The sequence below is a fragment of the Parvibaculum indicum genome (assembly GCF_011762095.1).
GTDB lineage: Bacteria > Pseudomonadota > Alphaproteobacteria > Parvibaculales > Parvibaculaceae > Parvibaculum > Parvibaculum indicum.
In genome coordinates, this window is sequence record NZ_JAASQO010000006.1 from 1 (window position 1) to 56,277 (window position 56,277).

The 56,277-nt window shown below is 65.7% G+C and carries 54 protein-coding genes and 3 pseudogenes (1 of these 57 only partly in view); 48 read left to right on the plus strand and 9 right to left on the minus strand.

Translation table 11 applies throughout. The features are described 5' to 3' along the window. Positions 1-95: 95 nt before the first annotated feature. From FHS78_RS08660 to FHS78_RS08680, 5 genes and pseudogenes are all read left to right on the plus strand, one after another. Positions 96-299, plus strand: a pseudogene (locus tag FHS78_RS08660) (zincin-like metallopeptidase domain-containing protein); the annotation flags it as partial. Further along, a complete protein-coding gene (locus FHS78_RS08665; protein ID WP_167093257.1) occupies positions 296-499 on the plus strand; it encodes a hypothetical protein in 204 nt (67 codons plus the stop codon). The pseudogene FHS78_RS08660 and the gene FHS78_RS08665, both read left to right, overlap by 4 nt. A 14-nt stretch (positions 500-513) precedes the next feature. Beyond that, positions 514-936, plus strand: coding sequence for a DUF2958 domain-containing protein (locus FHS78_RS08670; protein WP_167093259.1), 423 nt, complete (start codon positions 514-516; stop codon positions 934-936). Between the two features lie 71 nt (positions 937-1,007). Continuing rightward, positions 1,008-2,747, plus strand: coding sequence for a ParB/RepB/Spo0J family partition protein (locus FHS78_RS08675; protein WP_167093261.1), 1,740 nt, complete (start codon positions 1,008-1,010; stop codon positions 2,745-2,747). A 197-nt stretch (positions 2,748-2,944) separates the two neighbouring features. Continuing rightward, complete coding sequence (locus FHS78_RS08680; protein WP_167093263.1) at positions 2,945-3,118, plus strand: hypothetical protein; 174 nt, start codon at positions 2,945-2,947, stop codon at positions 3,116-3,118. A gap of 69 nt (positions 3,119-3,187) precedes the next feature. Here FHS78_RS08680 and dmeF read toward each other — a convergent pair whose 3' ends face one another. Continuing rightward, entirely contained in the window at positions 3,188-4,162 is a 975-nt protein-coding gene (dmeF, locus tag FHS78_RS08685) for a CDF family Co(II)/Ni(II) efflux transporter DmeF (RefSeq protein WP_167093271.1), read from the minus strand. A 733-nt stretch (positions 4,163-4,895) separates the two neighbouring features. Between dmeF and FHS78_RS08690 the strand changes: the two genes are divergently transcribed. The 7 genes from FHS78_RS08690 (at position 4,896) to FHS78_RS08720 (ending at position 11,244) form a co-directional block, all read left to right on the plus strand. After that, the gene (locus FHS78_RS08690; protein WP_167093273.1) at positions 4,896-5,228 is read left to right on the plus strand and encodes a DUF736 domain-containing protein; all 333 of its coding nucleotides are present in this window, start codon (positions 4,896-4,898) and stop codon (positions 5,226-5,228) included. Between the two features lie 179 nt (positions 5,229-5,407). Further along, complete coding sequence (locus tag FHS78_RS08695; protein ID WP_167093275.1) at positions 5,408-5,638, plus strand: helix-turn-helix transcriptional regulator; 231 nt, start codon at positions 5,408-5,410, stop codon at positions 5,636-5,638. Next, positions 5,631-6,194: a S26 family signal peptidase gene (locus tag FHS78_RS08700; RefSeq protein ID WP_167093277.1), complete on the plus strand. Its 564-nt coding sequence runs from the start codon at positions 5,631-5,633 to the stop codon at positions 6,192-6,194. Before FHS78_RS08695 ends, FHS78_RS08700 begins: the two co-directional genes overlap by 8 nt. Continuing rightward, positions 6,182-6,832, plus strand: coding sequence for a lytic transglycosylase domain-containing protein (locus tag FHS78_RS08705; RefSeq protein ID WP_167093279.1), 651 nt, complete (start codon positions 6,182-6,184; stop codon positions 6,830-6,832). Before FHS78_RS08700 ends, FHS78_RS08705 begins: the two co-directional genes overlap by 13 nt. 254 nt (positions 6,833-7,086) lie before the next feature. Further along, entirely contained in the window at positions 7,087-7,449 is a 363-nt protein-coding gene (locus tag FHS78_RS08710; protein ID WP_167093281.1) for a hypothetical protein, read from the plus strand. A 355-nt stretch (positions 7,450-7,804) separates the two neighbouring features. Beyond that, positions 7,805-9,784: a relaxase/mobilization nuclease RlxS gene (rlxS, locus tag FHS78_RS08715; RefSeq protein ID WP_167093283.1), complete on the plus strand. Its 1,980-nt coding sequence runs from the start codon at positions 7,805-7,807 to the stop codon at positions 9,782-9,784. 248 nt (positions 9,785-10,032) lie between these two features. Beyond that, positions 10,033-11,244 carry a DUF3644 domain-containing protein gene (locus tag FHS78_RS08720; RefSeq protein WP_205305259.1) on the plus strand — a complete coding sequence of 404 codons (1,212 nt, stop codon included), beginning with the start codon at positions 10,033-10,035 and terminating at the stop codon, positions 11,242-11,244. Positions 11,245-11,542: 298 nt separating this feature from the next. On the opposite strand, the gene FHS78_RS08725 is transcribed toward FHS78_RS08720, so the two are convergent. After that, entirely contained in the window at positions 11,543-12,157 is a 615-nt protein-coding gene (locus tag FHS78_RS08725) for a hypothetical protein (protein WP_167093285.1), read from the minus strand. A 283-nt stretch (positions 12,158-12,440) separates the two neighbouring features. Here FHS78_RS08725 and FHS78_RS08730 point away from each other — a divergent pair. The 16 genes and pseudogenes from FHS78_RS08730 to FHS78_RS08805 all read left to right on the plus strand — a co-directional run. After that, positions 12,441-13,040, plus strand: a pseudogene (locus FHS78_RS08730) (type IV secretory system conjugative DNA transfer family protein); the annotation flags it as partial. Positions 13,041-13,223: 183 nt separating this feature from the next. Further along, entirely contained in the window at positions 13,224-14,741 is a 1,518-nt protein-coding gene (gene istA, locus FHS78_RS08735; RefSeq protein ID WP_425500294.1) for an IS21 family transposase, read from the plus strand. After that, on the plus strand, positions 14,738-15,631 hold the full coding sequence (istB, locus tag FHS78_RS08740; RefSeq protein ID WP_086467128.1) for an IS21-like element helper ATPase IstB: 894 nt from the start codon (positions 14,738-14,740) through the stop codon (positions 15,629-15,631). Before istA ends, istB begins: the two co-directional genes overlap by 4 nt. Before the next feature lie 50 nt (positions 15,632-15,681). Beyond that, a pseudogene (gene traG, locus FHS78_RS08745) lies at positions 15,682-17,136 on the plus strand (IncP-type conjugal transfer protein TraG); the annotation flags it as partial. 9 nt (positions 17,137-17,145) lie between these two features. Continuing rightward, entirely contained in the window at positions 17,146-17,565 is a 420-nt protein-coding gene (locus FHS78_RS08750) for a ribbon-helix-helix domain-containing protein (protein ID WP_167093290.1), read from the plus strand. Then, a complete protein-coding gene (gene trbB / locus FHS78_RS08755; protein ID WP_167093292.1) occupies positions 17,562-18,542 on the plus strand; it encodes a P-type conjugative transfer ATPase TrbB in 981 nt (326 codons plus the stop codon). Before FHS78_RS08750 ends, trbB begins: the two co-directional genes overlap by 4 nt. 17 nt (positions 18,543-18,559) lie before the next feature. Continuing rightward, the gene (locus tag FHS78_RS08760) at positions 18,560-18,886 is read left to right on the plus strand and encodes a TrbC/VirB2 family type IV secretion system protein (protein ID WP_167093294.1); all 327 of its coding nucleotides are present in this window, start codon (positions 18,560-18,562) and stop codon (positions 18,884-18,886) included. After that, complete coding sequence (locus FHS78_RS08765) at positions 18,883-19,146, plus strand: VirB3 family type IV secretion system protein (RefSeq protein ID WP_167093296.1); 264 nt, start codon at positions 18,883-18,885, stop codon at positions 19,144-19,146. Before FHS78_RS08760 ends, FHS78_RS08765 begins: the two co-directional genes overlap by 4 nt. Continuing rightward, entirely contained in the window at positions 19,140-21,605 is a 2,466-nt protein-coding gene (trbE, locus tag FHS78_RS08770) for a conjugal transfer protein TrbE (RefSeq protein ID WP_167093297.1), read from the plus strand. The genes FHS78_RS08765 and trbE overlap by 7 nt, the downstream gene beginning before the upstream one ends. Continuing rightward, positions 21,602-22,315 (plus strand): P-type conjugative transfer protein TrbJ, encoded by a 714-nt coding sequence (gene trbJ / locus FHS78_RS08775; protein WP_167093299.1) that lies wholly within the window; start codon positions 21,602-21,604, stop codon positions 22,313-22,315. The genes trbE and trbJ overlap by 4 nt, the downstream gene beginning before the upstream one ends. Before the next feature lie 20 nt (positions 22,316-22,335). Beyond that, complete coding sequence (gene trbL, locus FHS78_RS08780) at positions 22,336-23,658, plus strand: P-type conjugative transfer protein TrbL (RefSeq protein ID WP_167093301.1); 1,323 nt, start codon at positions 22,336-22,338, stop codon at positions 23,656-23,658. Between the two features lie 3 nt (positions 23,659-23,661). Continuing rightward, entirely contained in the window at positions 23,662-24,357 is a 696-nt protein-coding gene (gene trbF, locus FHS78_RS08785) for a conjugal transfer protein TrbF (protein ID WP_167093303.1), read from the plus strand. After that, a complete protein-coding gene (gene trbG, locus FHS78_RS08790) occupies positions 24,354-25,373 on the plus strand; it encodes a P-type conjugative transfer protein TrbG (protein WP_167093305.1) in 1,020 nt (339 codons plus the stop codon). Before trbF ends, trbG begins: the two co-directional genes overlap by 4 nt. Then, complete coding sequence (locus FHS78_RS08795; RefSeq protein WP_167093307.1) at positions 25,373-26,623, plus strand: TraB/TrbI/VirB10 family type IV secretion system protein; 1,251 nt, start codon at positions 25,373-25,375, stop codon at positions 26,621-26,623. Before trbG ends, FHS78_RS08795 begins: the two co-directional genes overlap by 1 nt. 16 nt (positions 26,624-26,639) lie before the next feature. Beyond that, the gene (locus FHS78_RS08800) at positions 26,640-26,873 is read left to right on the plus strand and encodes a DUF2274 domain-containing protein (RefSeq protein ID WP_067556969.1); all 234 of its coding nucleotides are present in this window, start codon (positions 26,640-26,642) and stop codon (positions 26,871-26,873) included. 24 nt (positions 26,874-26,897) lie between these two features. Then, entirely contained in the window at positions 26,898-27,218 is a 321-nt protein-coding gene (locus tag FHS78_RS08805; protein WP_167093309.1) for a DUF736 domain-containing protein, read from the plus strand. 38 nt (positions 27,219-27,256) lie between these two features. Here the strand turns inward: FHS78_RS08805 and FHS78_RS08810 are convergent, their stop codons facing one another. Together FHS78_RS08810 and FHS78_RS08815 are read right to left on the minus strand one after the other, a co-directional pair. After that, positions 27,257-28,300: a nucleotidyl transferase AbiEii/AbiGii toxin family protein gene (locus FHS78_RS08810; protein WP_167093311.1), complete on the minus strand. Its 1,044-nt coding sequence runs from the start codon at positions 28,298-28,300 to the stop codon at positions 27,257-27,259. Beyond that, positions 28,297-28,956: a DUF6088 family protein gene (locus FHS78_RS08815; RefSeq protein ID WP_205305260.1), complete on the minus strand. Its 660-nt coding sequence runs from the start codon at positions 28,954-28,956 to the stop codon at positions 28,297-28,299. The genes FHS78_RS08810 and FHS78_RS08815 overlap by 4 nt, the downstream gene beginning before the upstream one ends. 322 nt (positions 28,957-29,278) lie before the next feature. On the opposite strand from FHS78_RS08815, the gene FHS78_RS08820 reads away from it, so the two are divergent. From FHS78_RS08820 to FHS78_RS08845, 6 genes are all read left to right on the plus strand, one after another. Then, positions 29,279-30,586 carry a DUF6035 family protein gene (locus FHS78_RS08820; protein ID WP_167093670.1) on the plus strand — a complete coding sequence of 436 codons (1,308 nt, stop codon included), beginning with the start codon at positions 29,279-29,281 and terminating at the stop codon, positions 30,584-30,586. A gap of 27 nt (positions 30,587-30,613) precedes the next feature. After that, positions 30,614-31,396 carry an HNH endonuclease signature motif containing protein gene (locus tag FHS78_RS08825; protein ID WP_167093315.1) on the plus strand — a complete coding sequence of 261 codons (783 nt, stop codon included), beginning with the start codon at positions 30,614-30,616 and terminating at the stop codon, positions 31,394-31,396. A 183-nt stretch (positions 31,397-31,579) separates the two neighbouring features. Further along, positions 31,580-31,759 (plus strand): hypothetical protein, encoded by a 180-nt coding sequence (locus FHS78_RS08830; protein WP_167093317.1) that lies wholly within the window; start codon positions 31,580-31,582, stop codon positions 31,757-31,759. Between the two features lie 88 nt (positions 31,760-31,847). Then, on the plus strand, positions 31,848-32,102 hold the full coding sequence (locus FHS78_RS08835; RefSeq protein ID WP_167093319.1) for a type II toxin-antitoxin system prevent-host-death family antitoxin: 255 nt from the start codon (positions 31,848-31,850) through the stop codon (positions 32,100-32,102). Between the two features lie 40 nt (positions 32,103-32,142). Continuing rightward, positions 32,143-32,538 (plus strand): hypothetical protein, encoded by a 396-nt coding sequence (locus FHS78_RS08840; protein ID WP_343041944.1) that lies wholly within the window; start codon positions 32,143-32,145, stop codon positions 32,536-32,538. Positions 32,539-32,547: 9 nt separating this feature from the next. Continuing rightward, positions 32,548-34,278, plus strand: a complete 1,731-nt coding sequence (locus FHS78_RS08845; protein ID WP_246220415.1) for a recombinase family protein — start codon at positions 32,548-32,550, stop codon at positions 34,276-34,278. Here the strand turns inward: FHS78_RS08845 and FHS78_RS08850 are convergent. Further along, on the minus strand, positions 34,262-34,936 hold the full coding sequence (locus FHS78_RS08850) for a cupin domain-containing protein (protein ID WP_167093323.1): 675 nt from the start codon (positions 34,934-34,936) through the stop codon (positions 34,262-34,264). The genes FHS78_RS08845 and FHS78_RS08850 overlap by 17 nt on opposite strands. Before the next feature lie 300 nt (positions 34,937-35,236). On the opposite strand from FHS78_RS08850, the gene FHS78_RS08855 reads away from it, so the two are divergent. The 7 genes from FHS78_RS08855 (at position 35,237) to FHS78_RS08885 (ending at position 40,988) form a co-directional block, all read left to right on the plus strand. Next, entirely contained in the window at positions 35,237-36,772 is a 1,536-nt protein-coding gene (locus tag FHS78_RS08855) for a flavin-containing monooxygenase (protein ID WP_167093324.1), read from the plus strand. A gap of 232 nt (positions 36,773-37,004) precedes the next feature. Continuing rightward, complete coding sequence (locus FHS78_RS08860; RefSeq protein ID WP_167093326.1) at positions 37,005-37,289, plus strand: hypothetical protein; 285 nt, start codon at positions 37,005-37,007, stop codon at positions 37,287-37,289. A 25-nt stretch (positions 37,290-37,314) separates the two neighbouring features. Then, positions 37,315-37,677 (plus strand): phasin family protein, encoded by a 363-nt coding sequence (locus FHS78_RS08865; protein ID WP_167093328.1) that lies wholly within the window; start codon positions 37,315-37,317, stop codon positions 37,675-37,677. A 147-nt stretch (positions 37,678-37,824) separates the two neighbouring features. Beyond that, complete coding sequence (locus FHS78_RS08870) at positions 37,825-38,952, plus strand: PAS domain-containing sensor histidine kinase (protein ID WP_167093330.1); 1,128 nt, start codon at positions 37,825-37,827, stop codon at positions 38,950-38,952. 11 nt (positions 38,953-38,963) lie between these two features. Next, entirely contained in the window at positions 38,964-39,584 is a 621-nt protein-coding gene (gene fixJ / locus FHS78_RS08875) for a response regulator FixJ (protein ID WP_167093332.1), read from the plus strand. Between the two features lie 141 nt (positions 39,585-39,725). Beyond that, entirely contained in the window at positions 39,726-40,115 is a 390-nt protein-coding gene (locus FHS78_RS08880; protein WP_167093334.1) for a response regulator, read from the plus strand. Positions 40,116-40,235: 120 nt separating this feature from the next. Then, positions 40,236-40,988 carry a helix-turn-helix domain-containing protein gene (locus FHS78_RS08885; protein ID WP_167093336.1) on the plus strand — a complete coding sequence of 251 codons (753 nt, stop codon included), beginning with the start codon at positions 40,236-40,238 and terminating at the stop codon, positions 40,986-40,988. Here the strand turns inward: FHS78_RS08885 and modC are convergent. From modC to FHS78_RS19365, 4 genes are all read right to left on the minus strand, one after another. After that, positions 40,974-42,092, minus strand: a complete 1,119-nt coding sequence (gene modC / locus FHS78_RS08890; RefSeq protein WP_167093338.1) for a molybdenum ABC transporter ATP-binding protein — start codon at positions 42,090-42,092, stop codon at positions 40,974-40,976. The genes FHS78_RS08885 and modC overlap by 15 nt on opposite strands. Next, positions 42,089-42,787 (minus strand): molybdate ABC transporter permease subunit, encoded by a 699-nt coding sequence (gene modB / locus FHS78_RS08895; RefSeq protein ID WP_167093340.1) that lies wholly within the window; start codon positions 42,785-42,787, stop codon positions 42,089-42,091. The genes modC and modB overlap by 4 nt, the downstream gene beginning before the upstream one ends. Positions 42,788-42,811: 24 nt before the next feature. Beyond that, the gene (gene modA, locus FHS78_RS08900; RefSeq protein ID WP_343041945.1) at positions 42,812-43,621 is read right to left on the minus strand and encodes a molybdate ABC transporter substrate-binding protein; all 810 of its coding nucleotides are present in this window, start codon (positions 43,619-43,621) and stop codon (positions 42,812-42,814) included. 120 nt (positions 43,622-43,741) lie between these two features. After that, positions 43,742-44,860, minus strand: coding sequence for a winged helix DNA-binding protein (locus tag FHS78_RS19365; RefSeq protein ID WP_246220417.1), 1,119 nt, complete (start codon positions 44,858-44,860; stop codon positions 43,742-43,744). Between the two features lie 209 nt (positions 44,861-45,069). Between FHS78_RS19365 and FHS78_RS08910 the strand changes: the two genes are divergently transcribed. From FHS78_RS08910 to FHS78_RS08940, 7 genes are all read left to right on the plus strand, one after another. Further along, positions 45,070-47,781, plus strand: a complete 2,712-nt coding sequence (locus tag FHS78_RS08910) for a cation-translocating P-type ATPase (protein WP_167093342.1) — start codon at positions 45,070-45,072, stop codon at positions 47,779-47,781. Positions 47,782-47,937: 156 nt separating this feature from the next. Continuing rightward, positions 47,938-50,736 (plus strand): TonB-dependent receptor, encoded by a 2,799-nt coding sequence (locus FHS78_RS08915; RefSeq protein WP_167093344.1) that lies wholly within the window; start codon positions 47,938-47,940, stop codon positions 50,734-50,736. Between the two features lie 8 nt (positions 50,737-50,744). Then, positions 50,745-51,908 (plus strand): cytochrome-c peroxidase, encoded by a 1,164-nt coding sequence (locus FHS78_RS08920; RefSeq protein ID WP_167093346.1) that lies wholly within the window; start codon positions 50,745-50,747, stop codon positions 51,906-51,908. A 167-nt stretch (positions 51,909-52,075) separates the two neighbouring features. Further along, positions 52,076-52,765 carry a TetR/AcrR family transcriptional regulator gene (locus FHS78_RS08925; RefSeq protein WP_167093348.1) on the plus strand — a complete coding sequence of 230 codons (690 nt, stop codon included), beginning with the start codon at positions 52,076-52,078 and terminating at the stop codon, positions 52,763-52,765. A 125-nt stretch (positions 52,766-52,890) separates the two neighbouring features. Then, positions 52,891-55,410, plus strand: a complete 2,520-nt coding sequence (locus tag FHS78_RS08930; RefSeq protein ID WP_167093350.1) for a plasma-membrane proton-efflux P-type ATPase — start codon at positions 52,891-52,893, stop codon at positions 55,408-55,410. Positions 55,411-55,490: 80 nt separating this feature from the next. After that, a complete protein-coding gene (mtnB, locus tag FHS78_RS08935) occupies positions 55,491-56,114 on the plus strand; it encodes a methylthioribulose 1-phosphate dehydratase (RefSeq protein WP_167093352.1) in 624 nt (207 codons plus the stop codon). Then, positions 56,111-56,277 carry the beginning of a 1,2-dihydroxy-3-keto-5-methylthiopentene dioxygenase gene (locus tag FHS78_RS08940; RefSeq protein ID WP_167093354.1) on the plus strand. It continues 382 nt past the right edge of the window, so 167 of the gene's 549 nt are visible here — the first part of the coding sequence; it begins with the start codon at positions 56,111-56,113; the stop codon falls past the right edge of the window. The genes mtnB and FHS78_RS08940 overlap by 4 nt, the downstream gene beginning before the upstream one ends.

A 56,277-nucleotide genomic window follows, 5' to 3' on the forward strand; every position in this document is an offset into this window, starting at 1 on the left:
CACGCTCAGCAGCCCCAGGCAGAGGAGATGGCAGCATGATCAACCTCATCTTCACTGCGGAAAAATTTCAGATTGGGGCTGGACTGTCAGGATATATCGCGGAGATGGCGTCCGCGTTCGTGTGCGCCAGCCTCAGTATCACGCCCACCGTGCGCCACGCCGATTACATCGGGTCCTGGCTCGAGGTCTTGCGCGAGGACAATCGCGCCATCTTCCGCGCCGCGAGCCTCGCCTCCAAGGCCGCCGATTACCTGCTGGCCTTCCGCGAGACGGCCGGCGCGGAGGGAGCGGCGGCATGAGCGCGCCCGCTGCCGTGCCGCTCGCCAGCGAGCCGACGCCCGAGGGCGAGCAGACCCTCGTGCCCGGCGTCCGCCCGATCAGCCAGCGCGAACGCATCGAGGCGCGGATGGTCGCGCCGCTCACCCCGCGCGTCCCGCAGAAGCCGCTGAACGTCGGCCTGTTCGACGAAGACGCGCGCAACCAGCTCGACCTGTTCTGACCCGGAGGTCCGCCATGATCCTGATCCCCGACGACATCCGCGACCGTCTTCTCGCCAACGGTGCTACCGAGCGCGAGACCGATCACGTGCCGGTCGTGAAGCTGTTCGAGCCGACCGGCGCGGCCACATGGCTGATCACCGAGATGATGCCGGACGAGCCCGACATCCTGTTCGGGCTCTGTGACCTCGGCTTCGGCTGCCCCGAGCTTGGCTATGTGAGCCTCGCCGAGCTTGAGAGCGTCAAGGGACCGCTCGGTCTCGGCATCGAGCGCGACCTCCATTTCGAACCCCGCTTCCCGCTCTCGGTATTTGCCGAGGCGGCGCGGATCGCGGGCCGCATCACCGAGGCCGAGCGCGCACTGGCGCAGGCCGCCGCCGCGCTCCGCACCCGCAACCCCGAAATTCCACCCGATGGGGCGGGACCGACGCGCCGATAGGCGGCGCACGGCCCCGCCCGTGGCTTGCGCTTCCGGTGGGGCCGCTGACCCAAGAGCCAAGGAGAGTGACCATGCAACTGCAACACATCCCGATCGACAAACTGGACGTCTCCGCGTTCAACATGCGGAACGCCAAGCGCGCGCCGGACGTCTCCGACATCCTGCCGAGCGTCCGCGCGCGCGGCATCCTGCAGCCGCTGCTGGTGCGGCCCAACGGCGAGGACGAGCGCTTCGAGATCGTCGCCGGGCGGCGGCGCTACTTCGCCGCCAAGGCGGTCGCCGAGGAAGGCGGCGGGGTCGAGCCCGTGCCCTGCGCCGTGATGGAGCCGGGCGACGACGCGGGCGCGCTCGAGGCCTCGTTGATCGAGAACGCCGCCCGGCTCGACCCCGACGAGATGAGCCAGTACGAGACCTTCGTGCGGCTCTCCAAGGAAGGGAAGTCGGTCGCGGAGATCGCCGAGACCTTCGGCATCACCGAGATCATGGTGAAGCGCCGCCTCGCCCTCGGTAACCTCTTGCCGAGGATCAGGACGGCCTACCGCAGGGGCGAGATCGACGCCGAGACGGTGCGCCATCTCACCCTGGCCTCGACGGCACAGCAGAAGGACTGGCTCGCCCTGTTCGCCGATCCCGAGCAGTACGCGCCGCGCGGCTTCCAGTTGAAGCAGTGGCTGTTCGGCGGCCAGTCGATCCCCACCTCCGTCGCCCTGTTCCCGGTCGAGGACTATCCCGGCCAGATCGTCGCCGACCTGTTCGGCGAGGATGCCTACTTCGCCGACGCGGACCTGTTCTGGCAGAAGCAGAACGAGGCCATCGCGGCGAAGCGGGACGAGTATCTCGAAGCCGGATGGGCCGAGGTCGTGGTGCTGGAGCCCGGCCAGTACTTCCATAGCTGGGAGCACGAGAAGACCCCGAAGAAGAAGGGCGGCAAGGTGTTCATCGCCGTCTCCCACCGGGGCGAGGTCGAACTCCACGAGGGCTGGCTCGGCCGCAAGGAGGCCCGCCGCGCGGCGCGGAAGGCCGCGTCGGCGGACGCGGACGGCGAGGCGACCGAGGTCGCACCCGCCGCGCGGCCCGAGGTCACCAAGGCGATGCAAAACTACCTCGACCTGCACCGCCAAGCCGTGGTCCGCCTCGCGCTTGTGGCCCATCCGGGCGTGGCGTTGCGGCTCATGGTGGCGCACGCCGTGGCATCCTCCGGCCACTGGCAGGTGAAGCCCGAGCCGCAGCAGGCGCGCAGCGACGCCATCGCCGAGAGCGTGGCAACCAGTTCGGCGCAGCAGGCCTTCGACGCAGAGCGGCAGGCAGTGCTGGCCTTGCTGGAACGGCCCGACTATCACCACTCCGTCACGCAGCCGGGCTACGACGCCTATCCCACGGCCGTGGTGTTCGCGAAGCTGCTGGGGCTCTCCGACGAGGACGTGCTGCGCATCGCCGCCTGCGTCATGGCCGAGACGATTGAGGCGGGCAGCGCCGTGGTCGAGGCGGTCGGCAACCACTTGGGCGTGGACGCGGGGCAGCATTGGCAGCCCGATGACGCCTTCTTCGATATGATCCGCGACAAGGCCGTACTCAACGCCATGCTTGCCGAGGTCGCGGGCAAGCGGTGTGCCGACTCCAACATCGCGGAGAAGGCCAAGACGCAGAAGAAGATCGTCCGTGACTGCCTCGACGGGGCGAACGGCCGTGCCAAGGTCGAGGGCTGGCTGCCCGGCTGGCTGGCCTTCCCGGTGCGGACCTGCACCGAGAACGGCACGCTCGCCACCGTCGACGAATGGGCGCGGGTGCGGTCCCTGTTCGATGGCGCGTGATCCGTCGCGGGCGGCGGCCTGACGGCCGCCGCCCGCTTTTCGGCCGACTCGTGGTTGGCTGGCCGAGAGCGCAAGTTGTTGGCACCGGTTGATTCGCGTCTGGTGACGGCCGATCCTCCGGCGCGAAATGGTGAGCGAAGGCGACGACTCCGATCATGCGATCACGGACATCCGGCCGGGTGTCGCGGCGATGACTTATGATCCTGACGGGCGGACGCTTCTTCACCGGCGGCGTCCAGCGCCGGTCGGACGAGGCCACCGAGTGGGGCTGGTTCGCGCCCGACGCACTGCCGGAGCCGCTGTTGCCTTATGCGCGAGTCTGGCTTGTCGATGCTGCGTCCGACACCGGTTCCGGCCCCGTGATCCGCTGATGGTTTTTGCCGACGCAATCGGACGTTGGCAAAGCCACGATGCGCCGCCTGCCGATCGTCGGCACGCCCTCAGGCCGCGACGGTTTCCTGGCACCGATGGACCTCGATGGTCAAATGCACGATGCCGAGTTCGTTGGGCAGCAGCGCCCGGTAGTGCTCCGGCTCCCGTGGCTCATGCGTGACGATGCTGAGCGCGGCGGCATAGATTCCCGGTCCGACCGACCAGATATGCAGGTCGGCGAGTCGGTTGTCGGCGTCGCCCTCGATGGCCTGGCGCACGTTTCGGCGAACAGGCTCTTCGGCTCGGTGGTCGAGCAGCACGCCGCTGGTATCGCGCAGCAGATGCCAGGCCCACCGTGCGACGAGCACGGCGCCGACCAGTCCCATGAAGGGATCGAGCCAGACGGCGCCGAAGTATTTCCCAGCCAGCAGGGCGACGATGGCCAGGACGGACGTCAGGGCGTCCGCGAGCACATGAAGATAGGCCGAGCGCAGGTTGTGGTCGTGCCGGTGATGATGGTGATGCGTGTGCTGATGCTTATGTCCATGGTGATGGTGGCTGTTATCGGCACGGGGAGCGCCTGACTCGCGGCCCGTCAGCAGCATGGCGCTGACGCCATTAACGAGGAGCCCGATCACCGCCACGGCCAGTGCCCAATCGAAAACTATCGGGACCGGATTCAGGAACCGCGCGCCGCTCTCCCAGGCCATGATCACTGCGAAGCCGGCAAGGATGATGGCGCTCGTATACGCCCCGAGCGCGTTGACCTTGCCGGTGCCGAAGGTGAATCGGGCGTCGCCGGCGTGCCGCCGCGCGTACCCATAGGTGAAGACGCTCAGCCCGAGCGCCACCGCGTGGGAGCCCATGTGCATGCCGTCGGCGAGCAGTGCCATCGAGCCGAAGGCCCACCCCGCGACGATCTCGGCAACCATCGTCACGATGGTCAGGACTGTGACGATCAGTGTGGGACGCTCGCCTTTGCGCCGCCGATCCTGTCCAAAGGTGTGATCGTGCGTCCAGGGCTCGACCGTGTCGGTATGCATTCCACTTCTCCACGGGCACGGGCCAAACACGGATACTCAAGCCGCTCCCGAAAAACTTTCGGCATGGTTCTGTTGAACCAGACGGTCACCCGGGGATCAAGCTCCCGGTGACCAACGGCCCGTCGCGCTGACGCCCGGGGGATCGCCGTGCGATAGCTGACAAACCGCGTTGGCGGCGCCGGCAAGACGGGTCTTGCACCCGGCTCGGCGCACCGAAGCTCGTTGGCTGGGCGTTTCCCGGTCCCCGTTCTGGCGGCGGGTGACGGGAGATTGCCTTCGGTCCGCCCCACCCGCTTGCCTCCGGGGCGGCTGCCCGGGCAGCCCGAATGCCGGGCCGGGTGGCGTGTTGCCTGCGTTCCTGTGCGGCTTGTATGAGCGGACGCGAGGGTTGTGCGTGGTCGAAGCGGCGCCCACGTTCGCCGTCCACGCTTGATCAAACCGGCTGCCTCGGGTCGTGATCCTCCGTCGTTGCAACCGCCCATGCGCCTGCTCCGGCTGGTGGACCTATGGCGGTCCCCGTCGCGGCGAAACCGGCTGCGGCGACTATTTTCCCCGCCCGCCTACGCGGTGCTCCGGCGGGCTTCCTCGCGGCCGCTGCGCTCCAAAATAGCCGCCTCCACCGGTCCTCCGCTGGCGCTCCGGCCCTCCGGGTGCGCCGGTCCGGCGCCCGCCATGGACGGTCCGCCGTGAGCAGGGCGATGGGCGCCCTGCACGATCAAAGGAGGATCAGAACATGGCAGCCATCGGATACGTCAACCGCCAGGCGGACGGCTCCTACAAGGGCTTCATCAACACCCTCAGCATCCGCCGCAGCGTCGTGCTCCTGCCGAACCGCGACAAGGACGCCGACAACCAGCCGGACTTCCGGGTCTTCACCGACGACCGCGAGCGGGTCGAGCTCGGCGCCGCCTGGAAGCGGGTGGGCCAGAACTCGGGCAACAGCTATGTCTCGCTGAGCCTGGCCGCCCCGGAGTTCGGGCCGCGCAAGCTCTACGCCAACCTCGGCCGCGCCGCCGGGCAGGACGATCCCGACACCTTCGCGATCATCTGGAACCCGGTCGACTAACGGCCGCCGCCTTGGCCCCGCGCCCTGCCGGGCGCGGGGCCTTTCGCCTGTCCCGGAAAGGGAGGCGAATTCCCCGACGGCCATTTTCGCCCGTCCCGGACCGCCTCCTCGCGCGCCCATCCTCGCCGTCATCGGCGCGACCCCGCCGGTCGCGCGCTTCAAGCGACGAGGTGACGACAATGAGCGATGACGAACACGAACGCGCCGCCCGCGCGAAGAAGGGCAGCCCCTTCCTCAACACCGCCCAAGCCGCCCACTATGTTGGCCTGTCGGGCCGGACGCTCGAGAAGATGCGCGTGACCGGCAGCGGGCCGAAGTACCGTAAACACGGGCGCTACGTCCGCTACCACATCGACGACCTCGACGCGTGGTCCGACTCCCGGTCCAAGGGATCGACCTCCGATGCGTGAGGACCGGCTCCTGCTGTCCGGCGCTCTGCGGCCGACGCGGCGCCGGCGCGGGCGTCGCCGCCCGCGCGTCCCGCTCGCCCTCGCGGGCCTCGGGCTCGCCGCCCTCGGCTTCGCAACACTCGCCGCGCCGGCGCCGCGCCTGGTCTGGAATGCCAGCGCCAGCGCGCCCGTGGGGCTCTACTGGGTCAGCCGCACGGTTCCGGCACGCGACGATCTGGTGCTCGCCACCTTGCCGCCCGACGCCCGCAGGCTTGCGGCCGACCGTGGCTATCTGCCGGTCGGGACACCCCTGGTGAAGCGTCTCGTGGCGGTTGCGGACGACGTCGTCTGCGCCGTCGGCGATGCCGTCTTCGTCAACGGCACGTATGTCGCCACGCGTCGCAATCGCGACTCCTTCGGCCGTGCGCTGCCGCGCTGGACCGGCTGTCGCACGCTCGCCGCCGACGAACTGTTCCTGCTGATGGCCGGTGTCTCCGGCTCGTTCGACGGCCGGTACTTCGGGCCGGTACGGCGCGCCAGGGTCATCGGGAGGCTCGTGCCGCTATGGACCGGGTGACCGTCCTGGCGCTGGGCGCGGTTGCCCTTGCGACTTTTGCCTGCTCGTCCTCCGTCGTCGCTGAACCGGCCCCCGTCGAGCAGCGGCTCGACCGCTGGGAGCCGTTCATCGCCGAGGCCTCCGCCCGGTTCGCCGTCCCGAAGACTTGGATACGCGCGGTTATCGCGGCCGAGAGCGCGGGGCGAATTATGCTCGACGGCCGTCCGATCACTTCGTCCGCCGGCGCCATGGGGCTCATGCAGGTGATGCCGGGGACCTATGAAGAGATGCGTCGGCGACATGGTCTTGGTGGCGATCCGCACGACCCACGCGACAACATCTTGGCCGGGACCGCCTATCTCTGCACCCTTTACGAGCGCTTCGGGTTCCCCGGCCTCTTCGCCGCCTACAATGCCGGGCCCGGTCGCTACCAAGAGCATCTGACCGACGGGCGACCGCTGCCGCGCGAGACCCGTGCCTACCTCGCGCGGCTCGATCCGTCGCGTCTGGCAACAGAGGCCGCAGGGGCCGCGGAAACGGATCGGCGTCTCTTCTTCCCTCTGCGCGCGACGGTGACGGACGGTCGCGAGTCGTCGTCGACGGTGGCCACGGACAGCCTGTTCGTGCCCTTGCGTACCGTGCCGGGCGAGGACCGATGAACCGCGACGGCGCGGCCGGTGCCCTGTCGGAGAGAGAGGACCTCGTCTCGGTTGTCCCAGCGTACCAGCCAGGACGAAGCGCCCGTCAAGGATGCGCGGTCCCCCCAAAATGCTCCACTGCGCTGGCGCTCCGCTCCGCATTTCGGCTCCCCCGCGCCCCGCTTCGCGGCGCCTCCGGCGTCCTTGACAGCCGCTTCGCCGGCCGATGGCGGGAGCTGTCCTCGATGAGGAGGACAGCAACCACGGAGGTTCCGATGACCACACTTCACACGCATCCGCACGCCGCGTTCGACCGCTTCCCGCAGCTCCGCCGCGACCTGATCGCCGAGTTCGGAACGGACGGAATCGACGCCGCTATCGAGCTATTTATCGCCGCCGAGCGCGCCGATTTCCACTGGGACGGACGCATCGCGGAGATGAATCTCGGCGCCTGGGAGAGCCTCGACGACGAGAACGAGATGTTCGAGCGGGTGACGATTCTCGGCTACTTCCGCGCCCGCTACTACGTCGCGACGTGTCTCGTCGATGGCGACCGAGACGTCCATTGGATGCTCGGTCTGCGCCATTTCGAGTGCTTTGAGAGCGCCGAACAGGCGTTCCTGGCGAGTGGCGGATGATGCCACCGGCCACCCTGGGAGCGATACCGTCAGGTGCCGCTCCCGACTTCCTTGTGTGGTGATCCTGGCCGGCGCGCGACCGGTCGCCCGAGTCAAGGTCCGGTCAGAGATCGCAGGTGATCGTAGGAGGGACGGCAGGTGGCTCAGAAGCCCGGTAGGGCAAGATAAAAGGATGGCGCCATGAGACGCCTATGTCGTTGGCTGCACATCGTTTTCCCTGGCGCCATGCCCGTCCAGGATGGCGCCAGTGCGGGAGTAAGTCCTTGGTCTGCCGCGATCTTCATGGCGCCGGCTTGCGGCTTCGGCTGGCCGTCGTCTACTCGTGGATCACGATGCAACATGACCGGCGGCGATCATGAAGGATGACGACTTCACGCCGAGGCTCGGCCGGATCCGCAGCCGCGGCAGCAAGCGCGGGCGTCGCTACCTGCACCAGGTGCTGCGGTCGATGGCGCTTGCCGGCGGCCGGTCGTTGCCGAGCCGCGGTACCTTCCAGGGCAACCGCATCGGTCGTGGGTCCGGCGTCGGCCGGGTGCTCGCCGCCCGCGACCGCTATGCCGCCTACCGGGCGCGCCGGGTGATCGTGAAGTCGCGCATCGTGAAGCTGACGGGGCAGGGGCGGAAGGCGGCCCAGCTCCATCTGCGCTACATCCAGCGCGACGGTGTCACCCGCGAGGGGTTGCCCGGCGATCTGTACGACGCCGAGTCCGATCGTGCCGACGGCCGGGCGTTCCTCGAGCGCGGCGAGGGCGACCGGCACCAGTTCCGCTTCATCGTCTCGGCCGAGGACGCCGCCGAGTACGACGAGCTGAAAGGGTTCACCCGTCGGCTAATGCGACAGATGGAGGACGACCTCGGCACCCGGCTCGATTGGGTGGCGGTCGACCACTACAACACCGGCCATCCCCACACCCATGTCGTGCTGCGCGGCCGCGACGACCAGGGGAAGGATCTCGTCATCGCCCGCGACTACCTCGCCAGGGGGATGCGCGAGCGGGCGGCAGAGATCGTTGAGCTGGATCTCGGGCCGCGCTCCGATCTGGAGATCGAGCACCGCCTGCGCTGGGAGGTGGAGCAGGAGCGCTTTACCAGCCTCGACCGCGGCCTGCTGGGCGACATCGGCGAGGACGGGCTTGTCCGGTCTGGCACCGCGGCCGGCGACGCCTTCCGCCAGACGCTGCGCGCCGGCCGGCTGCACAAGCTCCATCGCCTCGGACTCGCCGAGGAGATAGAGCCGGGCCGGTGGCGGCTGGCCGACGACCTGGAGCCGGTGCTGCGCCGGATGGGCGAGCGCGGCGACATCATCAAGACCATGCACCGTGAGATGACCCGCGAGGGTCGGGACAGGGCGACCTCGGAGTACGCCATCTACGACCCGGCCGACACAGAGGCGCGGCGACTGGTCGGCCGCGTCGTCGCGCGCGGTCTCTCCGACGAGATCAACGACCGCCACTACCTGATCGTAGACGGTGTCGACGGCCGCGCCCATTACGTCGATATCGGCAGGGCCGACACGACCGAGCCGTTGCCGGACGGTGCGATCATTGCGATCGCACCGAAGCGGGCCGCGCCGAGAGACGTCGACCGAACCATCGCCGAGATCGCCGCCGCGAACGACGGGCAGTACAGCGTTGACATCCACCTGCGGCACGACCCCACGGCCACGGCCGCGTTCGCCGAGACCCACGTGCGACGGCTCGAGGCGATGCGGCGGCGGGACATCGGCGTCGACCGCCAGCCGGATGGCACCTGGACGATCGCGCCTGATCATTTGGATCGGGCGGCGGCGTACGAACGAAGCCGGGCACGGGCGAGCCCGGTCATCGTCGCGATGCTGTCCGCGGTGGCGCTCGACCGGCAGGTCGGCGCCGACGGCGCGACCTGGCTCGACCGGGAGCTGCTCGCCGACACGCCGACCAGCCTCCGCGACGCGGGCTTCGGGCGCCAGGTACGCCAGGCGCTCGACCGGCGCCGGCAGTGGTTAATTGAGCAGGAGCTTGCCCGCCAGGAGCAGGACCGGATCGTCTACCGTGCCAACATGCTCGGTCTCCTGCGCCGACGCGACCTGACGCGGGTCGCGGACCAGCTCTCCGGCGAACTTGGCCTGCAATACGCTGAAAGCGAGCCCGGCAAGCGGATCGAGGGCGTCTACCGCCGGCGGCTGGACCTCGTCAGCGGCCGGTTTGCCGTGATTGAGAAGTCGCGCGAATTCACGCTGGTGCCATGGCGGCCGGTACTGGAGCGCAACCTCGGGAAGCAAGTGTCCGGTACGCTGCGCGGCGACACGATCTCCTGGTCGCTTGGGCGCAAGCGGCGCGGTCCGGGCATCTCGTAGGATTGCGATCAGGCTCGTAGGCGTGCCCGCTGTCGACCCCGAAGCAGCCCTCCGAACCTGGCGTGGCCGCGCATGCTCGTGTCTCATAGCGGCTGTCCGAGAACGTCCAGTGCGGAGCAGCCATCCAGGCGTTATACCGACCATCCTACTCCTATTGCCCGATCTATCAGTAAGTGACCGGTTGCGTTCGTCGGAAGTTTGACCACTCCATAGCCGTAGTGTTAGCTCCCTTCTCGGAGAAAAGGGCGATGGCAGACGAGGCGAAACCAAGAAGAATCAAGCGGCGGCGCGGTAACACCCTCGAGCGGTGGGAGGTCGAGATCGTCAAGGGGATGATTCATCGCGGGGGCGGCTTCACGAACGATCAGGACATTCTGGCCTACTTCACCCGCCCGACCCGCTCCATTAACCACCGACTCATAGGAGAGATCAGGGCGAGGAAGAAGCACAAGAGCGTCAAGCCTGCTTCCGACGAAGCCCTCGACGAGTTCCTGTCGACTTGGCCCGATGTCGACCCCGGAACAGGCTTGAGCGCCCGAGGCGACGAACTCCTGATCAAGGCCCGAGAAGCTATGATCGCCGCAGTCCACACCTTTAACTCCGCCGGACTGATGTTCCGCGCCGAACTCTTCATCACGACCGCCATCGTCGCCTGGACCTACTTGCTTCACGCCTACTACAAGCGCGAGGGCATCCCCTACAAATACAAGGGCAAGCAGACGGCCCACGGCGCCGACCGCTACTGGGATCTGAGCCAGTGCATCAGCACGGGCAAGTGCCCGCTCTCCGAGGGAGCGAAGACGAACCTTCGCTTTCTCATCGAGCTACGGAACGAGATTGAGCACCAGTCGACCAGCCGCATCGATGATGCGGTTGGCGCTGAGCTCCAGTCATGTGCCCTGAACTTCAACGATGCACTGAAGGGGTTCTTCGGGAAGCAGTTCGGTCTTGAGAAGCGACTGCCGATCGCTCTCCAGTTCGTGTCGTTTGGGCCTGACCAGCGGAGCAGCTTGAAGACGGCGTCCTCACTGCCCCTGCATGTCTCGTCCTTCATCAGCGCGTTTGAGCATGGACTGTCCGACGACCAAGTTAAGGACCCGGCCTTCCGCCTCAAGGTCGCTTTCGTGCCCGTCGCCGCGAAGAAGGCTGCCGGCTCTGATGTCGCGGTTGTTACCGTGAAGCCTGGCAGTGATACGGCACAAGAGGTCGGCGAGGTGATCTTCAAGGAGGTGAACCGGGCGCGGTTCATCAGGAAGGACGTGCTCGCGGCAGTCAAGGAGGCTGGTTTCCCGAAATTCGGCCCCGGGGACCACACGAAGCTCATGCAGGAACTCGACGCAAAGAACCCAGCGAAGGGATACGGTTGCCAGGGCGATTACAAGAACACGTGGGTCTGGTATGACCGCTGGATCGAGCGGGTTCTGGAGCACTGCCGGCAGGAAGGGGCTCGCTACCGGTGACTTCGGAAACTCGCAGAACGGCTGTGGGTGATCACCACGAGAGAGCGTTCGCCTTGAATTGATGTCCCAGCCCTGACGAACGGATTGCTCAGCCAGGATCGGGCAATTCTCTGGCAACGGCAGAGCTGGTAATCGGTCCTTACGAGCATTGAGGCGGAGCGCAGCGAAAGCCCGAAATCCACCCATTTCCGACAATCTTCCCAACACAAGGAACGACCTCTTTCAGGCAAGCGTTGGGCTTTCTAGCTCCGCGTAAGGCAAAACTCTTCATCGTTTGCAGCCGCTGAGGAGGTATTAATCAGCTACCTTTTGCTGCTTCGACAGCAATAGTTTCCCGAGAGCGCTCCTGGAGGGCCGGGTCAGCGAGGATCAAGGTTGCGATAGGCCTTCGTACGCCGGCGCTGACCGGGTTCGGCCGAAATTCAAGATAAGCGTTCTTGCGGCTGTAAAAGGCCCCCGTGTCGCCCCACACCCATTCCCGTTCGCTCCTCTGGTTCGGCGCACCGTAGTCATTGAGGAGCTTGGCTTCCAGTGTCGGTATGTCGGGGCCACCAGGCAGTACATCGTATACGATCTTGATCGCCCGCGGACCTTCTGGCGTTGGTGCGAACGTGACTTGAGCCTCGGCCGCTTCACCTCGCGCCCGAACCATCCGTACACCTGCGTAGTCCCGCCCTGGGATCAGCTTGCTCTGCGCCTGCATGATCGCTTGCTCGAAGGACGGACCACGGACGACATTCTGAGTGATGAGACCACTCTTGGTCGCGGCTGCTTGGATCTTCTCCACGGTCGCTCCAAGCCTGAACCCACTTACCTGGTACGCGCTCGAATCTGCGGCTGAGGCCTGCGTGGCATCCGCAGCCACGACAGCGGTCCAGATGATGAGACCGAGAAGGGCTGATCGCGCCTTCATTCACCAGCTCCCTAAATGCAAATCTTGCCTACCGAATCCCTCTTCCGCGGCAACCGTCTGCCGTCTTCGAACTCGGATGTCGTTTAGGTGAGGATTTTACCCCGTCCTCGAATTCAGTTCCACGTTTCGCTCGGCCAGCTACGCTCTTATTACCCCTACTTGGCAAGCGCCGAAGAGAGCGTAGATCAGCGTAAATAAATGCGATTTTCGATTCCGCCGGTCTGAGGAATCTCTTGGGGCGTGACGCGACGCACAAGTCGCGCCGACGTGTGGACTCAAGGGCATGACACCGACCAAGCTCCTCATCGGCCAGGCGCTAATCGTCTTCGCCATTGTGATCGGCGGGGTGTGGGCGACGACGCAATGGACCGCGGCGATGCTGGGCTACCAGCCGCGGCTCGGTGCGCCCTGGTTCGAACTCCTGCAGTGGCCGGTCTACTACCCCTGGCGCCTGTTCGAGTGGTGGTACGCCTACGAGCCCTATGCACCAGACTTGTTCCGGCGCGCGGGCCTGCTGGCCGGCACCAGTGGTCTGCTCGGCACGGTGGTCGCCGTCGTCGGCTCGCTGTGGCGGGCGCGGCAGGGGCGGTTCGTCACCACCTACGGCTCCTCGCGCTGGGCGACCCGCAAGGAGGTGGAGCGGGCTGGCCTGTTCGAGCCGCGCGGCGTGTTCCTCGGCCGGCTGGGAGGCGGCTACCTGCGCCACGACGGTCCCGAGCACGTCATGGCCTTCGCACCGACGCGCTCGGGCAAGGGCGTGGGGCTGGTCATTCCGACGCTGTTGTCCTGGACCGGCTCGGCCGTCATCCACGACATCAAGGGCGAGAACTGGCAGCTTACGGCCGGCTGGCGGTCGCGGTTCTCGCATTGCCTGCTGTTCAACCTGCGCAGCGACAAACAGGATGAGACTCAGCGACAATCAGGATGAGACGTTTCGGCGGGTGTGTGTCGCAGGGAGGGCGTAGCCCGACCGGAGGCATACACCCGCCGCTGCGCCCGATTTTGGGGTCTGTGATCGCGACCGGCCCGATACGCTGGTGGTTTTCTGGAATGGGGAACCACCTTTGTGCCGGGGCGCCATGTAACCGATCATCAGATGAGACTTTTCATGAAGCTGAGACAAGATCACCCCATCGAGACCGCCGCCGCGAAGGCGGGAATGAGCCGGGCAACCGCCTATCGGATCGTGCAGGATCCCCGGCTCCCGTCGCAGAAGACGCCGGCCAAAGGGCGGCGGCGTCCCGATCCGCTGGAGTTCATATTCGACGCGGAAGTCGTGCCTATGTTGCGGGCCGCGCCCGGGCTTCGCCCGGTGGCCATCTACGAGGAGATGCTGCGCCGCCATCCCGACCTGCAGCCGGGTATTCGCCGGACACTGGAGCGGCGGATCCGCGCCTGGCGGGCGATCCACGGGGAAGACAGGGAGGTGATCTTCCGGCAGGTTCACGAGCCGGGCCGGCTCGGACTGTCGGATTTCACCGACATGGGGTCCCTCGGCGTGACGCTCGCAGGTCAGCCCCTGGAGCATTTGCTCTATCACTTCCGTTTGCCATGGTCGGGCTTCGGACATGCCCATGTCATTCTCGGTGGCGAGAGTTTCGTCGCCCTGGCCGAGGGGCTTCAGAATGCGCTCTGGTCGGCAGGCGGCGTCCCGCTTTATCATCGCAGCGACAGCCTCTCGGCCGCCTTCCGCAACCTTGATGCGCAAGCCCGGTCGGATCTCACCGCACGCTACGAGGCTCTCTGTGCCCATTACCGCATGACGCCAACGCGCAACAACAAGGGCGTGGCGCACGAGAACGGCTCGATCGAAAGCGCGCACGGCCACCTCAAAGGGGCGATCCGCGATGCGTTGCTGATGCGAGGCAGTCCCGACTTCGAAGACCTCAGGGCCTACCGTGCGTTCATCGACGAGATCGTCGGCCGGCGGAACGCCGCTCATGGCAAGGGGATCGCGGTCGAGCGTCCGCATCTTCAGGATCTGCCCGAACGGCGCAGCACGGATTTCGAGGAGGTGATCGTCACCGTCTCCAGCACCGGCGGCTTCACCTTGCGCAAGGTCTTCTACACCGTGCCCTCCCGCCTGATCGGCCACAGGCTGCGCGTGCGCCTGTTCGACGACCGGCTGGAGCTCTTCATCGGCGGCACCCACCTGCTGACGCTGCCAAGGGGCCGCGCCGGGGCAAACGGCAAACACGACCAGGTGGTGAACTATCACCATGTCATCCATTCGCTGCGCAGAAAGCCCATGGCTCTTTTGCATCTTGTCTATCGCGACAAGCTCTTCCCGCGGGCAGAGTATCGGCGGGCCTTCGAGGCGCTTGCCGCCCGGTTGCCTGAACGGCAGGCCTGCAAGGCCACGGTCGAACTGCTCGGCCTTGCCCATGACCGCAATTGCGAAGCGGCCCTCGCAGGGGAACTGGCCAGGATCCTCAAGGCCGGCGATCTGCCTGATCTGGCCGCCCTGCGAAGCAGGTTCGCCCCGGACCACGCCAGCTTGCCGACCGTCACGGTGCGGTCCGTTTCCCTGGACAGCTATGAAGCCCTCGTCGGATCGACGCAAAGAGCGGGAGAACGCGCATGAAGACCTCCCACACCGTTGACGAGGCCCGCCTCGGTATCATGCTGAACGACCTGCGGCTGCCCACCATCAAGACCCTCTGGCCCCGCTTCGCCGAGCAGGCCGACAAGGAAGGCTGGCCGGCCGCCCGCTTCCTGGCTGCCATCGCCGAACATGAACTGGCCGAACGCGCTCACCGCAGGGTCGCCCGTCATCTCGCCGAAGCGCACCTGCCGTCCGGCAAGACGATGGACAGCTTCGACTTCGACGCTGTTCCCATGATCTCGAAAGCACAGGTCATGGCCATGGCCGCAGGAGACAGCTGGCTGGCCAAGGGGGCAAATGTTCTCATGTTCGGCCCGCCCGGCGGCGGAAAGAGCCATCTCGCCGCCGCCATCGGCCTGGCGCTGATCGAGAACGGCTGGCGGGTCATGTTCACCAGAACCACCGACCTGGTTCAGAGACTGCAGGTCGCCCGCCACGAATTGCAGCTCGAGGCCGCCATCGCCAGGCTCGACAAGTTCGATCTGCTGATCCTCGATGATCTCGCCTATGTCACCAAGGATCAGGCCGAGACCAGTGTCCTGTTCGAACTCATCTCGGCGCGATATGAGCGGCGTTCCGTCATGATCACCGCCAATCAGCCCTTCGGCGAATGGAACAGGGTCTTTCCCGACCCCGCCATGACGCTCGCCGCCGTCGACAGGCTCGTTCACCATGCCACCATCTTCGAGATGAATGTCGAGAGCTACAGGCGGCGATCCGCGCTCGAGGCCAAACGCAAGAGGGGCAGGCCCGCCGCATACGCGACAATCAAGAACACACCTCTGATTGACGCGGAGCGACAAACACCGGCTGAAGAAAACCTTGCCGGTGACAAACACGGTGATATCGTCACCGATGCCGCGACATAGAATCTCATCCTGATTGTCGCCAGCATCTCACCCAGATTGTCGCGCTATAGTTCAACCCGACCGACCCGCGCTCGGCCCGCTACAACCCGCTCCTCGAGGTGCGCAAGGGGCCGCACGAGGTCCGCGACGTCCAGAACATCGCCGACATCCTGGTCGACCCGGAAGGGATGCTGGAGCGCCGGAACCACTGGGAGAAGACCAGCCACACGCTGCTGGTCGGCGCCATCCTCCATGTCCTCTACGCCGAAGAGGAGAAGACGCTGGCGCGCGTCGCGAGCTTCCTCTCCGACCCGCGCCGGTCCTTCGAGCACACGCTGCGCGCCATGATGGCGACCAACCATCTGGGTACGCCGCAGAATCCGGTGGTGCATCCGGTGGTCGCCCAGGCGGCGCGCGAGGCGCTCAACAAGTCCGAGAACGAGCGCTCGGGCGTGCTGTCGACCGCCATGAGCTTCCTCGGGCTCTATCGAGACCCGACCGTCGCGGCAACTACCGCCGCCTGCGACTGGCGCATCGCCGACCTGGTGGACGCCGAGCGGCCGGTCTCGCTCTACCTGGTCATCCCACCGTCGGACATCTCCCGCACCAAGCCGCTGGTGCGACTGGTCCTGAACCAGATCGGGCGGCGACTGACCGAGCGCCTGGAAGGCAGTCCGGATAAGCGCCGCCGGTATCAACTCCTCATGATGCTGGACGAGTTCCCGGCGCTGGGCCGCCTCGACTTCTTCGAGACGGCACTGGCCTTCATGGCGGGCTATGGCATCCGCGCCTACCTGATCGCGCAGTCCCTGAACCAGATCTCCAAGGCCTACGGCGAAAACAACGCGATCCTCGACAACTGTCATGTCCGGATCGCGTTCTCGTCCAATGACGAGCGCACGGCCAAGCGCATCTCCGACGCGCTCGGCACCGCCACCGAACTGCGTGCGCAGCGCAACTACGCGGGCCACCGGCTCGCCCCCTGGCTCAGTCACGTCATGGTCTCGCGCCAGGAGACGGCGCGCCCGTTGTTGACGCCGGGCGAGGTCATGCAGCTCCCACCCTCCGACGAGCTGGTGCTCGTCTCCGGCCTGCCGCCGCTCCGCGCTAAAAAGCTCCGCTACTACGAGGATGGCAACTTCACCGCTCGGATCGCGGACGCGCCGGCGCTTGCCGAGAACGGCTACCGCGACCGGCCGGCGCCGCGCGTAGGCGACTGGACCGGGCGGATCCGCGGGACCGACAGCCGTCTTGCCGCCGCGGCGGATCGCGAACTCGGCCTCGCCGACGCGGACGACGAGGGCGGGCTGCAGCACCAGCGCCATCCCGGCATGCCGGAGCCCGAGGTCTCGAAGCCGGTCGAACCCGCGCGGCAGAGCGACCTCGACCTCCTGGACGACGAGGCCGACGCCCCTGCCCAGACCAAGACCATGGATCGCGCCCGCAGGCTCCCCACCGTCACCCGCGCCTACGGTATCGACGGCGACCCGGGCCGACGCGACGACGACCTGCTGCCGGGATTCTGAGGGGATGCCATGAAACCGCGCCATCACCTCTATCTCGACGACGAGCTGACGGAGCAGCTCGAAGCGCTTGCCGCCAAGCCCGGCTCGTCCAAGTCGGCGATCGTCTCGGACGCGCTGCGCAGCTTCCTCGCGCGGCGCGGCGCCACCGAGCTCGATGATCGCCTCAAGGTCCGGCTCGACCGGTTCAGCCGCCAGCTCAACCGGATCGAACGCGACCAGCAGATCCTGCTGGAGAGCCTGGCGCTCTTCGTCCGCTACTACCTCACCGTGACGGCGCCGCTCCCGGAAGCAGACCAGGAGGCCGCCCGCGCGCTCGGCCACGAGCGCTTCCAAGCCTTCATCGACCAGGTCGGCCGGCGCATTGCCGGCGGCCGGACGCTGGCGGGCGAGGTGCTGGCGCAGACGTCCGAGGAGGAGGCCGAGCCATGAGCGGCACCGACGGGCACGCGGAAAGCCGCCAGCGTCGCCGCGCCATGCTGCGCACGGCCATGGGCCCGGCCATCGGCGTGGCGCTCGCCGATCCCGCCGTCATCGAGGTGATGGTGAACCCGGACGGCAGCCTGCGTCTCGACCGACTGGGCGAGGGCAGGGTCGACACTGGCGAGCGGCTGGAGGCGGCCGAGGTCGAGCGGATCATCCGCCTGGTGGCGAGCCATCTCCGCGTCGAGGCCCATGCCGCTAATCCGGTGGTGAGCGCCGAGCTGCCGGAGACGGGCGAGCGTTTCGAGGGGCTGCTGCCGCCGGTCTCGACCGCGCCCTGCTTCGCGATCCGGAAGCCGGCGGCCAAGATCTACACGCTCGAGGACTACGTCGCGGGTCGGATCATGATGCCGTTGCAGGCGGACGCCCTGCGCCGGGCCGTCCGCGACCGGCGCAATATCCTGATCGCGGGCAGCACCAGCTCGGGCAAGACCACGCTTGCCAACGCCCTACTCGCCGAGATCGCGCGGGCCGACGAGCGGGTGATCCTGATCGAGGATACGCGCGAGCTGCAATGCGCGGCACCCGACTGCGTGGCGCTGCGCACCAAGCCGGGTGTGGTCGGCCTCGCCGACCTCGTGCGCTCGACCCTACGGCTCCGGCCCGACCGCATCATCGTCGGCGAGGTCCGGGGACCGGAAGCCCTCGACATGCTAAAGGCCTGGAACACCGGCCACCCCGGCGGCATCGCCACGGTCCATGCCAACGCGGCCCATTCGGCCCTCTACCGGCTGGAGCAGCTGATCGAGGAGGCGGTGGTCACGGTACCCCGCCGGCTCGTCGCCCAGGCGATCGACCTCGTGGTCTTCATCCGCGGCCGGGGCGAGGGGCGCCGCGTCGAGACCATCGCCGGGGTCGAGGGGCTCGACGCCCATGGCGACTACCGCGTCGTCGAGCTCTCGCCGGCCCGTCTAAGCACCTTGTGAATCGGAGGAGCAGGCTCATGCGTCAACCCTGCCATCGGCATATTGCACTCCCGGCATTGGCCGCACTCGTTGTCCTCGGCATCGCCACGCCGGCGTTCGCCGCCGGCTCGGGCATGCCGTGGGAGGCGCCGCTGGAATCGATCCTGCAATCGATCGAGGGGCCGGTGGCGCGCATCATCGCGGTGATCATCATCATTATCACCGGCCTCTCGCTCGCCTTCGGCGACACCTCGGGCGGCTTCCGGCGCCTGCTGCAGATCGTTTTCGGTCTCACGATTGCCTTCGCGGCGACGAGCTTCTTCCTGACCTTCTTCTCCTTCGGCGGCGGGGCGCTGGTCACATGACGGACCACGCTGATGGTTTCGAGGTGCCGCTGCATCGCGCGCTCACCGAGCCGATCCTGCTCGCGGGTGCACCGCGTACCGTCGCCATCGTCAATGGCACGCTGGCGGCCGCGCTCGGCCTCGGCCTCCGGCTCTGGATCGCCGGGCTCCTGGTCTGGGCGATGGGCCACTCACTCGCGGTATTTGCGGCGAAGCGCGATCCGCAGTTCGGCCAGGTGCTGAGCCGCCACCTCCGGAACAAGGGGTGGCTCGGATGCTGAGCCTCGCCGAATACCGCGGCAAGCCGCAGCGGCTTGCCGACTACCTGCCCTGGGCGGCGCTCATCGCGCCCGGCGTGTTGCTCAACAAGGACGGCAGCTTCCAGCGGACCTTCCGCTTCCGCGGGCCCGACCTGGAGAGCGCCACCGAGCCCGAACTCGTCGCCACCTGCGCGCGGCTCAACAACGTGTTGCGGCGCTTCGGCTCGGGCTGGGCGCTGTTCTTCGAGGCCGAGCGTCACCCCGCGCCCAGCTATCCGGCGTCCGAGTTCCCCGATCCGGCGTCCTGGCTGGTCGACCGGGAGCGCCGCGCCGCATTCGAGCAAACCATGGGCGCGCATGACGGCGAATCGGCATATCGAGGCCGGGCGCACTTCGAGAGCAGCTATCATCTGACGCTCCTCTATCTCCCGCCGCCGGACCAGGTGAACCGGGCCGAGCGGGCGCTGCTGGAGACGCCGCCCGACGAGCGCGGCATCGACTACCGCGACCCTCTCGAGGCCTTCGTCGCCGAGACCGACCGGGCGCTCGACCTGCTCTCCAGCCTGATGCCGGTCTGCGCACCGCTCGACGACGCCGAGACGCTCACCTACCTGCACGGCACCGTCTCGACCCGGCAGCATCCGGTCGCCGTGCCGGAGACGCCGATGTACCTGGACGCAGTGCTCGCCGACACGCCGCTCGCGGGTGGGCTCGAGCCGATGCTTGGCGAGCATCACCTCCGTACCGTCACGGTGCTCGGATTCCCCAACACGACCCGGCCTGGGCTGCTCGACGACCTCAACCACTTGGGCTTCCCGTATCGCTGGGTCACCCGCTTCATCCCGCTCGACAAGACCGCGGCCAACAGCGCGCTCACACGGATGCGGCGCCAGTGGTTCGCCAAGCGCAAGTCGATCGGCGTGCTGTTGCGCGAGGTGCTCTACAACGAGCCGGCGCCGCTCCTCGACTCCGATGCCGATAACAAGGCGGTCGATGCCGACGCGGCGCTGCAGGAGCTGGGCGGCGATCATGTTTCCTTTGGTTATCTGACTGCGACCGTCACGGTCTGGGATGAGAGCCGGGCCCAGGCCGCCGAAAAGGTGCGCGCGGTCGAGCGCGTCATCAACGCGCGCGGCTTCACCACCATCCGAGAGACGGTCAACGCCGTCGAGGCCTGGCTCGGCAGCCTACCGGGACACGTCTATGCCAACGTCCGCCAGCCACTGGTCCACACGCTGAATCTGGCGCATCTCGTGCCGCTGTCCGCGGTCTGGGCCGGGCCGGCGTGGAACGACCACCTCGACGGACCGCCGCTGCTGCTCGCCGAGACGGGCGGCACCACGCCGTTCCGCTTCTCGACCCATGTCGGCGACGTCGGGCACATGCTGGTGGTCGGTCCGACGGGCGCCGGCAAGTCGGTGCTGCTGGCGCTGATGGCCTTGCAGTTCCGGCGCTACGCGGGCGCCCAGGTCTATGTCTTCGACAAGGGCGGCTCCGCCCGCGCCGCAGTGCTCGCCATGAGCGGACGGCACCATGCGCTCGGCATCGGCGGCGCGCTCGCGTTCCAGCCGCTGCGGCACATCGACGATCCCGTGGTCCGGAGCTGGGCCGCCGAGTGGATCGCCGGCCTGCTCGCCCACGAGAAGGTCGTCCTCACGCCGGAAGTGAAGGAGGTCGTCTGGTCGGCGCTCGGCAACCTCGCCTCGGCCCCGCCGGCGGAGCGCACCATTACGGGGCTCTCTGTCGTCCTGCAGTCGAATGCTCTGCGGTCGGCACTCGCACCCTACACGCTCGAAGGTTCCTACGGCGCGCTGCTCGACGCCGAGGCGGACGCGCTCGCGCTGGCCGACGTGCAGTGCTTCGAGATGGAAGCGTTGATGCAGGAGGCGGGCGCCGTCCTGCCGGTGCTGACCTATCTCTTCCACCGCCTGGAGGCGCGGTTCGATGGGCGCCCGACGCTGCTCGTGCTCGACGAGGCCTGGCTCTTCCTCGACAACCCGCTATTCGCCGGGCGCATCCGCGACTGGCTGAAGACGCTGCGCAAAAAGAACGTCGCCGTCGTCTTCGCCACCCAGTCGCTCGCCGATATCGCCGACAGCAGCATCGCGCCGGCGCTGATCGAGTCTTGCCCGCAGCGCATCTTCCTGCCCAACGACCGGGCGCTTGAGCCGCAGAGCCGGGACGCCTACGAGCGCTTCGGCCTCAATGCCCGTCAGGTCGAGCTGATCTCCGCCGCCCAGCCGAAGCGCGACTACTACCTGCAGTCCTGGCGCGGCAACCGGCTGTTCGAGCTCGGCCTCGGGCCGGTGGCGCTCGCCTTCTGCGCGGCCTCCCAGCCGTCCGACCAGGCGCTCGTCGACCGTGTGCTGGCGGAAGCCGGATCGGAACGGTTCGCCGAAGCCTGGCTCCTCGCACGGGACCTCGACTGGGCGGCGGACCTGCTGTGTGACTTCCCCACCGAACAAGGAGGACAGCCATGAAGCGGCATCTCGCTGTTGTGTGCCTCGCGATGTGTTTCGCCCTTGTCTCGATCCAGCCGGCGCAGGCGCTGACCGTGTTCGATCCCTCCAACTACAGCCAAAACGTCCTGCAGGCCGCCCGGGCACTGCAGCAGATCAACAACCAGATCCGCAGCCTGCAGAACCAGGTGCTGATGCTGCAGAATATGGCGAAGCACCTGGAGCGCCTCGACTATTCCTCCCTCGGCGCGATCCAGGCGGCGCTCGGCCGGATCAACCTGCTGATGGCGCAGGCCGAGGGCATCGCGTTTCGGGTCGATCGCACCGAGCAGGAATTCGCGCGGCTTTACCCCAAGGAGTACGCGGCGACCGTCACCACCGACGAGCTCGCCCGCGACGCGCGCGGCCGCTGGGAGCATTCGATGGACGCGCTGCGCCAGACCATGCTGGTGCAGGCCGAGGTCGTGCAGAACGTGGAGGCCGATAGCGGCGAGCTCGCGCGCCTCGTCGCCGAGTCCCAGGCCGCCATCGGCAGTCTCCAGGCGCAACAGGCGACCAACCAACTCGTCGCGCTCTCGACCAAGCAGCAGCTCCAGACCCAGGAGCTGGTCGCCGCGCAATACCGGGCCGAGGCGCTGGAGCGCGCCCGGACGGCCGCCGCTCAGGAGCAGGCGCGCGCCCAGTTCGACCGCTTCCTCGGCGACGGCAAGGCCTACACGCCGCTTGACTGAGGTGAGCGAGGCGACTGGCCATGGACGACATCAACGTCATCGACCGCTTCACGCAGACCTTCGTCACCTATATCGACTCGGGCTTCGGTCTGCTGACGGGCGACGTCGCGTTCCTCACTTCCATCCTGGTCGCCATCGACATCACGCTCGCCGGACTCTGGTGGGCGCTGGACGAGGGCTCCAACGTCCTCGCCCGGCTCATCCGCAAGGTGCTCTACATCGGCGCCTTCGCGCTGATCCTGAACAATTGGCAGTTCTTTGCCAGCACCATCTTCGATTCATTTTCGGGCCTCGGCCTGCAGGCGACCAACAACAGCCTCAGTGCCGGTGATCTTCTCAGGCCCGGTTTCGTTGCCGGCACTGGGTTCGAGGCCGCCTATCCGTTGATCCGGCAGGCGGGCGAGCTCCTCGGCTTCACCACCTTCTTCGACAACGCGGTGACGATCGTCGTGCTGGTCTTCGCCTGGCTGGTGGTCGTGCTCGCCTTCTTCATTCTCGCCATCCAGCTCTTCATCACCATCATCGAATTCAAGCTGACCACGCTTGCCGGCTTCGTGCTGGTGCCCTTCGCGCTCTGGAACAAGACAGCTTTCCTCGCCGAGCGGGTGCTCGGCAACGTGGTCGCCTCCGGCATCAAGGTGATGGTGCTCGCCGTCATCATCGGCATCGGCACCACCCTGTTCGGCGACTTCATCGGCGCGCTCGACGGCGAGGAGCCCAGCCTCGAGCAGGCGATGTCCATGGTGCTGGCCTCACTCGCGCTGTTCGGTCTCGGCATCTTCGGGCCCGGCATTGCCGCTGGCCTGGTCTCCGGCGCACCTCAACTGGGGGCCGGTGCCGCCGTCGGCACGGCGGGCGCGGTGGCCGGGGGCACGCTCGCCGGCGGCACGGCCGCGCTCGGTATCACCCGTATGGCCGGTGCGGGCGGATTGTCCGCCGTGCGCGCCGGGACGGCGCTCTCTGCCGGCACCGGTGCGGCCTACGGGATGGGCAAGGCCGCGTCGGGCGCCACCGGTGCGGCTGGCGTGGCTGCCGGTATGGCCGGTGTCGCCAGCGCAGGGGCTGGCACGGCCCGTGCCGCCGGCGCGCACATGGTCGGCGGCTTCACCGAGAGCGCGCAGCGCGGCCGCGCTGCGGCGTGGCAGGCGACCGGTGGCGGGCGATCGGCAGGTGGTCCCGCAATCGCCTCTGCGTCGCCGGGCGATGGTGGTGTCCCGATGTGGGCGCGGCGCCTGCGCGCGGAGCAGCGCCGCCGCGCCCGCCTTCATTCGACCGAGCAGGCGGTTCGGGAAGGGGACCGGCCCGGCGCCGGCGCCAATCCCGACCTGTCCGAGAGGGAGTGAGCCATGTTCCGGCGTGCGACCAACCGCTATGGCGATACCCCCGAGCCCGTCACCCCGTACCAGAAAGCGGCCCAGCTCTGGGACGAACGTCTCGGCTCGGCGCGCGTGCAGGCGCGGAACTGGCGCCTCATGGCGTTCTTCTGCCTGACGCTCGCCACCGGATTCGCGGGAGCCCTCATCTGGCAGTCGGCGCAGAGCCGGATCACGCCCTATGTCGTCGAGGTTGACGCGCTCGGCGCCGCCCAGGCCGTGGCGCCGGCCATCCAGCCCTACGAGCCGACCGATGCCCAGATCGCCCACCATCTGGCGCGCTTCGTGCGCAACGTCCGCTCGCTCTCCATCGACCCCATCGTCGTGCGCAAGCGCTGGCTCGAGGCCTACGACTACGCCACCGACCGAGCCGCCCAGACCCTCAACGAGTTCGCCCGCGTCAACGACCCGTTCAAGGCGGTGGGCGAGCGCAGCGTCTCCGTCGAGGTGACGAGCGTGGTGCGCGCCTCGGACGAGTCCTTCCAGGTGAAATGGACCGAGCGGACCTGGGAGGGCGGCAGCCTCGCCAAGACCGAGCGCTGGACCGGCATCCTCTCCATCGTCATCCGCCAGCCGCGCGAGGTGGCGACGCTGCGCAAGAACCCGCTCGGCATTTACGTCCACGGCCTCGACTGGTCGCGCGAGCTAAACCCCGGAGAAACGCCATGACTCCCATCCGCAGCCTGCTGTGCGGCGTGTCGGCGCTGGCGCTCGCCGCCTGCGCCGCCAAGGGCACGCCACCACCCGAGATCACTTACGACACCGGCGACTTCGTGCCGGCCGCCGTCGAGTCCGAGCCGCCCAGGCCGGTCGAGATCGTCGCGGTGCCCGAGCCGTTGCCGTTGCCGGGACAGCTCAAGCCGGCGCCGAAGGACGAGCCGGCCTCGCCCGACAAGAGGCCGCCGAAGGATCGGGTCGACGACGCGAACGATGCCGCGCGCCTGGAGCCGACCGAGGACGGCTATATCAACGCAATCCAAGTCTACCCCTTCACGAAGGGCGCGCTCTACCGCCTCTATGCGTCGCCGGAGCAGGTGAGCGACATTGCGCTGCAGCCGGGTGAGGAGCTGGTCGCGGTCTCGGCCGGCGACACGGTGCGCTGGGTGGTGGGCGATACCACCAGCGGCACCGGTGAGCGGCAGCAGGTCCATGTGCTGGTGAAGCCGGTGGCGCCGGACCTGCGGACCAACCTCGTCATCACCACTGACCGGCGCGCCTATCACCTGGAGTTGGAGAGCACCGAGGAGACCTACATGGCCTCGGTCTCCTGGCACTATCCGCAGGAAGAGCTCGTCACCCTCCGCCGGCAGAACGAGCGGGCGAACGAGACGCAGAGTGTCGCGCAGGATCTCGCGCTCGATCGCCTGCGCTTCCGCTATGAGATCACCGGCGACAATCCGCCGTGGCGACCGCTGCGGGCGTTCGACGACACCTATAAGGTCTACATCGAGTTCCCCCGGCGCATCGACCAGGGCGAGGCGCCGCCACTGTTCGTGGTCGGCCCCGAGGGCGGGGCGGAGCTCGTCAACTACCGGGTACGCGGCAACTACTACATCGTCGACCGCCTGTTCGCCGCGGCCGAGCTTCGCCTCGGCGAGGATCCGCAACAGGTGGTCCGGATCAATCGCACGGACGGGCGCCAGGTGAACGCGGCGCCGGCGCGGGACGAGACGGAGGTCCGGTGATGTCGGACCAGGCCGAACCGGGCGGCAACCCGCCGAAGACCGACCCGGAGAGCTTGACGCTGCGAGCCCGGCCGCGGCCCGTCACGCGCTTCAACCGCAAGGTCCTGATTGCGGGTGCGGCACTCGGCTCGGCGGCGATTCTCGGCGCGACACTGGTCGCGCTCGACCCGCCGACGTTCCGCGAGGACCGGCGCGGCGACGAACTCTACAGCACCCAGAACAAGCCGACCGCCGAAGGTTTGGCCGAGCTGCCCCGTGATTATGGGGACATGCCGAAGTCGGCGCCCGCACTCGGACCGCCGCTACCCGGCGACGTCGGGCCGCCCGTGGTCGACATGGAGCGCAACCTCGGCGTGGTCCCGCCGGGGGGTGCGGGCACGGCGTTCCGCCCCGACCCGGAGGCTGATGCCGCCCGGGCCGAACGCCTGCGTCTCGCGCAGCAGGCGCGGAAGGCGCGCGAGTCGGAGGTGTTCTTCCAGATCTCCGCGCGGCAGGGAGCTGACGATACAACGACGAACCCGGCAGCGGGGCAGGGTACCGATCGCTCGACCGTAGATTCGGATGCCGGCAACCGCCTCGCGCTCGACCCGACTCGCGACCAGAACCATCAGGGCCGCAAGCTCGACTTCCTGGAGCAGCGTGTCGACGACGCCGTCTACAACCCGCATCCGTTACAGGATCTCATCTCGCCCTACGTGGTGATGGCCGGCACGGCGATCCCGGCGAGCCTCGTTACAGGCATCAACTCCGACCTGCCGGGACTGGTTATCGCCCAGGTCACCGGTAACGTCTACGACACGCCGACCGGCCGGCATCTCCTGATCCCGCAGGGCGCGCGCCTGATCGGTAAGTACGACAGTGTCGTCGCCTTCGGCCAGAGCCGGGCGCTGGTGATCTGGAACCGGATCGTTATGCCGGACGGCTCCTCGGTCGTGATCGAGAACCTGCCGGCGACCGACACCGCGGGCTATGCCGGGCTCGAGGACGAGGTCGACTACCACACCTGGCGGCTGGTCGCCGGCGTGGCGCTCTCGACGCTGCTGGGCGTCGGCACCGAGCTGACCTTCGGCGGGGAGGAAGGCGATCTCCTCCGGGCGATCCGCGAGTCCGCCCAGCGCGACGCCAACCGCGCCGGCCAGCGCATCACCGAGCGCAACCTCAACATCCAGCCGACCATCACCGTCCGGCCTGGCTGGCCGCTGCGTGTCATCGTCCACAAGGACCTGGTGCTGAGACCCTATCGCGGCTGACGGAGGAAATAGAGCCATGCCCGACCTGAAGCTGTCCAAGCTCCCCGACCGGACGCCGGTCAAGATCACCGTCACGGTCACGCCCGAGCTGAACAAGGCGCTCCAGGCCTATGCCGAGCTCTACCGCGAGACCTATGGCGAGGCGGAGCCCGTCGCCGAGCTCATCCCCTACATGCTGGAGAGCTTCCTCGCCGCCGACCGCGGATTTGCGAAGGCGCGACGAGAGCGCTCGTCCCCGAAGCGCGGCTAACCGTTAACGGAAGGAGGCAAAGCCATGTCGATCATCGGGACATTTACGCCCACCAAGGACGGCGGTTGGACCGGGACCATCCGCACACTCACCATCGACGTGAAGGCGCGGTTCGTCCCCAACGACAACCGCGACAACGACCGGGCACCGGACTTCCGGGTGTTCGCCGGGCGCTCGGAACTCGGGGCTGCCTGGCGCGAGCGCACGAGCGGAGAAAACCCGCGGGACTATCTCAGCGTTCGCCTGGACGATCCGAGTATGGTGGAACCGATCTCTGCGGCCATGTTTGAGGCCGCTGACGGTGGGATGGCCCAGCTCGTATGGACGCGACGGCGGCTCGAATGATTTCGGTCGCGCGATACAGGCGATGTCGCGATTTTCGGCTAAGCTCCATCATTTAGAACCTGCTCGATCTTCTTGGCGGATGCCAGAATCTTCTCGAATTCGGGAGCCGCTCCAAAGATCATGGCGGTGGTGTTCGCGTAGTCGCGGCGGAGGGCGTCAATCATCCCGGTAGTGGGGGCGATTGCGAATGTGCCGGGAACCGCGTTTGCGAGATCAAAATCGGGACGGTTGAAAAACATGCGTGCATGGCGCACGCAGTCGGCACCGAGGTCGCGGTCCGCGAGTGCCGTTTTTCCGACCTCCGAGTCCAGCAGGCAATGGAGGTCGTAATAATGCCGCGATACACGTTGGCCTTCCTGGCGGAGGACGCCGCGCCGTTCGTGCCAGCGGCGTAGCCCATGGGCGATCACGACCTTGTCCCAGAAGGTACGGGTCGCTTCGATGGTGGTCACGCTGGCAATCGTCAGGTCCAACCCTTCGGTTTCCTCACTGATATAAGGCCGGACCGTGACGGGGCGGTTGGGATCGAGAGCCGATTTTGCGCCGGATTCGATTCGCACGGCTGGTCGGACATAGGCATCATCGCGCGGCTCGACCTCGGGATACCAGACGAGCAATGTCTGGCCGTCCGGATCGGCTTCGTCGATCTCAATATGGCCGGCGCCGCCGGTGGCGTCGGCGAGTTGGGCGCTGAGGAATTCCCGGAGCGGGTCGGTGATGTAAGCCCGGCATGCGTCCCGGATTGCATCCAGTCTGGCCCGACGCTTCTTGTTCGACAGGGCCTCAAGTTCCTCGACCGATGCCGTCTCGTCCAGGTCGTCGCGAAAAACGGTAACGTCGATGTCTTCGGAAAAACGCCGGATCAGGCCATAGGCTTTCGACAGCGAGGTGCCGCCCTTGAACAGGAGCCGTGGTCCGTCAGCCGGTCGTTCATGATAGAGCGCGTTCAGCGTCCAGCAGACCCAGAAGTCTTTTTCGACATTGCCGACTGGCGCGCTGAGCCGATTGGCGGTAGCGAGAAACAGGTCGAGCCGGTCACGCGGCGCTGCAGTGATGATCTGTTTGAAGGCCGCGGAGGTCATTGCCGTGCCTCGTCCGTCTCGGCTGGGTCCAGCAGCCCGCGCAGGAACTCCTGCATCCAGATCGGCAAGGCGGAGAGGCCGGCCCGCAGATCGTCGCGGATCGCTTGGCCATGTCGAGGGTCGGCGAAGAGGCGGCGCAACACGGTCCGGACGCGCCGACGCTCGCTATCCTGGTCCAGCATGTCCTGCATCCAGTGTAGCGCCTGGACAACGCGCACGGCAGGCCGATCGGCCCAGTAGAGGCGGCTGGGCGCGGCGAACTTGAAATGGATCTCCTGACTGCCGAGCTTGATCGGTTTCAGGCGCGCATCCACGAGCACTTCGATCCGGGCCGGCACGGCGGTGGTGAGTCCAAGATCATTGGCGGCGGTCATACCGTCGATGACGGTACGCGCTTTGTCGCGGCGGGCGACGGCGCGGATGACGGCGCGATAGTCCGGGACGGTCGGGCGACCGGTCAGCTCGTTCTTACGCGGCTTGTCGTAGAGGCCTCGGTCGATTCGGCGCAGTTCGCCGGCGGACGCGAGGCGCTGCAGGGTCTTGTCTATAGCGGCGCGGCTGCCGAGGTCGGCGAAGTCGCCGGGTGTCCAGACCTGATCGGGGTTGGATTCAATCCGGTCGAGCAACCGGGAGCGGAGGTCGCTCTTTCGCGTCATGGAAGGCATGTCCGAAATATGATACATTTTTCGGACAGATGCAAGAGAGTCCGAAGAATGCGACATTCTTCGGACAAAATGGTCGAGGTTCAAGGTACTTCTGAAGGCGGAACATGCGCCGACAGTCATGGATCAATGGCCCCGAGTTCTGCACCGCCCAGCGCGGGGTACCAAGCGCCGGAGCGTCGCGGCAACGCAGGGGTATCGAGAGGGCCGGCCCTCCCAGCCCTCTGCGATACAAATCCTCATAGAATGGATTCCCCGATATGATGCCGGTCGCTCCATGCCAGAGAGCGAGAACTGATCGAGACTGTTCGTGGCTATGGCGGAACGGCGATTCAGAAGAACGCTGAAACAAGCTGTCGATCTGGAGACCATGCAGTCCATCTCCAGTGAAGACTTGATGGGCATGCATAAGGATGACTATCAAGTCATCCGCAGACTGGCGACCAGGGCCCGGCTCGATCATCGGCCGCGCTATGCGTGTGGTCTATGCGGGCACGCGGTTTATGCGCCGCGCGAGCCGCGTACCGGCCTCCCATATTGGAAGCATCATCCCGGCGCCCCCGAGGACTGCCCATGGTGGACAGGGGTGCCGTCTGACGTGGATGGCATCAGTGGCCGGCAGTTCGACGGCGCTCAAGAGAGCCCGCTCCACGCGAAGATCAAGAACATTGTCGGGGAGTTGCTGAACGCGGATGCCCGCACCAGACCGGGCAGCGTGATCGTTGACGAATATCTTGTCACCGACAGTGGCCGTCGGCGCCCCGATGTGCGTGCCGTCTACGACGGCTCGCCGATCGTCGTGGAGGTCCAGCTCGCGACGACGCAGATCCCGATCATCATCCAGCGCGAGGATTTCTATGACAGCCAGGCCTATCGGCTTCTGTGGCTGACGTGGAATTTCGAGCCGCCGCCCGTGGATGGCCGCCTGCTCAGCTCCTTCGAGGACATATTCTATTCGCACAACAAAAACCTGTTCGCGATGGATGACGAGACGGTCCGCCTCTCCCGGCAAGAAGGCGAGGTAGTTCTTCGCGCATTCTGGACGCGCGATCATGTGTGGATGTCCAAGCTCGTCAGACTGTCCGAGCTGTACTGGCTCCCGAGTGGCCGCGCTTTTGCCGTCGCGCCGGCGCCGCCCTGGCATGAAGATTTTCTCACCCGATGGCGAGCCGCCACTGGCGACCACGGTACGCGATGGCCGGAGCGTGAAACGCTTCTCGCCGAGCTCGTCACCAAGCTGTCTCTCGGCGACACCGATAGTTACGCGCTCGAAGAGGCCGACATCGATTCCCTGATAAACTGCCTGCTTTCGCTGCTGGACGGTCATCCGGTCGGCTCTCAGCAGAAGAACCTGGTCGAAGTGCTGAATACCTTCTTCTATGCCGGCCGACGGCATCGCTACGCGCGCCTCGTGCGTCGGTTTGCCGAGCTTGCCGGTCGTAGTGAAGCGCTGAAGGCCCGAAGCGTTCAAGCGAAGTTGGCAACGGCGCTCGCCGTCCGTCAGGACGATCCACAGAGTATCATCGGTCGCATCGCCCTTGGGCTTTTTCCGGACATGTTCCCATCGCGACGGACGGGACCACGGCACAACAGTAGTAGTATAGCTTCGGATCAATACACTTGATCACTTGAATGGGTTCGGGAGGGGCATTTGTCGGGACCTTCGGAAAAGACGATACGAAGACTGTTTGCGCTGTCCGGAAACGTATGCGCGTTTCCCGATTGCCCGTCGCCTATCGTCGAAGACGCAGGGACGATTACCGGAGAAGTTTGCCATATCCGCGCGCAAAGCAGAGGCGGCCCGCGGTTCGATGAGACGCAGTCGGAGGCGGAACGGCATGCCTTCGACAATCTGATCCTGCTCTGTCGGCGGCATCACAAGGTCGTCGACGCAGAACCGGACGTGTACTCCGTCGAGGCGCTACAGGAAATCAAAGCCATCCAGGCGGCGCGGCTGGGCCGACCCGAGCAACCGAACGATGCCTTCTATGCCAAGATTTTACTGAATGCGATGCGGCGCGTCGAAGTCAACAACAACAGCGGGAACGTCGTGGTTGACAGCCCGGGTGCCATCGTGGGGAGCACCGTCAGTCTGAAGGCGTCCCGCCGAGCCGTTACCATCCACCCTGCTGCGGGTACGATTGGGGCCGATCAAAATACCAGCCGTTACATTCAGCACTTGATCAACCGTTACAACGAGTTCGCATCCAAGGAGCCGACCCGCGCAACCAAGTTCAGCTACGGGGCGATTTCTAAGAACATCGAACACAAGTTCGGATCGCAGTGGAAATTGCTTTCAATGGAGGATTTCGCCGATCTGTGCGCGTATCTCCAAGGGCGGATCATGAAGACGCGTCTTGCCAAGTTGAACGCCTCCAAAGGGCGACGGTCTTTTTCGAGCTTCGAGGAGTACACCCAAGAGAAGCGTCGTTGAATGGGCTAGGCCCGTTCTTCTCTTGGCTTCAGTGCGTTCTTATACGCTCCAGCCCGCTCTTCGAAGAATCATCCGAAGAGCGCGTAAGAGGGCGCGCATAAAGGCGATTTTAGATTCTGCCACTCTGGTGAATCTCTACTTGGGTGAACTGGTCAATCGGTTCCCCCTTGGAAGGGATGCGCCATGACGAGGAGCGATCGCCAGTCGGAGCCCAGGGTGCCCGCCAATGACAACGGTCGGGCGGGTGGCGAGCCCCTCGATCCTCGCATCGGCCGCATCGCCGAGGCGATCGGCCGGCATCTGGCGCGAGAGCATGCCAAGCATCCGCCTCCGGTCAATGACAACGAGCCGCGCGATGAGTGACATGGACGGCCTTGAGCCCATCAGACTTGACAATCCTCGCATTATACGGAGAATACAGATGGTTAGAATGTTGCACGCTGAGGATATTATGGCTCGAACCACGGCGATGGAATTTCAGCGCAAGTTTGGCGAGTTCCAGCATCAGGCCCAGCGGGAGCCGGTCGAGATCACCCGCCATGGCCGGCGCGAACTGGTCCTGATGTCGGCCGACCACTATGACTGGCTGGTGGCGGCGGCGCGCCGGACCGGCCGGACGACGGAGGCGCCAGAGGTTGTCGTGGACGCCGTGCGCCGGGCCGAGATGGACCCGGAGCATGCGCCGCTGGACGACCTCATGAAGTGAGGCGGGGCCGGTGGCTCTCCCGGAGCCGAAACCGGGTCTGGTGATCCGCTACGACTATCTCTGGTCCCATGAGGCCGCCGCCGGCCGCGATCAGGGAAAGGAGCGTCCGGCTTGCCTGGTGGCAGCGAGCGACTCCAGCCTGCGCCCGCGGTTCGTGGTCATTCTGCCGATCACGCACTCGCCGCCGGACAATGACACGGTCGGCATCGAGATCCCGGCGAGGGTGAAGCAGGTGCTCGGGCTGGACGATGCGCCGAGTTGGGTGATCGTATCGGAGTACAACGTGGATGAATGGCCGAACGGCGGCCTCGCTCCGTTACCCGGCCGTCCTGACGTGTTCAGTTACGGCTTCATCCCACCGCGCCTTTTCGGGCAGGTTAAGGAGAAGTTCCTGGAATTGAGCGAGCAGCGCCGGAGCAGCGGCGTCCGCCGATAAAGGGGATTGATGACGATGATCAAGGTTGCGCTCTACGCCCGCTACTCCTCCGACAATCAGAGCGTTGCCTCGATTGATGATCAGCTCCGCGTTTGCCGCGACCACGCCGTACGCGAGAAGTGGCGCGTCGTAGACACCTACCAGGATCCGGCCATCTCGGGTGCCAGCGTGACCTTGCGGCCGGGCATTCAGGCGCTCCTGCAAGACGCCCGCCAGAGGAAGTTCGACATCGTGCTGGCCGAGGCGCTCGACCGCATCTCCCGCGACCAGGCCGATATCGCGACCTTGTTCAAGCATCTGCGCTTCGCCGGCGTGCAGATCGTCACGCTGGCCGAGGGGGACATCTCCGAGCTGCATGTCGGACTGAAAGGCACGATGAACGCGCTTTTTTTGAAGGATCTCGCGGCCAAGACCCATCGCGGTCTCCAGGGGCGCGTCGAGAAGGGCAAGGCGGGTGGGGGACTCTGCTACGGCTATGACGTTGTCAAGCGCACGAACGGCGAGGGCGAGCCGCTCCGCGGCGAGCGTGCGATCAACGAGGCCGAAGCACGGATCGTCCGGCGCATCTTCCGCGAATTTGCGGCCGGACGGAGCCCACGGGCGATCGCGGCCGACCTGAATCATGAGGGCGTTCCCGGTCCGCTCGGCCGCGCCTGGGGAGATACGACGATCCGCGGTCATGTCTCCCGCGGAACCGGCATTCTCAACAACGAGCTCTACGTCGGCGTACTCGTCTGGAACCGTCAACGCTACGTCAAGGATCCGAGCACCGGCCGGCGTGTCTCGCGGCCGAACCCCGAAACCGAATGGATCAGGACGAATGTCCCGGAGCTGCGCATCGTGGATGACGCGCTCTGGCGCGCAGCGAAAGACCGGCAGGCCGAGCTTGCGAAGCAGTTCGAGTCAACCACCATCGGAGTGCGGGAGGCGCGGGCGAAGCGCATCCATAGCTTGCGTCGGCCAGCCTTCCTGTTGTCCGGCCTGCTGACTTGTGGCTGCTGCGGCGGGAAATACGGGATCATCGCGCGTGATCGCTATGGCTGCCTGAACCACTACCGGCGCAGCACGTGCGACAACAACCGCACGGTGGCCCGGCAGGTGATCGAGCGACGGGCTCTGGCGGGCCTGCAGGACAAGCTCGTTTCGGCCGATGCCGTGGCCCGGGCAGTGCGCGCCTATGTCGAGCAGACCAACCGGCAGAACCAGGAGCGCCGTGCCCAGGGGGAGGTCGACCGTCAGGCCCTCGAGAAGATCGACCGTGCGATCCAGGGCATTATGCGGGCGATCGAAGACGGCATGTACCAGCCCTCCATGAAAACACGGATGGAGGAGTTGGAGCGGGAGAAGGCCGAGATCACGGCACGCTTGTCCGAGACGCCAGCCGACGTGCCTGACGTGCATCCGAACATCGCTGAACTTTACCGCGCGCAGGTCGCCCGGTTGACCGATGCGCTGGCGAGCCCCGATACGCATGCCGAAGCAGCCGCGGATGTTCGTGCTTTGATCGGGGAAGTGGTGATCACGCCGGGCGCGGCGAGAGGCGAGTTTACGGCCGTTTTACGCGGCGCGTTGCTTGGGATTCTGGGCTTGGTTGCCGAAGAGAAAAGCGCTCCCGGACCTGAAGTTTTAACAAACGCGGCTGCGGGCCCCCGCAACCAACATTCAAAAAAGCCCGTCAGGTTTTCGCCTGGCGGGTTTTTTGTTTTGTCCGGCCGGATGGTCTTCAGACCGGCGCGTTGACGAAGCGCAGGTGCCCTTCTTTCGTCCAGAGGCGGCAGCCCTTGTCGCCGGCGGTCAATGAAAGCGCAGCGCCGACGGGCAGGCGCAGCCATGACCATCGTCCGAACTCTTCGCCGTCTTCGGTAAAGCTGCCGTCGAGGCACAGGATCTCGATGCCGCCTTCGGGTGCGAGGTGGAGATGCGCGTTAGGGGCCAGTTCGATCAGGCGAACGGTTTCGCGGTCGTCCTTGAAGAGCGTCGTCGCTTTCGCGCCGGTCTGTCCGTCGACCGGTTCAAGCACCAGCTTGTTCGTGTCGAGTGTGATGAAGGTCCGGTCTTCCGGGGCGAACTGCCAGAGCTTCACGAAGATGGTGCAGCCCTCCGCCGCGCCCGGGCGGTGATGCGAGGTCGGCGGATTGCGCACATAGCTGCCCGCCGGATAGTCGCCATGCTCGTCCTGAAAAACGCCTTCCAGCACGAGAAATTCCTCGCCGCCGCCATGGGTGTGCTCGCTGAAGGCGCTTTCGGGCGCATAGCGGACGATGGAGGTCGCGCGCGCCACTTCCTCGCCGATGCGGTCCAGCATCTTGCGGTCCACGCCCGGCATGGGGGAGGGGATCCAGTCCTGCGCCGCGGCATGCATGGCCGCGCGCCTGTCGAAGTCGGCGTTGAGCTTCATGGTACGTCCCTGTTCGCGCCCCGATCGGCGCCTGCCGGAAACATAGGATTTTCGCGCCGCCTGTCCAGATTTCGGCCGAAACCCGCAAATTGCCGGTAGATGATCGGACGCCGGGGAAGGGTGGCGTTTTTCGTCTCACGATCCCTGCGTCAAATTGACATGACACGTTTTCAGATTGTGATTGACTGGCTCCGCACGTGAGTCAAAATCAAGTACCCACAATTTCGCGATGGAAAACCCAGCCTCGCACGCAGCTCACGGACGGCGTCGATAAGAGGCGAAACAAAAGGGAAGAAAAGAATGACAGGGACGGAAACGCTAGAAAGGCCGGCCGCGGGCGCCGGACAGACGGAACATTTCGACGTGCTGGTCGTCGGCGCCGGTGTGTCCGGCGTGGGCGCCGCCTATCACCTCCAGGACCAGTGCCCCGACCGCTCTTACGTCGTTCTCGAGACGCTGGAGAGCTTCGGCGGGACTTGGCTCACGCATAAATATCCGGGCATCCGCTCCGACAGCGACCTCTACACCTTCGGCTATCGCTTCAAGCCCTGGGTGGGCGCGCCGATCGCGTCGGCGGAAGAGATCCTGAAATATATGGGCGAGGTGATCGAGGAGAACGACATCGGCCGCCATATCCGCTACCGGCACAAGATCAATGCCGCAAGCTGGTCGAGCGAGGACAATATCTGGACCATCGAAGGCACCCGTCTGGATACGAACGAACCCTTCCGCATCACGGCGAACTTCCTCTGGATGTGCCAGGGCTATTACAAGCACGAAGAAGGCTATACGCCCGACTGGCCGGACATGGACAAGTACAAGGGCCAGATCGTCCATCCGCAGACCTGGCCGGAAGATCTCGACTACAAGGGCAAGAAGGTCATCGTCATCGGCTCCGGCGCCACGGCGGCAACCGTCGTTCCCGCCATCGCCGCCGATTGCGAGCATGTGACGCTGCTGCAGCGTTCGCCGACCTACTTCATCCCGGGCCGCAACGAGAACGAACTTGCCGACCGGCTGCGTCAGTTGCAGATCGACGAAAGCTGGATCCACGAGATCACGCGCAAGGAAATCCTGCACAATCAGGACGAGTTCACCCGCCGCTCCTTCGAGGAACCGGAAGAGGTGCGCAAGGAACTGCTCGACGCCGTGCGTCTCTTCCTGCCGGAAGAAACCGTGCAGAAGCATTTCACGCCGCGCTACCGCCCCTGGCGCCAGCGCATCGCCTTCGTGCCGGACGGCGACATCTTCCAGGGCATCGCGTCGGGCAAGGCGAGCGTCGTCACCGACGAGATCGAGCGCTTCACCGAAAAGGGCATCCTCACCAAGTCCGGCGAGGAGCTGGAAGCCGACATCGTCATCACGGCGACGGGGTTCCATCTTTCCGTGCTGGGCGACATCGACTTCGCGGTCGACGGCAAGAAGGTCGATTATGCCGACACCGTCACCTATCGCGGCATGATGTTCACCGGCGTGCCGAACCTCGTCTGGGTGTTCGGCTATTTCCGGGCGAGCTGGACGCTGCGCGTGGACCTGCTCGGCGACTTCGTCTGCCGTCTCCTCAACCACATGAAGGAGAAGGGCGTCAGCAAGGTCTCCGTCGCGCTTCGGCCGGAAGACAAGGACATGAAGCTCGGCCCCTGGATCGATCCGGAAGACTTCAATCCGGGCTATCTGATGCGCTCCATGCATCTCCTGCCGAAATGCGGCGACAAGCCGGAATGGCGTCACACGCAGGATTACTGGAAAGAGAAGGACGAGCTGCCGCTGATCGATCTCGACAGTGCCGAGTTCGTCTATGAAAAGGCGAAGACGAAGGAAAAGGCCGTCGCCTGATCCCGACCGTCCCTGAACCGACGAACCCCGCGGCCGCCACCGGCCGCGGGGTTTTTTATTTGGTTTTTATCGGGTTTTGCGCCCCGCGTGAGGCGGGCGAGGGGAGCTGCGGGGGGGGGGGGGCGAACTGCGACATTTTGACGGGGATCAAGGAGGGCCCGGTCCGCGCGGCGCAAGGTGCCGTCATCGGCGCCGTTGCGGCTGCCGGTGAAACCGGAGGAGGATCTGCGACATGACCGTTCATCGCCTGGGAGCGCTGCCCCGCAGCCGGGAAAACGCGATTATCGAAGAGGCCGGCGCCGCGCTGCCGCCGGAGGGCCTGTGGGCCGCCATCGGGCTCATCGCCGCCGTGGCCGCGCCGCTCGTCTTCGGCTGGGGCGGCGCCACCCTGCCCGCCGTGCTTTTTCTCGTGCTCTGTCCCTTCGTCGTGGCGGTCATGCTGATCGCGGATGTTGCACCGGCGAAGAAAAGCGGCGACGCTGGGGAAGGGTCAGGTCACGCCCGCGATTATCGGTGATTTCTTCTTGTTCAGGAGAATATGCATGTCTCACGCAAAGCCCGCCCGAAGCTATTTTGCCCTCTCGCCCGAAGAAAAAGCGGCTCTGGTGCAGTTCCAGATCGCCGATCCGCTGTTGGCGACGTCCCGCTGCCTTGCCGCCTGTTCGAAAGGCGTGAAGGCATGGGAAGAGGAGGTCATCCGCTTTTCCAAGGAGCGGATGGACGAGAACGCCGAGACCTTCGATACGCTGAGTACGCTGAAATCGCCGCTCGATCTGGCCTCGATGCAGCGTGAGTGGTTTCACACCGCCAGCCGCGCCTATATCGACGAGGCGTCGCATCTAATGAAAGTGGTTACAGAAACCACAGAGAGTATATGGTCTTCTGTGTCGGCGGACGGACAGTGAACCGGCTGTCGTCTTCCGCCCGCCGAGGCCATTACAGATAGCTCAAAATTGAAGTTTTTTATTGGCGGTATCTAATACTTGCCCCGGCCCGGCTGCCCATCTCATAATCCACACCTGATAATGAGAGAATGGGGTATTCGGGGCGGTATGCGGAGCGGCTCGACTTTCAAAGACACCGATAGCGCTACACTCTTTCGTATGCTGCTGGAGACCGCCGTCGACGGGATTCTCGTCATCGACGAGCGGGGCGACCTGCTCATCTACAACGATGCCTGCGAAAAGCTGTTCGGCTACCTCCCCGACGAGGTGGTCGGCCAGAATATCCGCATGCTCATGCCGGATCCCTACCGGCGCGAGCATGACGGCTATCTGAAGGCCTATCGCGATACCGGCGAAAAAAAGATCATCGGCATCGGCCGCGAGGTGATGGCCTTGCGCAAGGACGGGTCGGAATTTCCCATCTATCTTTCGGTGGGCGAGGGCCAGCTCGACGATAAGCGCGTTTTCGTCGGGATCGTTCACGACATCACGGCCAGGCGCGATGCCACGCGACAGCTTCAGGAATCGCAGGCCGAGCTCGTTCACATGTCGCGCTTCAACGAAATGGGGCAGATGACCTCATCCCTCGCCCATGAGTTGAACCAGCCGCTGGCCGCCATCATGAACTATCTCAGCGCCGCCGGGCGGACGCTCTCCCGGATGGAGGCGCCCGAGGCCGCGCGGGTGCGCGATCTGGTTCAGAAGGCGTCGGACCAGTCGGCCCGCGCGGGGCAGATCATCCGGCACCTTCGCGACTTCGTGGAAAAACGCGACCACAATCGCAGCGAGGAAGACATCAACCGGCTGGTCGAGGAAGCCGTCGATTTCGCCCTGCTGGGATCCGACGATCTGGATGTGAAAGTCGATATCGAGTTCGAAGACGGCCTGCCGCCCGTTTTCGCGGACCGTATCCAGATCCAGCAGGTCATCCTCAATCTCGCCCGGAACGCGGTGGAGGCCATGCAGGAGTGTTCGCTGCGCAGGCTGAGCGTCACGACGTCGCGCCATGACGAGGATTTCATCCGGACCAGCATCGCCGATACCGGGCCGGGCCTAGCGCCCGAGGTCGCCGAGAACCTTTTCAAGCCCTTTATCACGACCAAGGAAAAGGGTATGGGGATCGGGCTGTCCATCTGCTGGTCGATCGTCGATGCGCATGGCGGAGAGCTGTGGGCGGAAAAGAACGAGTCCGGAGGGACCAGCTTCCATTTCCGCCTGCCGTCGACACCGGATTGAGGTTTTTCTGAATGTCTGCCGAGAGCACGGTCTTCATCGTCGATGATGACGAAGCGGTCCGCGAGTCGCTGCAAGCCCTTGTGGAAACGGAAGGTTACGCCGTTCAGGCGTTCGATTCCGCGCGCGGTTTTCTCGATGGTTTCGCCTCGCCGGATATCGGATGCCTCGTCGTCGATGTGCGGATGCCGGATATGGGCGGGCTCGAGCTTCAGGCCGAACTCGTTGCGCGGGGAAACGGCCTTCCCGTGATCGTCGTGACCGGGCATGGCGACGTGCCGCTCGCCGTGCAGGCGATGAAGGCGGGCGCCGTCGATTTCATCGAGAAACCCTATAACGACCAGCAATTGCTGGACACCATCGCCCGCGCGCTGGATATGGCGCGGAACCGGCAAAGCCAGAGTTCCTTCGCCCAGGAAGCCAGAGAGCGCGTCGCCTCGCTGACGCCGAGGGAGGCCCAGGTGCTGGAGCATCTGGTCGCCGGCCGGGCGAACAAGGTGATCGCCTATGAGCTGGGCATTTCTCCCCGCACCATCGAAATCCATCGCGCCCATGTGATGGAAAAGATGCAGGCCCGCAGCCTGTCCGATCTCGTCCGCATGGCGCTCGAGGCTGGAGTCCGCACGCCCGAATAGCGCATCGTCCTCTTCTCTTTCCTGCCCCTGAACGGGGCCGCTTCAATGCCCCTATCCGGGTAAGGGTAATTCCCTATTTCCCGAAATGGCTCGCTTACCTATGTTTCAATTCAATGAAGCTCAGGGTGGCAGGAGACGTGTTTGGACATTCTCGAAGGCGCAACGGCCTATGTCGTCGATGACGACGACGCGGTGCGCGATTCAATGCGGGTACTACTGGAATCCTACGGAATGTCCGTGGAGGATTTCCCGTCCGCTTGCGCCTTTCTGAGGACCGGTCTCCGCGGCCTGACGCTTTCCTGCCTGCTGCTCGATCTCCACATGCCGGGCATGGGCGGCGTCGAGGTGCTGGAGCGGCTGCGTGCCCGGGGCGACAGCATTCCCGCCATCGTCATTACCGGCAAGGGCGATCTGGCGACGCGCTCCCGCGTGGTCGGAGCGGGCGCGCTGGATATGCTGGAAAAGCCCGTGAACGAGGAAGCGCTGGCCCATGCCATCGCGGCGGCGCTTCGCTCTTCCGCGGCGGTCTAGGGGCCTACGTAGATACCCTTAAGTGGAATTCCTGAATTTTCCGGCGCGCCTCCCGGCCTCATAGTTTCAGCATGAAAGCAGACGGGCTTTTGGAAACGGAAACGAAAAGGGGGTTTCCCAATGTCGCTTACCCATGATTTTCAGGAAGATTTCTCCTCCCGGGGCGCTGCGGAAAATGTCCTTTCCATCGGCGGCGGGAAGAGCGCCCGGCACAAGGCGTCCGCCATGGTTCGGGAGGCGCAGCCGGATGTGCTGGCCGCCGGTAATCTCGGCGTCACCATGTCCCTCGCGCGCAACAGGACGCTCTTCGAGGAAGGCGAAAAGGCGGAGTATTCTTACCGCGTCATCAGCGGGGCGGTGCGCCTGTGCAAACTGCTTCCCGACGGCCGCCGCCAGATTTCCGATTTCTGCCTGCCCGGCGACACTTTCGGTTTCATCGCGGAAGACAATTACACGCTGACGGCGGAAGCCGTGGAAGACGCGGTGCTCGTCCGCTATTCGCGCCAGACGATGGGCGAGGCCTGCAAATCCGTTCCCGCCACGAGCGAGCGTGTGCTGGCGGAAGTCCTGCGCGAACTGTCCTCGGCGAAGAGCCATCTCGTCATGCTGGGCCGCCAGACCGCGCGCGAACGCATCGCGTCTTTCCTGCTGATGGTTCTCGACCGTCAGCCTGCGGATAAATATTGCGATACCCGCGTCTACCTGCCGATGGGGCGTCAGGACATTGCCGACTATCTCGGTCTCACCATCGAGACGGTGAGCCGGGCGATCAGCGAGCTTCGTCGGTCCGGCATCGTTCGCGCGCTGTCCACGCGGGAAATCCTGATCCGCGACGTGGATGCGCTTGCCGGAATTTCCTCAGGCGCCGCCTGAGTTTTCCTCTCCTCCCCGGCGGGCATGGCGTTCGACGCTGACCGATTTGATCACGGCAAAGAGCGTCATGCCCGACCTCACCTCCAGTCTTTCGCATGATTTGCGGGTGATGCGCGACAGGAGCCGCGCATGGCCGCATGTCAGTTCGACATCGAGATAGAGGCCGTCCGCCGTCTCGCGGATCGCGGCCACGGTAGCCGCGACGATGTTGTTGGCGCTGACGCCGCGCGGTTCTTCCAGCGCCAGCATGACGTCGCTGGCTTTCACGCGCAGGCGCACCGGGCTGCCGGGCGCCGCCGTCAGGCGCGGTACCCAGAGCGTTCCGCCCTCGAAGCCGATTTCCGTCATGCCATGCGCGTCGTCCTGCGACGCCACCTTGCCGGAAATGACCGCGCCCGCTTCCAGAAAAGCGCCGCGCGGCGACAGGTCGGCGCGGGAGAGCACGTCTTCGGCGGGGCCGGAGGCCAGCACCTTTCCCTCGTCGAGAAACACCACATTGTCGGCAAGCTGCGTGACTTCCTCGATGGCGTGGCTGACCAGCAGGACGGGAATGCGCGCTTCGTCGCGCAGCCGTTCCAGAAACGGCATGATGTCGGCCTTGCGCGCCGCGTCGAGCGCGGCCATGGGTTCGTCCAGCAGCAGAATGCGCGGATTGGCCATGAGCGCCCGGCCGAGCGAGACGCGCTGGCGCTCGCCGCCGGAGAGATTGCGCGGGCGGCGCCTGGCCAGATGGTCGATGCCGAGCATGTCGAGAATGCGTTGTCTCTCGGCGGGCGGCAGCGGGTCGGGCGAGCGTTTCGCGCCGAAATCGAGATTGGCGGCGACGCTCAGATGCGGAAACAGCCGGGCCTCCTGAAAGACATAGCCGATGCGCCGCGCGCGGGCCGGCAGGTCGATGCCGGTTGCCGTGTCGAACAGGGTTTCGCCGCCGATGGCGATGCGGCCGCTCTCGGGCGTGAAGAGACCGGCGATGGCGTTGATCGTGCTCGTCTTGCCCGCGCCGGACGGGCCGAACAGGGCGGTGATGCCGGTTTCTTCCGCGGCGAAGGCGATATCGAGCGCGAAGTCGGGAAAGCGATGGCGGAGGCGAATATCGAGCGTCATGTGCCGAGCATCTTCCTGACGCGCCAGGCCGCATATTCGGCAAGGGCGAGACCGGCCAGCGCGAGCACGATGGAGAGCGCAACGAGACGCGCCGCCGCCGCTTCGCCGCCCGGCGTCTGGATGGCCGAATAGATGGCGAGCGGCAGGGTGCGGGTTTCGCCGGGAATGTTGGAGACGAAAGTGATGATGGCGCCGAATTCGCCGAGGCTCGCGGCAAAGGCGGTGATGGCGCCTGCGATGATGCCTGGCGCGGCGAGCGGCAGAGTCAGGTTCCAGAGCCGGTCGAGGGGGCCGGCGCCCAGCGTTTCGGCGGCCTCGGAAAGTTTCGGGTCGATGGCTTCCAGCGCCAGCCTTATGGCGCGGACCTGGAACGGGAAGGTGACGATCCCGGCGGCGAGTGCCGCGCCCGTCCAGCTGAAGACGAAGCGGATGCCGAATGTCGCGTCCAGCCAGTGGCCGAGCGGCGCGCGCGTGCCCAGCGTGACGAGCAGCAGATAGCCCATCACCACCGGCGGCAGGATGAGCGGCAGATGCACCAGCGCGTCGAGAACGCCCCGGCCCGGAAAGCGCCGGCGCGAGAGGAGAAGCGCCGCGCCGACGGCGAAGGGCAGCGCCACGCCGACGGCCACCAGCGAGACGCGCAGGCTCAGTGCCAGCGCCTCGATCTCGGCATCGCTCAGCCAGCCATGCAGCATGTTCGCAGCGTCCCTTGGCGGTTGTCAGTTCCGGCGGAAGCCGAAGCGTTCGAATATGGCAAGTCCGTCGTCGCTTGTCAGGAAGCTCAGAAAGTCTTTCGCCTCGTCGTTATCGCCACCCTTGACCAGGGCGAAGGGGTAGGTGACGGGCGTGTGGCTCTTGTCGGGGAAGGCGGCGACCACCCGCACCTTCGCAATCCGCGCATCGGTCGCATAGACGATGCCATAGGGCGCTTCGCCGCGTTCGACCAGCGCCAGCGCGGCGCGCACATTGTCGGCGGCGGCCAGACGCGGTTCGAGGGTTTTCCACAGGCCCAGATGTTCCAGCGCCTCCTTGCCATAGATGCCCGCGGGCACATGGGCCGGGTCGCCCATGGCGAGGCGGCCCTGTGCACCGAGAAGTGCCGGCAGGTTGTCGATGGTTTCGTCTTTCGGCGGTGCGCCGGTTTCCGGGGCGATCAGCACCAGCCCGTTCGCGATGGGGCTCGTTCTGGTGCCGGGAAGGATGAGGCCGCGCGTTTCCAGACGGTCCATCCATTTTTCATTGGCGGAGGCATAGAGATCGGCGGGCGCGCCGGCCTCGATCTGGCGGGCGAGGGTGGAGGAGGAGGCAAAGGAAAACCGGATTTCCGTGCCGGTCCTTTCTTCATAGGCACGGCCGGCCGCCGTCATTGCATCGGTCAGGCTCGCGGCGGCGAAGACGGTCGGCGGTTCGGCCATGGCCGGGCGCGCCGCGAGCGCCATGGCGCCCAGCAGGACGCCGAGCAGAATGCCCGGCGCAGTGCGCGCGGTCGCCTTGCGCCATCCGGTGAAAGTCTTGGTGAAAAGCGACACGGGCGGTCCCTCCTACCATGCGTTATATCCTGATGAATATTCCGCATGGCGGGCGAGGAATTGCAAGGAGGAAGCCGCCCGTTCCGGTTTTTCGCCGTTTCGGGGTGCCCGCGCCGGCGGTCAGGCGCGGGACTGAAGGGGCGCCGCTACGGCTTCGCTCGTATGGGCGGCGGCTTGCGTTTCCGCGAGCTGGGGTGCTTTGGGCATCCGGTTCGTCACGCTGGCGACATAGGCCATCATCTGTGCGAAGGCGTCGTCGGTCAGTTCCACGAAGACGCGCCGTCCGTCCTCGGGGTCGCGGACGCGGGTCGCCAGGTTTTCGGCCACGAGATCGCCGATGCGGCGCAGCGCCGTGGTGGCGGGCACATTGGCCGCGATGCACAGGCTCGATACCGATACGCGCTTGCTGGACAGCCGGGCCTCGGCGAGGTCGAGCAGCATGTCCCAGGCGGGGTCGGAAAACAGCTTGCCGGGCAGGTAGTTGGACCGGGTGCCGGACAATTCGATCAGGGCGCGGACCCATCGGCGCATCTGGGCCTGGTCGAGCGAGGGATCTCCCGCCGTGCCGCCCCGCCGGGCCGCGCCGAGCGAGACGAGCGTGCCCGAAACGGCGCCGTTGACGCCGCCATTGCCCGCATTGCCGTCGGTCTTGCGGGAGGCGTCGTCCAGCCGGTCGAGAACGCCCAGCATGTTGGAGGTCCGGGCCATCATCAGCTCCGCTTCGGAGCGGATCGTGTCGGTGAAATAGGCGATATGGCAAAGCTCGTTCAGCTTCCGCACGCCGTCCTGATAGGCCGCGGCGAGGTCTTCCTCGGCGAAGGGGTGCGGCAGGCTCGACCATGAGGTGCTGCGGCCCAGCCGGGAGACGGTGCGCGGGCAAAGCTGGGTCGCCAGCAGGATGATATGGGTGCGGCTGCGGGCCTCGCTGCCGGCGCAGGCATGGTGGATCCGGGTGATCCATTCCTCCGCGGAGAGGCCGGAAAGCGCGTCGTCGGCGTCGTTCCCCTGGTCGGGCAGCAGCGAAACCAGCAGGAGACGCGGGTCGTTGCCCCGGCCGATCGTCTCCAGAAAGGCCGCGCGCGTGGGCGGGGCTTCCCATGAAAAATGGCCGGCTCGCTCTGTCAGCTGGAGCGCATTGGCGGTTTGTCCGGCAAGGGTCAACGCCGAGGCGAAGGCCGGATCGACAATTACGGCGGATGATTGGGCCGCAGCGAGGCTTCCCTGAAAAAGGCTATTCATATCGGACCCCCATTAACCATAGACTCAGTGTTGTTACACCTATAACGCCACGACTTTAGTTCTATACAAGAGGTATAGTCGTAAATTTTTGGTTATAGGCCCGGATGTGACAATTTGGGGGTGGTCGCGGCGCCGCGCGTGTCGCATTTATCATGTGTCCAGGCAGGGGCATTCTGCGCAACCGAGTGGAAAGCGGCGGGGCTTTGTGAATGAGTGAGTATCGGACTGGAACGCAGCGGCCCTGGCACGCCATGGAGGAAGGCGATGTCCTGAACGCCCTGGCGACTCAGGGCGACGGGCTCGGCGAGGAGGACGCGGCGCGCCGGCTGGAGAGCCATGGCCCGAACAGCCTGCCCGAAACCAAACAGCGCGGGCCCCTGCGGCGGTTCCTCGACCAGTTCCGGAATGTCCTCATCTATGTGCTGCTGGCGGCGGCGGCCGTCACGGGCGCCATCGGGCATTTCACGGATGCGATGGTCATTCTGGGCGTCGTCTTCATCAACGCGATCATCGGTTTCATTCAGGAGGGCAGGGCCGAGGCCGCGCTCGATGCCATTCGCGAGATGCTTGCGCCGCTTGCCACGGTCCGGCGCGACGGCGCGCGGCGCCAGATCGCGGCCCGGGAACTCGTCCCCGGCGACATCGTGCTGCTCGATCCGGGCGACCGGGTGCCGGCCGATCTCCGGCTGCTGGGCGCGCGCGGTCTTGAAATACAGGAGGCCGCGCTGACGGGCGAATCCCTGCCCGTGGCGAAGAATACGACACCCCACGCGCCGGAGACGCCCATGGCGGACCGGCACGACATGGCCTATTCGAGCACGCTCGTCACGCGCGGCGGGGGCGAAGGCGTGGTCGTGGCGACCGGCCAGGAAAGCGAAATGGGCCGGATCGGCCGGATGATCGCCGAAGCGGAGAGCATGGAAACGCCGCTGATGAAGCGGCTGCGGAAATTCGGCGGGCAGCTCACCGTCGTGATCGGCGCGGTCGCCGTCGCGGCGGTCCTGTTCGGGACGCTCGTTCGCGGATATGCGCTGCAGGAGATGTTCCTGGCCGCGGTGGCGATTGCCGTGGCGGCGATCCCCGAAGGCCTGCCCGCCATCATGACCATCGCACTGGCCATCGGCGTGCAGCGCATGGCCTCGCGCAACGCCATCATCCGCTATCTGCCCGCCGTGGAGGCGCTGGGCTCCGTCACCGTCATCTGCACCGACAAGACCGGTACGCTCACTTTCAACCAGATGATGGTGGAGCGCGTGGTGACGCCCGGCGGCCGGCACGATTTCAGCGGCAACGGATATGAGCCGGAAGGCCGCCTGTCGACGGATGGCGACGGCGATCTCGCGGAAGCGGAGGTGCGGCGCCTGCTCGGGGCGGGGGCGCTCTGCTCGGATGCCGCGCTCGAAAAGCGGGCCGGGGGATGGGCCGTGCAGGGCGATCCCCTGGAAGGGGCGATCCTCGCCGCAGCTCCCAAGGTCGGCCTCGATACGCAGGCGCTCGACCTTGCCCGGCCGCGGCTGGACGTCGTGCCCTTCGAATCCCGGCGGCGCCTGATGGCGGTCCTGACCGCACCGGACGGGGCGCAGGGCGCGGAACTGATCGTCAAGGGTGCGCCGGAGACCGTGCTTGCCATTTGCGACCGCCAGCCCGGCGGCGCGGGCGAGCAGCCGCTGGACCGGCCCTATTGGGACGCGGAAATGCATCGCCTGATGGAGGAAGGCTACCGGGTCATCGCGGTCGCCGGGCGCGCAGCGGAGGAGGGGAAGGCGGATATTCTCGAGGACGATCTCGAAGGCGGTTTCGTGCTTCTGGGCATGCTCGGCCTTTCCGACCCGCCGAGACCGGAAGCGGTGAAGGCGGTGGCCGCCTGCCGGAGCGCGGGGATCGACGTCAAGATGATCACCGGCGACCATCCGGCGACGGCCGAGGCGATTGCGCGGCGCGTGGGACTTTCGGGCGACACGGTCGTGACGGGGACGGAGATCGACGGTCTCGACGACGAGGGCTTGCGGGCCTGCGTTGCCGGGGCGGATGTCTTCGCCCGCACCACGCCCGAACATAAATTGAGGCTGGTGAATGCCCTGCAGGCGCGCGGCGAGCTCGTGGCGATGACCGGCGACGGCGTCAACGATGCGCCGGCGCTGACCCGGGCCGATATCGGCATTGCCATGGGCGCGCGCGGCACGGAGGCCGCGAAGGACGCTTCCGCCATGGTGCTGGCCGACGACAATTTCGCGTCCATCGTCAGCGCGGTGGAAGAGGGGCGTACCGTCTATGAGAACCTGAAGAAGTCCATCGTCTTCATCCTGCCGACCAGCGGCGGCGAGGCGATGGTGCTGATCGGCGCCATTCTGGCGGGCACGATGCTGCCCGTCACCGCGGTCCAGATCCTGTGGGTGAACATGGTGACGACGGTCACGCTCGCGCTTGCGCTTGCGTTCGAGCCGGCCGGCAAGGACATCATGATCCAGCGCCCCCGTCCGGCGGGCGAGGCGCTGATCTCGGGCCGCCTCATATGGCGCACCGCCTTCGTCTCCCTGCTGATGATGGCGGGCATCTTCGCGGTGTTTTTCGGCTTCGGCGGGGCCGCCGCGTCGCTGGAGCACCGGCAGACCCTGGCGGTCAACCTGCTGGTCGCCTTCGAAGCGTTCTATCTGCTGAACTGCCGGGAGCTGCGCCTGTCGCTGTTCCGCGCCGATTGGGGGCGCGGCGCGCGGCCCGTTTTCGCGGCCGTCATTGCCGTTTTCGCGTTGCAGGCCGCCTTTACCTACTGGCCGCCCGCCCAGGCGCTGTTCGGCACCGCCCCGCTGGCGCCTTTCGATTGGCTGGTGCTCGTCGCGGCGGGTCTGGCCCTGCTCGTTATCGTCGAAGCCGACAAGGCGCTCTGGCGTCTGGCCGGCAGGAAAACGGGGGATGCGGGATGATTTCGCACTTTCCCGAATTCTGATATGCGAATGACTTGCATTTTCATTGACAACGGGAAGGCCTTTTTCTAGGTTCCCTTCGCGTTTTCCACATGGAGGACGTGAAACCCGCCCTCATGGAGGGCGGCGTCAGTTTCCAGGGGGGCACCTGGGTCTTTGCAGGGGATCGTGAGGTCCGCGCCTTGGGGGCGTGGGCGAAGACCTCTGCCGGTTCCGCCGCGACCGGTCTCCGCCCTCCGCAGTGTGAAGGGGGTCTTCATGAAATCTTTGGCAACAGGCATGCCGGCGCGCCGGCGGCGATGGGTCGGTCCGGGCGTTCTCGCGCTGGCCGTTCTGATTTCCGCGCCCGCTTTCGGGCAGGAATCCGGGGAGGCGGATGCAACCCGGAACGAGGCTGCCGACGAATCGGACAAGACCGAGGCGAACAAGGCATCCGATGACGCGAAAAGCGCGGCCAAAGACGACACAGTGACGCATCCGATCCGCGTAACGGCGGACCAGGCGTGGGAAGCGCTTGGTGGCGGCGTCGGCGATTCCGGCACGACGGTGCTGGGCCGAGACAGCTTCGATGTGCGCACCAACGGCTCGAGCGATGCAAACAGCTTCCTGCGCAGCATGCCCAACGTTCAGTATGTGAATGATATCGATGAGGATCCCGGTGAGGACCAGGAAGACGTCATCAACCTTCAGCCCAAGGAGTTTTCGATCTCGGGCGGGCGACCTTATGAGAACAATATCATTCTCAATGGGGTTGGCATCAACACCTATTCGGGCAGTGTGGAGCGCACGGAAGACGAACTAACCACGGATGACGGATTGCCGAATGCCGATCTGATTTATGGCTTGCATTCGCAGTCCATCTTCGTCCCGAGTTCCATGGTCGACCATGTGACGGTGATCGACAGCAACGCTTCTGCGAAGTATGGCAATTTCCAGGGTGGTGTCGTGGCCTATGACCTCCTTGAACCACCGAAAGACAGGTATCGCGCCGGCATAGAGGGCAACTATCAGGACGATAGTTTCGTTCACTACAAGGTGGCGACGGATGATGAGCAAAACCCGTTGGGTCGCGAGCATCCCGAGTTTCATCGCCACGACAAGGCGGCCTGGGTCGGCGGGCCCGTGACCGATCGGTTCCGCTGGATTGGCGGGGTGAGTCTTTCGGAGGCCGACACGCGCAAGCAGCGGGACTACAAATATTATTCGGGTTGGGTCGATGAAAACTCGGAAAGCCTTTTCGCGAATGGTGCCGCTGTTCTCGATACGCAATTCGGCGAGTTCAAGCTGGAAGGCTCGTTGACCGATTATCATCAGGATTTCGAAAGCCCGACCCATCTCGACTTGCGCAATGACGTCGACACCTTTTCCTACACAACGCAATTGCGTCACCGCGCAAAACTGGGCACGTTGAAGGCTGGGGCCGTCGACCTTTCCAATGTCGGTGTCGAGACGATTGTTTTCTTCAACGATGCGTCCACCGAGAATCAGTCCAATTCGAACGAGCTGCATTCCTATACGTTGAAGGAAAGCAGCGGTTGGCTGTCGAGCGAACTGGGTTCCTGGTGTCGAGACAATCCGTCGGACACGCGGATCACCTGTTATCGGGGCGGCTATGGCGACCGCAAACAGGCTGAAACGCAAACGGGCGCGAAGACGGAAATTTCCGGCGAAGTCGGCGCAGGGACCTTTATTGCAGGAACGGGCGTGACCGAAGTGGAAGCAAACCGCGTCCGGCCGGAAGACTTTACCTTCTATTCCGCAGTCGAGACGATCGACGATGCCCAGCCTGCGGCCTTTTCGTCCTTTATCTGTCCGACTGACGACCCGCAGTGCTCACCGGAGCAGTATGCCGACATTCGGACGATCTGGTCGGCCTATGACATCACGGCCAGAATGACATTGGCCGATGCCTTTGCCGAAGTCTCACAGACATGGGACTGGTTCGGTTTTCGCGCGGGCGTGCGCGGCGATTACAACGACTACTTTGATAATTTCGATGTCGCGCCCCGGCTTACCGCGATGGTAATGCCGTTCCAAGATCTGAAACTTGAGGCGGGCTACAACCGCTACTATTCGATGAAGCAAGTGCTGGCCATGGCGGTGCGCGATAAGCAGCCGCGTGGTCAAGCTTATCGGCGTTCGCACGATTCTGCGGGCAATGTCGATGGGACGTGGTCGCAGCTCGGTAGTACCGGCGACTATATCGCCAGCGCGCAGGGCCTGAAGACGCCTTATGTCGACGAATACACCTTAGCCCTGCTGACGGAAGATCCCTTCCTGCATGGCGATCTGCGCCTTCGCTATATCGACCGGCACTCGAGGGACCAGTATGCGACTTCGCATAGCAGCAGTTCCACCAAGGCCTATCTGACGAATGACGGGTCGGGGCGGTATCGTGCCTTGACGCTCGAATATGCGAAGGGCTGGCAAGTGGACGATTTTTATCGCCTGAGCGGGCTGGGGTTCAGTGGGTCGCTGACTTGGTCGGACAGGGAGATTTCGACCAACACCTACTACTACAGCGACGGCGCGGACGAATACATCTACTACAATGGCGAGAGTTATACGCGCGAGACCTTCAACAAGGTCACCGGCAATCTCGACATACCAGTGAAGGTCAATCTCGCCATGCTCTCGCGGTGGTTCGACAACAGATTCGAGGCAGGCCTGTCTGCCGATTTGCTCATGCCTTATCAGGGCGTAAGAGACACGGGCTCGACCATTTCGGTAGGAGGTGTTAGCCATGACCTCTACGAGGATCATGATTATGGCGCGACGCTGAATGTGGATGCTGTGGCCAGAGCCATGCTCTGGAAATGGGGAGAAAATGATGGTCTGGCGCTGGAGTTGAAGGTGACGAATCTTCTCGATACCGCCGGTAACAGGGTGGCGACCGACAATAATCCCTTCGTTCGGGGACGAGCCTTCTGGATCGGCGCGTCGGCGACGTTCTGAGGATGACAATGCGGTCCGGTCTTACCCTTCTTGTTGCGCTTTGCGGCCTGTTGTTCCTCGGCGGCATCGCGGTTCTTGTGGCGGGACCGGACCTCAACCATGACGAAGCTGTGGAAAGGGCGCGGCTTGCCGCGTCCTTTCCGGCCGATCCCGATGAGGGGCAGCTCGCGGCGCTGAAAGCGGTCTATGCCGCGCCGTCGGCGGAGTGGCCGGCGCCCCGGCTTGCCGAGGGGGCGGCGTTTCGCGAACTCGCCGCGCTCAAGATCGAGCCGCGACCGGAAGGCGAGGCGGCGGAACTCGCACGGCTGGGACAGGACCTTTTCGAGGATCCGCGTCTGTCGCGCTCCGGCCAGATCGCCTGCCAGAACTGCCATAACAGGCGTCTGGGATGGGGCGACGGCCTGCCGACCTCCTTCGGCCATGATCGCCGGCAGGGGCGGCGCAATGCGCTCTCCCTTTTCAATGCGGGATACCGCGAAACGCTTTTCTGGGACGGGCGCGCCGGCAGTCTGGGCGAGCAGGCGCTGGGCCCGCTTACCGATCCGGCCGAAATGGCCAATCACGATCTGGGCGGGATCGCCGCGCGGATCGCCGATGCGCCCGAATATCGCGACCGGTTCCGCACCCTTTTCGGCGGCGAGGAGGTAGGGCTCGACGATCTTCTGACCGCCCTGGCCGCGTTTCAGATGACGCTGGAGCGCCGGACCCGGTTCGACCTTTTCATGGCGGGCAACAAGGCGGCGCTCACCGCGCAGGAAGTCTGGGGCCTGCATCTCTTCCGCACCAAGGCGGGCTGCGCCAACTGCCATAACGGCCCGCTCTTTGCCGACGAGAAGTTTCACAATCTCGGTCTCAGCTATTACGGGCGCAAGCTGGAGGATCTGGGGCGCTATGAAGTCACCGGCGATCCGGCGGATGCGGGCGGCTTTCGCACCGCCAGCCTGCGGCATGTCAGCCGCACCGGGCCCTATATGCATAATGGCGTGTTTCCGAGCCTCGAAGGGCTGGTGAACCTCTATGCCGCGGGGGGCGGGCGCGTCTCGCCCAAACGGGGGAAGGGGACGGACGATCCCCTTATCGGGCATTTGCTGGAGAATTCCCCGCTTCTCCACACATTCGAGCTGACCTCGCGGGAGCGCGACGCCCTCGTCGCCTTCCTGAATTCGCTCTAGCGCGGCTTTCCCCGCTTGCCCCTCGCCCCCGGGTGTGGCGAAGCGTCTCCACCCGTTTTCCCGCCTGTTTTCCGGCGCGCATTCATGGCATGACTGCCAGCCGTCGGCACCGGCGGGCGCGGGGCGCGGCCGTTTGTTTCTGACAACACCGTATGTCAATATATCGCATGATCATGGATGAAGAACGGAACGTCGCCGAAAGGACGGGCGCCGCGGCGGAGGCCGGGGCGGCCACGGGAACGGCCGCGCGGCGGTATCGCGGCGCGGCGCTGGCCGAGCGCAAGGCCGTCCGCCGGGCGCAGCTGATCGAGGCGGGGCTGGAGGTCTTCGGCACGGTGGGCTATGCGCAGGCGACGGTGAAGATGATCTGCGCGGAAGCCGGGCTTACCGAGCGCTATTTCTACGAATCCTTCGCCAATCGCGAGGCCTTTTTCGCCGCCGTCTACGACCGCGTGGCGGAAATCATCGGCGGCTTGATGAACGAGGCCATCGAGGCGGCGCCGCAGGAGCCGGACGCCAAGGCGAAGGCGCTGATCGACGCCTATTTCGGCAAGATCGAACAGGATCCGAAATTCGCGCGCATCCTGCTGCTCGAAGTGATCGGCGTGAGCCATGAGCTTGAGAGCATCTATCGCGCGGCCATGCAGCTCTTCACCGACCTGGTGCGCGAGCGCCTGCCGGAACTGCTGCAGGCGGCGGTCGCCCGCAAGGCCGATCCGGATGTGGTGGCGGCGGGGCTTGTCGGCGCCATCGTGCATGTCGCCATGCGCTGGGTCATCTCCGACTATGAAAAGCCCCGGGAAGACGTGACCCAGGGCCTCATGGAAATCTTCCGCGCCGTCGCGCAGGAAGGCTGACGCCCGCGACGATAGGTCCCCGACAAACTTCGTGCCGGTCCGCCAGCGAGCGCTTGGCATTCGCGGTGCGCGGGCGCACACTCGCGGGCGAGCGGGGGTGGGCATGAAGCAATGCGAGGTTTGTCATGCCGGACAGTTCGTCCCCGGCCGACGGGGCCGATACGGATACATCGCGGAAGACGCAGCCGGATGAAAACAGGCTCGACCCGGCGGCGGTCGAGGCGCTCCTCAAGGAAACCGGCGTGGACGCGGCGCAGGGGCTCTCCTCGGAGGACGCGGCGCAGCGGCTTGAGAAATTCGGCCGCAACGAACTGGCGGAAAAGCATCGAAGCCTGTTGTTACGCCTTTTCGGGTTCTTCTGGGGCCCCATTCCGTGGATGATCGAGATCGCGGCCATTCTGTCCGCCGCGCTCGGTCATTGGCCGGATCTGGCCATCATCCTCGTCATGCTCGCGGTCAACGCAGTGGTCGGCTTCTGGCAGGAATACAAGGCCGACAATGCGATCCAGCTTCTGAAGAAGCGTCTGGCGGCGCGCGCCCGCGTGCTGCGCGACGGCGGCTGGCGCGATATCGACGCGGCCGAACTCGTCCCCGGCGACATCGTCCGGGTGAAGATGGGCGCCATCGTGCCCGCCGATATGATCCTCGTGAAGGACGACTATCTGAGCGTGGACCAGTCGGCGCTGACGGGCGAGTCGCTGCCGGTCGATCGCGGCATGGGCGAGACGCTTTATTCCGGCTCCATCGCGCGGCTGGGCGAGGGAACCGGCGTCGTGACCGAAACGGGGCCGCGCAGCTTTTTCGGGCGCACGGCAAGCCTCGTTCAGAAGGCGAAGGGCGTCTCGCATTTCCAGCGCGCCGTCCTGCGGATCGGCAATTTCCTCATTCTCATCACGGCCGCGCTCGTCGCTTTCACCGTCATCATCGCGCTCTACCGGCACGACCCGCTGTTCGAGACGCTGCAATTCGCGCTGATCCTGACGGTCGCCTCCATTCCGGTGGCGCTGCCGGCCATTCTCTCGGTCACCATGGCGGTGGGCGCGGAAAAGCTCGCCGCGCTGCGCGCCATCGTTGCGCGCCTCGTCTCCATCGAGGAGATGGCGGGCATGGACGTCCTTTGTTCGGACAAAACGGGCACATTGACGAAGAACGAGCTGACGCTGGGCGAGGCGCAGCCGCTCGGCGGGGTCAGCGCCGAGGAGCTGATCGGGGCGGCGGCGCTCGCCTGCGATCCGGACGCGCCCGACGCCATCGACACCGCGATCCTCGCAGGCCTTGCCGACAAGGCCTCGCTTGCCGCCTTTCGGCGCGTCGCCTTTCATCCCTTCGATCCGGTTTCCAAGCGGGCGGAGGCCGAGCTTGAGAAGGACGGTCGGCGTCTCAGCGTCGCCAAGGGCGCGCCGCAGGTGATGCTCGATCTGTGCGGGGCCGCGCCGGAGGAGCGCATGCGCGTCGGCAGGATGGTGGACGAGGCGGCGGCGCATGGCCTGCGCATGATCGGCGTGGCCCGCGCGGGCGAAGACGGCGCGTGGCGTCTTCTCGGCCTGCTGCCGCTTTTCGATCCGCCGCGCGAGGACAGCGCCTCGACCATCGCCGAGATGCGCCGTCTCGGCATCGACATCAAGATGATCACGGGCGACCACGAGGCCATCGCGCGCGAGATCGCGGCCAAGCTCGATCTCGGGCAGAACATTCTCGTGGCGAGCGATGTCTTCGGCGACGACGGCGACGGCCGGACGGAAAAGGCCGTGCTCGAGGCGGACGGGTTCGCCCGCGTCTTTCCCCAGCACAAATTCGAGATCGTGGAAACGCTGCAGCGCCGCGGCCATATCGTCGGCATGACGGGCGACGGGGTGAACGATGCCCCGGCGCTCAAACAGGCGGATATGGGCGTCGCCGTCAGCGGCGCGACGGATGCCGCCCGCGCCGCCGCCGATCTCGTCCTCACCGCGCCGGGGCTTTCGGTCATCTCGCGCGCGGTGGAGGAAGCGCGCCGCATTTTCGAGCGCATGACGAGCTATGCGACCTATCGCATCGCGGAGACCATTCGCGTTCTCATCTTCATGACGGCGAGCATCGCGATCTTCAACTTCTATCCCGTCACCGCCGTGATGGTCGTGCTGCTGGCGCTCCTCAACGATCTTTCGATCATGATGATCGCCTATGACAATGCGCCTGTCGCGCCGCGCCCGGTACGCTGGGACATGACGCGCATCCGGGTCGTGGCCGGGGCGCTCGGCGTCTTCGGGGTCATTTCGAGTTTCACCGTCTTCCTGCTGGCGCGGGACTATCTGCAGTTGCCGGCGGAGACGGTGAAGACGGTGGTCTTCCTGAAGCTGCTGGTCGCGGGCCATATGACGATCTATCTCACCCGCAATGAAGGCTGGCTCTGGGACCGGCCCTGGCCAAGCTGGAAGCTTGTTGTGCCCGCCGAACTCACCCAGGTCGCCGGGACGCTCGCCGCCGTTTATGGCGTCTTCATGACGCCTATCGGCTGGCCGCTGGCGCTCATGGTCTGGGGCTTCGCGCTCGTCGCCTTCCTGCTGGCCGGCATGGTGAAAGTGGCGACCTATCGCCTTTTCAAACATGCCATGCGCACCAATCGCCGCCATCTGGAGCGGGTGGAGACGCATCTCTACCGCTAGCGGAGGCATGGCCCTTTCATCGGGCGCGAAATGAATTATGTTCCGCTGTGAACGACGCCCCAGCGGAGCATTGCCGAAGAATGGCCGAGACACCGTCCGATTTGAGTTTTGCCGACGCCGCCGACGGTGTGATTGCCATGGCGCATTATGCGGGCGCGCATGGTCTCGTGCCGGCCACCAGCGGCAATTTTTCCGTCCGCATGAATGCGACGCATGCCGCCGTCACCGCGACGGGCGCGAACAAGGCGGCGTTGACGCGCGGCGAGGTCATCGAGGCCGAAATCGACGGCGAAAGACATCCCCGCGCCTCCGCCGAGGGGCCGCTGCATCTGGTGCGCTACGCTCATGCGCCGGACATCGGCGCCATCTCGCATGTCCATTCGCTGGCGGGCACCGTGCTGTCGCGCCGTCACGAGGCGGAAGGCGTGTTGCGGCTGGAAGGCTGGGAACTGCTCAAGGCGTTTTCCGGCATCCGCACGCATGAAACCGTGCTCGACGTGCCCATCGTCGCGAACGATCAGGATACGGACCGCCTGGCCATGCTGGTCGAGCGGCGCTTGCGCGAAAGCACGCCCGCTTTCGGCTATCTCATCGCGGGGCACGGGCTTTATGTCTGGGGCGCGACATACAAGGATGTGCTGCGGCATATGGAGGCGTTCGAGTTTCTGCTCAACGCGCAGCTTATGGAGGAGGGACGGCCATGACCCGATTGACGGTTTATCCCGACACCGATCCGGCGACGGTTCTGCTCGACACGCAGGACGGCAACAGGATCGCCGACACGCTGACGGAGATCGGCGTGGTTTTCGAGCGCTGGGCGGCGCCCCATGCGCTCGGCGCCGACGCCGACCAGGAGGCGGTGCTCGC

Excerpts from the sequence above, each read along its gene's own strand:
- FHS78_RS08670 (WP_167093259.1), top strand. The coding sequence starts at position 514 with ATGATCCTGATCCCCGACGACATCCGCGACCGTCTTCTCGCCAACGGT.
- FHS78_RS08760 (WP_167093294.1), top strand. The coding sequence starts at position 18,560 with ATGCGTCAACCCTGCCATCGGCATATTGCACTCCCGGCATTGGCCGCA.
- FHS78_RS08920 (WP_167093346.1), top strand. The coding sequence starts at position 50,745 with ATGCGGTCCGGTCTTACCCTTCTTGTTGCGCTTTGCGGCCTGTTGTTC.
- FHS78_RS08810 (WP_167093311.1), bottom strand. The coding sequence starts at position 28,300 with ATGACCTCCGCGGCCTTCAAACAGATCATCACTGCAGCGCCGCGTGAC.
- FHS78_RS08830 (WP_167093317.1), top strand. The coding sequence starts at position 31,580 with ATGACGAGGAGCGATCGCCAGTCGGAGCCCAGGGTGCCCGCCAATGAC.
- trbL (WP_167093301.1), top strand. The coding sequence starts at position 22,336 with ATGGACGACATCAACGTCATCGACCGCTTCACGCAGACCTTCGTCACC.
- trbF (WP_167093303.1), top strand. The coding sequence starts at position 23,662 with ATGTTCCGGCGTGCGACCAACCGCTATGGCGATACCCCCGAGCCCGTC.
- FHS78_RS08870 (WP_167093330.1), top strand. The coding sequence starts at position 37,825 with ATGCGGAGCGGCTCGACTTTCAAAGACACCGATAGCGCTACACTCTTT.
- FHS78_RS08700 (WP_167093277.1), top strand. The coding sequence starts at position 5,631 with ATGCGTGAGGACCGGCTCCTGCTGTCCGGCGCTCTGCGGCCGACGCGG.
- FHS78_RS08855 (WP_167093324.1), top strand. The coding sequence starts at position 35,237 with ATGACAGGGACGGAAACGCTAGAAAGGCCGGCCGCGGGCGCCGGACAG.
- FHS78_RS19365 (WP_246220417.1), bottom strand. The coding sequence starts at position 44,860 with ATGAATAGCCTTTTTCAGGGAAGCCTCGCTGCGGCCCAATCATCCGCC.
- FHS78_RS08720 (WP_205305259.1), top strand. The coding sequence starts at position 10,033 with ATGGCAGACGAGGCGAAACCAAGAAGAATCAAGCGGCGGCGCGGTAAC.
- fixJ (WP_167093332.1), top strand. The coding sequence starts at position 38,964 with ATGTCTGCCGAGAGCACGGTCTTCATCGTCGATGATGACGAAGCGGTC.
- FHS78_RS08805 (WP_167093309.1), top strand. The coding sequence starts at position 26,898 with ATGTCGATCATCGGGACATTTACGCCCACCAAGGACGGCGGTTGGACC.
- FHS78_RS08665 (WP_167093257.1), top strand. The coding sequence starts at position 296 with ATGAGCGCGCCCGCTGCCGTGCCGCTCGCCAGCGAGCCGACGCCCGAG.
- FHS78_RS08765 (WP_167093296.1), top strand. The coding sequence starts at position 18,883 with ATGACGGACCACGCTGATGGTTTCGAGGTGCCGCTGCATCGCGCGCTC.
- FHS78_RS08710 (WP_167093281.1), top strand. The coding sequence starts at position 7,087 with ATGACCACACTTCACACGCATCCGCACGCCGCGTTCGACCGCTTCCCG.
- rlxS (WP_167093283.1), top strand. The coding sequence starts at position 7,805 with ATGAAGGATGACGACTTCACGCCGAGGCTCGGCCGGATCCGCAGCCGC.
- trbG (WP_167093305.1), top strand. The coding sequence starts at position 24,354 with ATGACTCCCATCCGCAGCCTGCTGTGCGGCGTGTCGGCGCTGGCGCTC.
- FHS78_RS08885 (WP_167093336.1), top strand. The coding sequence starts at position 40,236 with ATGTCGCTTACCCATGATTTTCAGGAAGATTTCTCCTCCCGGGGCGCT.
- FHS78_RS08930 (WP_167093350.1), top strand. The coding sequence starts at position 52,891 with ATGCCGGACAGTTCGTCCCCGGCCGACGGGGCCGATACGGATACATCG.
- FHS78_RS08815 (WP_205305260.1), bottom strand. The coding sequence starts at position 28,956 with ATGACGCGAAAGAGCGACCTCCGCTCCCGGTTGCTCGACCGGATTGAA.
- mtnB (WP_167093352.1), top strand. The coding sequence starts at position 55,491 with ATGGCCGAGACACCGTCCGATTTGAGTTTTGCCGACGCCGCCGACGGT.
- FHS78_RS08860 (WP_167093326.1), top strand. The coding sequence starts at position 37,005 with ATGACCGTTCATCGCCTGGGAGCGCTGCCCCGCAGCCGGGAAAACGCG.
- trbJ (WP_167093299.1), top strand. The coding sequence starts at position 21,602 with ATGAAGCGGCATCTCGCTGTTGTGTGCCTCGCGATGTGTTTCGCCCTT.
- modC (WP_167093338.1), bottom strand. The coding sequence starts at position 42,092 with ATGACGCTCGATATTCGCCTCCGCCATCGCTTTCCCGACTTCGCGCTC.
- dmeF (WP_167093271.1), bottom strand. The coding sequence starts at position 4,162 with ATGCATACCGACACGGTCGAGCCCTGGACGCACGATCACACCTTTGGA.
- FHS78_RS08705 (WP_167093279.1), top strand. The coding sequence starts at position 6,182 with ATGGACCGGGTGACCGTCCTGGCGCTGGGCGCGGTTGCCCTTGCGACT.
- FHS78_RS08750 (WP_167093290.1), top strand. The coding sequence starts at position 17,146 with ATGAAACCGCGCCATCACCTCTATCTCGACGACGAGCTGACGGAGCAG.
- FHS78_RS08795 (WP_167093307.1), top strand. The coding sequence starts at position 25,373 with ATGTCGGACCAGGCCGAACCGGGCGGCAACCCGCCGAAGACCGACCCG.
- FHS78_RS08680 (WP_167093263.1), top strand. The coding sequence starts at position 2,945 with ATGATCCTGACGGGCGGACGCTTCTTCACCGGCGGCGTCCAGCGCCGG.
- FHS78_RS08800 (WP_067556969.1), top strand. The coding sequence starts at position 26,640 with ATGCCCGACCTGAAGCTGTCCAAGCTCCCCGACCGGACGCCGGTCAAG.
- FHS78_RS08690 (WP_167093273.1), top strand. The coding sequence starts at position 4,896 with ATGGCAGCCATCGGATACGTCAACCGCCAGGCGGACGGCTCCTACAAG.
- FHS78_RS08725 (WP_167093285.1), bottom strand. The coding sequence starts at position 12,157 with ATGAAGGCGCGATCAGCCCTTCTCGGTCTCATCATCTGGACCGCTGTC.
- FHS78_RS08910 (WP_167093342.1), top strand. The coding sequence starts at position 45,070 with ATGAGTGAGTATCGGACTGGAACGCAGCGGCCCTGGCACGCCATGGAG.
- FHS78_RS08695 (WP_167093275.1), top strand. The coding sequence starts at position 5,408 with ATGAGCGATGACGAACACGAACGCGCCGCCCGCGCGAAGAAGGGCAGC.
- trbB (WP_167093292.1), top strand. The coding sequence starts at position 17,562 with ATGAGCGGCACCGACGGGCACGCGGAAAGCCGCCAGCGTCGCCGCGCC.
- FHS78_RS08675 (WP_167093261.1), top strand. The coding sequence starts at position 1,008 with ATGCAACTGCAACACATCCCGATCGACAAACTGGACGTCTCCGCGTTC.
- modB (WP_167093340.1), bottom strand. The coding sequence starts at position 42,787 with ATGCTGCATGGCTGGCTGAGCGATGCCGAGATCGAGGCGCTGGCACTG.
- istB (WP_086467128.1), top strand. The coding sequence starts at position 14,738 with ATGAAGACCTCCCACACCGTTGACGAGGCCCGCCTCGGTATCATGCTG.
- FHS78_RS08925 (WP_167093348.1), top strand. The coding sequence starts at position 52,076 with ATGATCATGGATGAAGAACGGAACGTCGCCGAAAGGACGGGCGCCGCG.
- trbE (WP_167093297.1), top strand. The coding sequence starts at position 19,140 with ATGCTGAGCCTCGCCGAATACCGCGGCAAGCCGCAGCGGCTTGCCGAC.
- FHS78_RS08835 (WP_167093319.1), top strand. The coding sequence starts at position 31,848 with ATGGCTCGAACCACGGCGATGGAATTTCAGCGCAAGTTTGGCGAGTTC.
- FHS78_RS08820 (WP_167093670.1), top strand. The coding sequence starts at position 29,279 with ATGGCGGAACGGCGATTCAGAAGAACGCTGAAACAAGCTGTCGATCTG.
- FHS78_RS08850 (WP_167093323.1), bottom strand. The coding sequence starts at position 34,936 with ATGAAGCTCAACGCCGACTTCGACAGGCGCGCGGCCATGCATGCCGCG.
- FHS78_RS08845 (WP_246220415.1), top strand. The coding sequence starts at position 32,548 with ATGACGATGATCAAGGTTGCGCTCTACGCCCGCTACTCCTCCGACAAT.
- FHS78_RS08865 (WP_167093328.1), top strand. The coding sequence starts at position 37,315 with ATGTCTCACGCAAAGCCCGCCCGAAGCTATTTTGCCCTCTCGCCCGAA.